Here is a 57,671-nt window from a genome sequence, read left to right as displayed (position 1 = left end):
CACGCGCGCCACAGCGGCCTTCCTTCGCCCTGCACGCTTCTCACGCACCAGCCTCGTCGCGCACCCTTACGCCGTTGTCCCCTGCGTTATCCACTGTCAACTGCTCGCGACAGCGACTTGACTCCGCCGTCCTTTTTGTTGGGCTGCCCCGCTCTGCGCCGGGTTGCGCGGCACCGCCGCTGCCGACCTTCCTGGCAAATTGGGATAAGTCGCCGCGAGGCGCTGCTATGATCGCGCTCCCAGCAACCGTCCTTCGATCCGCTCGATGCCCAGCATCACTAAGCGAGCCCAGCTGCGCGACATCTCGGAAGTCGTCACGTTCGGCCGTTCCCCGACGACGATGTTTAACGCAACCATCGAAGGCAAGCGCTACTTCAGTCTCACTGTGCCGGGACGTCCTCGGCTGCAAAGCGGCATGGAAGTGACTTCGGTGCTTCGCGATCCGGACGATTGGTACTCCATCATCGGATGGCTGGATCACAAAACCGGCGACATTATTGGCGTGCCCTCGCCAGCGGTCGCGTTACTTGCCCTTGCCGCCTGCGGAATGCCGGCGCTCATTTGCCTGTTGGCCGTTCTACGCGGTCCAGAGCAACAAGGCGTGTGGCCATTGACGGCCATGTTGACTATCGCAAGCCTGTGGCGGTTCGATCGGTGGCGTAAGGCGCGAACGCTCTATCGCCTTCTGAACCGCACGATCGACCATTGAAAGTCCCTTCGAGGGAAATCAGTGTGCGTACTCAACGTTCGGAGGTCCTTGTCCGACCGGAAGTACGCTGTGCGCAGGTTGTTCTCGAAAGCTGCCCTTCGCCGAAGGAACCCCGGTTCGGAAGTGGTGCAGTGAGTAAGTCGTTCTCTCACACGGTGGAAGTGGTGGAAGGCGAGGAAGCTATTCTTATATATTGCTTCTATTACGCGCGCGTCATGTCAGAATTTAGTATTGGCTTCCTCGGCTTCCACCACTTCCACTGGTGCGTCCCTCTTTGTCTCGAATGCGCTTTTAGTTTTCGGAACGAAGACGCACGCCGCGAAAGAAATTGCCGCGATTCAGGGTCTCGAAACGTAGTGAGTGCTCGCCGAGCAGTCTCGCCTTGAAATCGGTGGTGCCGATACGATGCCCGTCGATGCTGTTGCGCGTGAACCAATCCGCATAGGCCCGATAGAGAATACTCGACTGCGTGGAGAAAGCTGAGTCGAATTCAAGCGCCTCATCGACCCACTGCGTGAACGAGTCGCTCTCATTGAAGTAGTCGGCCGACGCTTCACGCACCGCACTTGGCATCTCGCCCAAGCCTGAGCTCCACAGTTGACGCGCGCCCTCGACCATCCAGGCGAGAATGGCGGGATATTCGACACGCAGCTTTGCGCTCAGCTCAGGGTCACGCTCGGCTTCAGGAACGCGATGCGTGAATGGGATCAATCGGAAGCGGCGCCGCTCGGCTTCGTCGACGGCCCGCAGACGCGGCTTGTGATTGCCGCAGAAGCACAGCTTGCAGACGGGCTCGAACGTGAAGAAATTCTGGTGCATGAAGCGCGCCGCGATGCGTTCGCCCGACGCGATGTCCTTGATGCGCGTGCTGTTCCATTCGCGGCCTTCGGGCAGTTCCGTGCAAGCAACGAGTCGCGCGCCATTGAGCATCGCCACGCCTGCCGGATGCTGGTCGTGATACGAGGCGAGAAAGATGTGAACGGGCGCCGCGCAGTAGTAATCGCCGAGAATGTCGCGCAGGGCGCGCAGGAAGCACGTCTTGCCGTTGCCACCCGAGCCGTACAACATGAACACGAGCTCGTACTTGGTGCTGCCCGTGAGGAAATAGCCGCACACCCGCTGCAGCCACGCGACGAGTGCAGTATCACCTTGGGTGCAGGTGAGCAAAAATTCCATCCAGCGTGGACAGCCGGCCTCAAAGTCGGGCGCGACGCTTGTGATGCGCGTGATCAAGTCCGCAGGACGTGCTTCGCGCAAGCGACCGGTGGACAGCGTGACGACGCCCGCCGGGGTGGCGAGGAGCGACCGGGCGCAGAGGGATTCATGCCCGCTTTCGAGCGCGGCGCGGGCGCGCGTGGCGACCGCGTTGCACTCGACGCAATCGATGTTTTCACCCTCGAGGGCGGTGATGGTGCTCCGAACCGTACGTACGATTGCGTCGCGCGTGCCGGCTTCTCTGGCGTCATGCTTCATCGTCTGCTCCTTCGATCATCGCGGATAGGAAGGCGATCGCCGTCGGCGCGATCCGGCGAACGTCGGCTTGCATCGTATCGGTCATGGCGTCGAACACCGCGTGCGGATCCTTCGAAACGTATTCGTCACGTTCGAAGTCGCGTAGCCGTCCCCACAGCCACAGCGAATCGTCCGGCAGTCGCGCAACAGCGGAGGCGGCTGGATCCCGAATCTCACGGATGAGCGCAGCAGTGGTTGGCTTCTTCTCGGGGCTGCGCAGCGCGGCCTCGAAATCTTCTTCTGGGATCCGGGCGAGCTTCTGCCACTTCGAGGACTGATCGCGCGTTACACCCATGTCTAAAAGCGTCGCATGGGACGACGCTTTTCCGCGCCCTGGCCCTGCCGCTCGTTGCCCCGGCCCGCTTGCCCGCATCTCCGCTTCGGCAAGTTCCTTGAGCAACACGCCCGCTCGACGCTCTGCGCGCAAGCGAATCTCACAAGCCTGACGTTCCGCATCCGTGTTCTTCGCCTGGCTGCTGTAGACCTCGAGCGCCAGCACCTTGTCGCGAATTTCCTTCACTTCGTCGATGCGATGACACTCGGCGATCGCGCGGCACATGTCGGCGTAGCGCACGGCAAGTGCGCTTTGCTCGGCAGGCGCATGAGCAGCGCTCACCGCGACAGTGCCGCCCGGCCCCAAGCGTTCGGCAACGGCAGAGCGAGTGCATCTTTCCGCCTCGCGGCTCTGGTTGGCCGATAGCTGGGCTGGCTTGGTCATCTCTCTCACGTTTTCGAGAGCGGAATACGGGCCGTCCGGCACCTTAGACGCCGATGTTTTCACGATCGCCTCCACACAGCCTTGAGTTTCGACAGATAGCCCATCGCCGGGTCAAGGAATTCCGTCACGGCCGGCCACATGAACGGTTTCATCAGCGCCTGCATGTCTTCGGGGCGGATATCGCTGGTCGCGATCTGCCGGATTGATTCCGTTACCTTGAATACGCGCTCGTTGTCCGATAGGCGCTTTGATGGCGGCAGGAAGGCGGGCGTGTCCGAGGTGGCCACGGGCATTTCCGGCACTTCGGCACGCTTGCGGGCGCGGATGCACTTGCGCGCGACGATCTGGCGTTGTTGTGCTTGTGGAATTTGCGCGAGCGTCGCCGCGGCATGGATACTCGCGTGGCCAGCGTCCAAAGCATCAATGAGCTCGGGCGTGCCACTTCGCAGGACCTGTTTGGCCTTACGGTAGCTCTCGCGAACGCCGAAGCCAGCCCTTTCCGCAGCGAGATCCGATGAACGCGTGCCTGATTTAACTTCGCCCAAATTTGGGCAAAGTTCGATGTCCGTCCGCATACCCTGTCGATTGCCAAGCTGCGCCTCGATCGCCTGTCCGATCGCCACGCGCTCCGATACGGTGAAGTCCTTTCTTAGCTCGTTCTCCGCGTATTCGCCCAGCACGATCGACTCAAGGTTCACCACGCGCGCCGGCACGCTTTCCCATTGCAGGCGCATACACGCTAGCAAGCGCCGCTCTCCGGCGATCAGTTCGAGCTCAGGTGTCACGACGATCGGATGCAGAAGCCCGATTGTTTCGATGCTTTGAGCAAGCGCCGCGATGTCGCCATGGTCCACGCGATGACGCGTCCCAACGCGAATCTGTGCAAGCGGCACATCGACGAATTCTTCGTGTGCAAGCCGTGGTGGTTCGGCCATTGCACGCCGAACTTCGATGACCGTATCGCGAGATGAATCGAAGCGCCGGGCTATTTCTGCGTTCGTCGCCTTGGGATTAGCCTCGAGCGCCTGGCGTATCGCTTCGCGGTTCTCTGCATAGGACGCGGGATAGCGCTTGCCGTTCACTCCAATGACGCGTTGCGCTCTTGCTCTCACCGCTCTTCTGGTGTCAACCATTTTGAAACGCCTTCAGTCCTAACTCAGTGAAAAGTCCACCTAACGATAGAACCGTGTAATTCAGGACGTCAAATCATTTTTTTGATAGGGATATTTCCTAGGGTGTCGAACATACTGTCGAACATCGCTTAAGAACCTAGAAAGCTCACTTCGAAAACTTACGCTTACCCGTTGATTTTTATGGACATAAATTAATCCGCAAAAATCAAGTGTCGAGCATGCTCGACAGGTCCTATTTCTGAAGAATGGATTATCCGGCGCTTGAAATCGCCGCACCGCTTGTCTATCGTTCCTTCTCACGGCGCCCACTTGCCTTGTGAGAGCGGCGTCCCTCTCATCGAATACGGCGTTTCAATGACAACGCGGTTCACACGCCGACCTCTTGGAATGAATGACGTCATCCGGCACTCCGCACGGTGATTGAATTGATCGAATCCAACATTGAATTGGCTTCATCCGACCATCGAAGCGACGGCGCGTCGGTGGGCGGGTTAGTGAGCGCGTCAATGAGCGCGCCGGCCCGTCGCCTCGATGACCTGCCCGCCATCGATTATTACGCGCAGGAGGCTTTCAGCGCCTCGGGCATCTCCAAGCTGTTACGCTCGCCTGCCCACTACCACGTCTGGCGCACAGCGCCGCGCCCGCCCACGACTGGGATGGCCTTCGGCACCGTAGTGCATGCGCTGGTGCTCGAGCCTGACCGAGAACCGCCCATGGCGATCGCACCGGCGTGCGAGCGGCGTTCGAACGCCGACAAGGCGATATGGGCTGAGTTCGAAGCGAATCTCAATGGACGGGTGCCGCTTAAGCAGGAGGAGTTCGACCGCGCGCAGCGCGTGCGCGATGCGGTTTATGCCAATGCCGGCGCGCGGCTGCTGCTCGATAACATCGCCACCGAGGTGTCGATCTTCTGGCACGACGAAGCGTTCGATATCCCGTGCAAGGCGCGGCTCGATGCGCTACGCGCCGACTTTGGCGTCGTCGATCTGAAGACCACCACCGATGCGACGCCCGATGCTTTCTCACGCTCGATGGCGCACTTCTGCTATCACGCGCAGGCTGCGCACTATCGCAATGCGGTCCTGCATGCGCAACACGCCTCGCCGCCGTTCTTTGCCTGGATCGCAGTCGAAACCAAGGCACCCTTCGGTTGCTGCTGTTACGAGATCGATAGCGACGCACTGAAAGCCGGCCGCGACCTCGTTCACGCCGCCGCGCAAGTCTATGCGCAGGCCCGGCGTGAGCAGCGCTGGCCGGCCTATCCCGACACGATCCGGCTGCTCGGCCTGCCCGGATGGGCGAGACGCGCAAACGACGCACAAGGAGTCCATCGTGACTGATCCTCGCACCGATGAGGCGAGCACGCGCATCGCCATGTTCCGCCGCGACCTTGACTCGCCCGCGCAACGCGAGCAACTGCGCGTGGCTCTGCCCCGGCATATCGATCTGGACACTTTCTGCCGCGTCGTCATGACAGCGGTTCAGTCCAACGATGATCTGGCCAAGGCCTCGCCCCGGTCGCTACTGCGCGCGACCATGGAATGCGCCTCCGATGGCTTGTTGCCGGATGGGCGCGAAGGCGCCATCGTCGCCTACCGTTACCGCGAGACCAACAGCTACATCGCAAGCTGGCAACCAATGGTGTGGGGACTGGTGAAGCTCGTACGGCAGTCCGGCGAACTGACGGACCTCGGCGCGCATGTCGTGACGCTTGCTGATCGTTTCGACTACGTAGTCGATGAATACGGCGAGCACTCTCGGCATCACCCCGATTTTCAGCACCCCGAGGCGGCGCCGCTGCTGGTCTATGCCTACGCACGCACGCGTGACGACGGCCGCTACTTTGAGCCGATGCCGTGGTTCGAAGTCGAGAAATTCAGCGCACTCAGTCAGGCGCACGCCGAAGAAGCACCGTGGAAGCGTTGGCCGCAGGAGATGGCCAAAGTGCGCGTGATCCGGCGACTGTGCAAGCGCCTACCGATGTCCACCGACGCCCGCGCCGTGCTTGCGCGCGACGATGCCCGCGAAGCGCAGCGCTTTTCGCTCAAACCCGCGGACGAAGACCCGATCACCGCAATCGCGACGATGAACGCGGCGATCCGCGAGGCGGCGGCATCGGCCGTGCCGGCGCTCGACCGGCCGGCCGCTGCAGGCGACGCACAGGAAACAGACGGCGCATCGCGCGCAGCGAAAGCACCGCGCAGCGCCCGCGCAAGATCCGATGCGTCACCGCTTGGACTCACGTACGCGCAGATCGCCGAGCGCCTGAAACAAGCGAAGGACCGAGCTTCGCTCGCCGCCGCCGCAAAGCTGATCGACGCGCTCGCGGACTCTCGGCAACGCGAGGAGCTGCATGAGATGGCCGAGCACATTGATGGCGAACTGACCGAAAAGATGCAGCGCGGCGTCGACTGACCTAGCAGCGCCGGGTCGTGTGTCTGAACGTCTCATTCATGATACGGACTACGAATTGATACTGTACGGCGGCGCATTTTCACTTACTGGTATCGGACAAGCAATGACGAAATGCTTCATTCATGACAAGGACGTGCGCAAGCTGCTCGCGCGGCATCCCTCGCTCGAGGTGAGCCGCACTCACCATCACGTGCGCGTGCGGCATCGAGGCACTGGCGACTTCGTCATCGTCTCGGCGACCAGCTCCGACTGGCGCAGTCTGCGCAAGGTGCAACAGGACCTGAGACGACTCGAGGCCGGCGTCGGTTATTTGCAGCGCCGGCGTCGTCGGCGCGACCTTTAAGGCAAGAACAAAAGAGCCACACTCGCCCCGCAAGGCCGCATTCATGAGTGGCTGTCCGCCCAACACAACGGTACAGTCGTCGTGCGTTTCGACCCACACGGGGACGCACCGGACGCAGGATGAGCGGCTAGCTAAGCGTAGGTGAATGCGGCACTCATTCATTGCGGACCACCATTAGGACTACTCGTGATGAATACGACGTCATCGAAACGCACGTTGCCCACGCACTACGTCACCGTCTCTATCGCGGCCGCTATCACGGGCCTTACCGAGAAGGCGATTCGCCGCAAGATCGAAGACGGCAAGTGGGTCGAGGGACGGGAATATCGCCGCTCACCTGACAGCGGCATTTTTATTGATTTGAGAGCTTACGAGAAATGGGTAGAACGAGTGGCGGTGTCGAAGTGAGGGACAGCTCCATCCGCCTGAGCTTTACAGCGAACGGCGTGCGGTATCGGCGCACGCTGATGGTCAACGGCGCGGCTATGTTGCCGACGCCCGCAAACGTCAAATACGCCAACTGGCTGATCGCCGAGATCTCCGAACGCATCCGCGCAGGGTCCTTCAGTCTCACGCAGTATTTTCCGGAGGAAGAGACTCCGAGCGCAGCGGCAGAGGAGGTGCCCGCGAAGCGCCCGAAGAAGGTAGAGGCGGCTCCGAAGACGACCAAAGCGTCACGCGCGCGCGGCAGCGAGCTCACCGTCGAAGGCTGGCTCACCCAATGGCTCGACATGACGCGCATTGAAACCTCGACGCGCATTGGCTACGACGCGGCCGTCAAGTTCTGGTCGCGTTCGCCCTACGACAACCGGGGCCGGCCGATGGGCAGCCTTCCGCTGCGTAGTTTGAAGTTGTCGCACATCCTCACCGCCATCGCCAGCCGCCGCGAATTGTCGGGCAAGACGATCAACAACTATGTCTCCGTGTTGCGCCTCGCGCTCAGCATTGCCGTGGCCGACGAGTTGATGCCGACCAATATCGCCGAGTCGGTTTCGCGCGCCAAGCATCAGCGTCAGCCCACCGACCCGTTCTCGCGCGACGAGTCGGAAGCGATCATCGCCGAAGCCGCCAGAATGGACGAACAGATTCACAACTACGTCGAACTGTGGTTCTGGTCGGGGCTGCGCACGTCCGAGATCAACGGGCTGGAATGGCGCTATGTCGACCTCAAGGACAACACCATCGCTATCGAGCGGGTGCTAGTGGCGGGTGAGGAGAAGAACCGCACCAAGACGGCCGAGGCGCGGCTCGTGCGCCTGAACAGCCGCTCCCGCGCCGCCCTGCTGCGCCAGCGAGCCTTCACGCAAGTCGCGGGCGGGCGCCTGTTCCAGGATCCGCGCACTGGTAAGCCGTGGCACAGCGAGGAGGCGTTCCAGCGGGTCTACTGGGCGCCGATCCTCAAGCGTCTCGGCATCCGCTATCGCCGGCCATACAACATGCGCCATTCATACGCGACGAGCATGCTGATGGCCGGCATGACGCCGGCGTTCTGCGCACGGCAACTCGGCCACACGGTGGAGATGTTCCTCCGTACCTATGCGAAGTGGATTGACGGCAGTCAGAACGACCTGGAGATGGCGCGCCTGGAGAATGCGCTCACGGACCCGCTGACTTGCTTGCCTACCGCAACGCAGTCATAGGCTTCGCCGCGCAGGCTTATTAGACGCCCGTGTGCATCGCGCGGGTGAGTCAAAAGCAATGTCGGCGGCTAATGGGTACCTGAGGGCCAGCTCACTTCACCTCGGGCGGAATCCGACGCTTGAGTCTGACGAAAAATTCTCGGAGCTGCTGCTCCCAGCTTACGGCCGGTTTGGAAGGGCTTCGCTCGTCCGGTCAAGGTCGACAGTCCTCGCTCGGCTTATCGGCGCGATCACAAGTAGGCCCAGCAACGTTGACGCATGCATACACCAAACGTAACTTCGACAAGTCGCTCGCGATGGTTGGCGCAACATCTATTTCTCCGGCAGCCGTGGCGGCGTCAATTGACCGCCCAGCAAGCCCGGAGGCCATCGTTGCAAGCAGGCAGTAGCCGCTCGCCAACTTATTGACGGCTCACGCGTACAGATCGCTTATTGAGCCGTTGAACGACCGCTCCAAAACTGGGATCGAAGAGCAACCATTCTCACCGGTGACTTCAATTTATTTTTTTAGGAGAACCCATTCGGTCTTGTTGCCTTTTGGAATCATCTCTATGATTTTGTCGTCCCGCAAGCTGTAAAACACGTTTTTCATCGCATTCTCAGATTTTATTCCCGTTAGCTCGCGCCCCTGCTTGTTGGTGATCTTTCCGTTTTTCGTAATGAAATCAATCACCAATTCCTCTGGCTTGGCAAGCGGAGTGTGCGGGATGGTTACTACGACCGTGTTTTGTACTTCATCGATTGTTGGATCTCTGGGTTTCCATTCTTCATTTTTTGAAAGGCTGTATTCAGTCCCTCGCCCATATCCTTGTTAGGCGGCGTCTTGTATCGCGATAACGTGCGGACAATTTGTTTGTTCCTTGAATATCGAACGTCAAGGATATTCTCAACTGTCACGAATCCAGGTAGGCGACCGGGACTTTGAACCTCAATCCGATTATCGAAGATACGAATGTGGACATCATCCGCGACTGAATAATCCCTGTGAATAATGGCATTGACGACGATCTCCCAGATCGCTTCAGGAGGGTAAGAAACTTTCTTCAGTCCATCAACCGTCCAAATGCTAATTTCGGACATTATCGCTGTTATTCGCGCCACGACGTTCTGTATGAGTTGGTTCGCTGGTCCTTCCAACGCATCCGAAAATGCGAGGTGATCTCTTTCGGGATCATCCTCTTTGGTTTCGTAGCGCGTAATTCTGACGCCTGCTCGGGTGGGTATCACGGCTGATGGGCTGGGCGCGAACAAGACAAGGCCACAAACCTTTGGATCCCAAGTCTTCAGGTCGATTAGGTTTTCGTTAACAGTGAAATTTAACGCGTCCGTTCTGGGAGAAAAATCGACCAGGAAAGAGCGAAGCTCTTCTGACTCAACGATCATCTCGGCCGGCACATTGGCCACAGCATTGTCTTCGAAAGATGCGAGGCCTTTTGCGAACTTCAACGCGACCAGATGATCGGCGTTCTTAAGTGGCAGCGACTGCGCCCCCTTTCTGAGGTACACGTCCTTCGAGGAAGTTTGATGAACCTGGGGGCTTTTGTCGATGCGCATTGACAGCACATAGCCGGGAAGATCCTTCGCCACAAGAAACTCCATGGACGAGGGCACCTGAGGAAAAACCTCATGCAGTGCCTGAAGGTGGCCATTGAACTCCTCAATTGAGGGAAGACCATGCCAACGCTTCTCGGGGGACTCGTCTGCCTTGTCATCCTCGATACCTATCAGTACGTCTCCCCCGTCTGCATTTGCGAGCGCAACTACGATCTTCTGAAGCGACGCGCCGGAAAGCCTAGCGGACTTCTTATCGAAGAAATGGCTTTCCGGGCGAGAAATCAACGCAATCGCTTCTTCCTTGTTCAAGGCACGAGTAAGCACCAACGGTCTCCGAGCATCTATAACACTGTCATCGTATCAGGAGTGAGACGCCTGGGAACTCGGAACGTCGCTTTGCCCGTGCGTCCTGGCAAGAAACGTCGACGGAATCATTCGGGGTCACCGCAATGGATCGTCAACGGTCCTCGAGCTGGTCCAAAGTCCTGCGGCCGCGCAAACGAGATTCGCTGTGAGGACTTAGTATGAAGCCCCTAGTGGGTACATGACCCACATCGTCCCCGGAATTGTCCCCGGAGTGTCCCTGAGGCGGAACTGGTGGGACGCAAAAGACGCTAAGCCTTTGATAAAACGAATAAAGAGATGGTGGGCCGGGTGGGACTCGAACCCACTGTCGGTCGATTATGAGTCGACAGCTTATACCAGTTAAGCTTCCGGCCCTGAGACAGCGCGACGTGCGCCAGAAAAGCGCAACGGGAACTCAAGACAAAAAAGAAAGCGCCTCAACGGCGCTTTCCGATACTCCAGAACGATGCGCAAGGCGACTCTCGAAGGTCTGCGAGTTTGCCTTACAACGCATCCCAATACAAGCCCGCCGAGCGCATCAACTCCCTTCGAGGAACGATTTGAGCTTGTCCGACCGGCTCGGATGACGCAGCTTGCGCAACGCCTTCGCTTCAATCTGCCGGATCCGCTCGCGCGTCACATCGAATTGCTTGCCCACTTCCTCCAGCGTGTGATCCGTGCTCATCTCGATGCCGAAGCGCATCCGCAACACCTTCGCCTCACGCGGCGTCAGCGAGTCGAGCACATCCTTCACGACATCACGCATGCTCGCATGCAATGCCGCATCCGCCGGCGCAACCGTGTTGTTGTCCTCGATGAAATCGCCGAGATGCGAATCGTCGTCGTCGCCGATCGGCGTCTCCATCGAAATCGGCTCCTTCGCAATCTTCATGATCTTGCGGATCTTGTCTTCCGGCATCTCCATCTTCTCGGCAAGCGTGGCCGGATCCGGCTCAAGTCCGGTCTCCTGCAGAATCTGCCGCGAAATCCGGTTCATCTTGTTGATCGTCTCGATCATGTGAACCGGAATTCGGATGGTGCGCGCCTGATCCGCAATCGATCGCGTAATGGCCTGCCGAATCCACCACGTCGCGTACGTCGAAAACTTGTACCCGCGACGATACTCGAACTTGTCCACCGCCTTCATCAGGCCGATATTGCCTTCCTGAATCAGATCCAGAAACTGCAAGCCGCGATTCGTGTACTTCTTCGCAATCGAAATCACGAGACGCAAGTTCGCCTCGGTCATCTCGCGCTTCGCCTGCCGCGCCTTCAGCTCGCCCGCCGCCATCTGGCGGTTCGTTTCCTTCAGGTCCTTCAGCGGCAGCACCACGCGCGCCTGAAGGTCCAGCAGACGCTGCTGCTGCTCGCGGATGGCCGGGATATTCCGCTCGAGCACGGCGCTATACCCATGCCCTTCGGCGACGACCTTATCGGCCCAGTCGAGATCCGTCTCGTTGCCCGGAAAACGCGCGATGAACTCGGCCCGCGGCATGCCGCACTTGTCGACGACCGTGTGCAGAATCTGCCGCTCCACCTGACGCACTTCGTCAACCTGCGCGCGCAGCGTGTCGCACAGGCGCTCGACAGTGCGCGCGGTGAAGCGTATCGACATCAGCTCAGTCTGGATCGCTTCCTGCGCCTTCAGATAGGCCTTCGACTTGTAGCCTTCCTTCTCGTACGCGCGGCGCATCTTGTCGAACCACTCGCTGATCAGCGAAAACTTCTCGAGCGACTGGCGCTTGAGCGCCTCGAGTTGCGCGGCGTTCGCGCTCGCTTGCGCGGCGCCGTCGTCCTCTTCCTCTTCTTCGTCGCTTTCCTCGTCCGTTTCCTCTTCCTCGGATTCGATCGCCTCCGCTTCCTGCTCGGAAAAGCCGTCGGTGTCTTCCGCGTTCGGATCGATCAGGCCGTCAACGAGTTCGTCCACGCGCGTTTCCTCGTTCTGCACGCGCTCGGCCATCGCGAGAATGTCGGCGATGGTCGTCGGGCAGGCGGAAATCGCCATGACCATGTGCTTAAGGCCGTCCTCGATGCGCTTGGCGATCTCGATTTCGCCCTCACGCGTCAGCAGCTCGACCGTGCCCATCTCGCGCATGTACATGCGCACGGGATCGGTCGTGCGGCCGAATTCGGAATCCACAGTGGATAGCGCGACTTCCGCCTCTTCCTCGACTTCATCGTCGGAGGAAGCGTTCGGCGCATTGTCGTTCAGGAGCAGCGTCTCGGCATCGGGCGCCTGTTCGTACACCGCCACGCCCATGTCGTTGAACGTGCTGATGATGCCTTCGATCGCCTCCGTCTCCGTGAAGTTGTCCGGAAGGTGATCGTTGATCTCGGCGTACGTGAGAAAGCCGCGCTCCTTGCCCAGCTTGATGAGCGCGCGCAGCTTGGAGCGGCGCTCCTCGAGCTCTTCAACCGTGCCGGGCGCGCTCGACGCGAACGCGTCTTTCAGCAGCGCCTTCTCCTTCGCGCGACGGTCGCGAGCCCTGACCTTCTCGACCTTCGCCGCAGGTGCGGCAGCCGGCTCGGCGTTTTGCGTTGCGTCGTCTTCGACGGGTACATCGTTCAGCTTTTTCGTCATGGAGTTCGCCATACAGGCTCTAGTCTCGACTCGCGGCTGCCGGACGGCAACCGATTGAACCGTGAATACCCAATGCGCACGCCGCTTCCTGCTGACCTGCCGCGTGCCCCTGCCCGGAGCCCTATCGCGGTTCGAACGCACTGCGCCCGATCGTGAATCGCTCTACCCGCAATAGCAGCCGCTTCCCTTGCGCCCGTCTGTTCGTCGGCGTGCTTACCCGCCGTTCTCGCGTGTCCCGGCGCGCTTTCGCGGCGCCCTCACCGCACTCGCCGCTACCACGTTCGCTTCGACAGCCGATTCAACCAGCGCCTTGCTGCAACCTACCCGACCTTCCCGACTGACTTCGTCACACGTCGCTCATTGGCCCCGCCGACCTAGCCCGAACCGGCAAAATAGTCGACTGAAAACAACGAATTTTGAACTTTTTATTATAGCATTTCACCTTTCTGCATCCGGGCTGACGGCCCTGCCCGCCTTGATCTGCGCGACTTTCGCCGACAAATCTGAAAACTCCGCGACCTCTTCCGCCGACAAGCTCGATTGCCTCGCCAGTTGATCCAGCCGCGCCCGATACGTGTCGTGCCGCAGCTTGACCACCGTCGCCTGCAGTTCCTCCGCTAACAGACGCCTCTGCTCCTCCACGCGCTGCGCCGCGCCCTCGTCCGATGGATCGCGCAGCAGCAGATCTCGCACGTTTTCATCATAGGCGAGAATTTCCTGGAAGATATCCTCGTAGGTTGGCGCATTAGCAGCATTTCTCAAGACATCCGACAGCATCTGGAACTCCGCCGCGACGCCCAGTTCGCGCGCGTGACCGATCACCTCGCTGAACAGTTCGCCGTGCTCGGTCATGGTCACGAGCGTGCGTTCGCTCTCGCCATCGAGCGATACCGCGATGCCCGGATACATCACCAGATTGCGCAGCGCCCGCTGTTCCTGGCCGGTCACGCGTCGGCGCTCGCTTTTCGGCACCGACGCGCGGGCCACGGCGGCCGCGCGCGAATCGATATCGCACAGCGCTGCAATTTCCGTGAACGGCGTGTCGAGCCGGTCCGCGAGCATATGCAGGATCTGCACCCGGAGCGCGTTGGCGGGCAGCGCCTGCAGAAGCGGCTTCGCGTCGAAGAGCGCCTTTGCGCGGCCCTCGGGCTGCTCCAGTTCCTTGTCGTTCAACACCTCGTTAAGCAGGAATTGCGACAACGGCATCGCGCGATCCACCTGCTCGCCGAAGCCGTCCGTGCCGAACTCGCGGACATAGCTGTCCGGGTCGTGCTCCTTCGGCAGAAAGAGGAACTTGATCGTGCGGTTGTCCGCGGCGTGCGGCAGCGCCGCTTCCAGCGCGCGACGCGCCGCGCGGCGGCCGGCCGAGTCGCCGTCGAAGCTGAACACGACGGTGTCCGTCTGCCGGAAAAGCTTTTGCACGTGGACCGGCGTGCAGGCGGTGCCGAGCGTCGCCACGGCGTTCGCGAAGCCCAGCTGCGCGAGCGCGACGACATCCATATACCCTTCGACGACGAGCGCGTAACCCAACTCGCGGATCGCGAGCCGCGCTTCGAATAGTCCGTAAAGCTCGCTGCCCTTGCTGAACAAGGGCGTCTCCGGCGAATTCAAGTATTTCGGTTCGCCGCCGTCGAGCACGCGTCCGCCGAAACCGATGACATTGCCCTTCACATTGCGGATGGGGAACATCACGCGTTCCCGGAAGCGGTCGTAGCGGCGCGCCTGGCCTTGCCCGTCCGTCTTCTCGCTGACGATCACGAGCCCTGCTTCGACGAGATTGTCGTTGCGATAGTCGGGAAACGCGGCTTCCAGGTTCTGCCAGCCGTCGGGCGCGTAGCCGAGGCCGAAGCGCGCGGCGACTTCGCCCGTGAGGCCGCGCTTCTTTAGATACGCGATCGCGTTCGGCGCGGCGCGCAACTGCTTCCGATAGAAGTCGCAGGCGGTCTGCATGACGTCGGTCAACGCGGTACTGACCGCCTTGCTCGGCGCGCTGTCGCCGCCGCCCGGTCCGCCACGGAACGAATTCGAAGGATCTTGGGGTACGGTCAGCCCCGCGCCTTGCGCAAGATCCTTGACCGCCTCGGGGAACGTTAGCCCCGTGTGCTCCATCAGGAAGCCGATCGCCGTGCCGTGCGCCCCGCAGCCGAAGCAGTGATAGAACTGCTTGGTCGGGCTGACCGTGAACGACGGGCTTTTCTCGTTATGGAACGGGCAAAGACCCATGAAGTTCGCGCCGCCCTTTTTCAGTTGGACGTAGCGGCCCACCACGTCGACGATATCGACGCGGTTGAGCAAATCCTGCAGAAATGCGTGCGGAATCACCGGTGGTCGGCGCGGCGTGCGTTACTTGACGAGCGCGGCTTTGACTTGCGCGGATACCGCCGTCATGTCCGCCTTGCCCGCGAGCTTCGGCTTCAGCACGCCCATCACCTTGCCCATGTCCTGCGGACCGGCCGCGCCCGTCGCGGCGATCGCGGCCTGAATTTCGGCGGCGATGGCGTCGGCGGAAAGCTGCTCGGGCATGTACGCGGACAGAATGGCCAGTTCGGCCTTTTCCTTGTCGGCGAGATCGGTGCGGCCCGCGGATTCGAACTGGCTGATCGAGTCCTTGCGCTGCTTGATCATCTTGTCGACGACAGCGGTCACGGCGGCATCGTCGAGCGTCACGCGATCGTCAACTTCACGCTGCTTGATCGCCGCGAGCAGGAGGCGAATCGTGCCGAGGCGCTCGGTTTCGCGCGCGCGCATGGCAGTCTTCATGTCGTCGTTGATCTGGTCTTTGAGGCTCATCGTTCACCCGGTGCAATTGCGAAATGGAAAACCCCGACCGACGTTCGACCGCGCCGCGAAAGCAAAAACCCGCTTGGGAGCGCCTCCTCAAGCGGGACTGTAGCGAGTCGATGGAAGCCTCGAGCGATATGCGCGCCGCCGTAACGCCAGTCAGGGCGAAGGAGCAGCGCAAAGGCGCGCAAGGAATCCTCCGATGACCGTCCGAGTATAGCAAACGGGTCCGTCTTTCGAGGCCGGAGAAACGCCGTCCCGCGCGCCCTCAGGCCACCCTGGCGATGCCGTGCGCGTACTCGGCCGCAGCCTTGCCCGCCGCGAAGCCCGAGGCCCACGCCCACTGAAAGTTGTAGCCGCCGAGCCAGCCGGTGACGTCCACCGCCTCGCCGACGAAGTACAGTCCCGCGACGCGCTCGCTCATCATCGTGGCCGACGATAGCTCGCGCGTATCGACGCCGCCGCGCGTGACTTCGGCCTTGCGATATCCCTCCGTGCCGCTCGGCGTGAGCGACCAGTCGGACAGCGACGCGCCGATCGCTTTCAGCGTGCGGTCGGGGAGATCGGCGAGGCGCGCATCGACGCTTACGCGCTGCGCATCGAGCCAGGCATGCGCGAGCCGCGCGGGCAGATGCTCGGTCAGAAAATTGCCGATCTGCTTCTTCGATCCTGCTTTCGCGTCCAGCAGAAGTTCGGTCGCGTCCAGTTCCGGCAGCAGATCGACGTGAATCGATTCGGACGTATTCCAGTAGCTCGAGATTTGCAGCACGCCCGGCCCCGACAGCCCGCGATGCGTGAGCAGCAAGTCCTCGTCGAACTCGCCGCGCGTCTTGCCCTTGCCGGCGCTGATGCGAACCGGCAGCGACAGTCCGGACAATGCGGCGAACGGCGTCCAGTCGGCGGAAGTGAAGGTGAGCGGCACGAGCGCGGGGCGCGTATCGATGAGTTTGTGCCCGAACTGCTTCGCCACGCGATAGCCGAAGTCCGTGGCGCCGATCTTCGGGATGGAGAGTCCGCCCGTCGCGATGACGAGCGCCGCCGCGCTGATCGCGCCGGCGGTCGTATCGAGCGTGAAGCGCGCGCCGTCCTGGCGGATTGCATGCACGCTCACCGGCCGCCGCCACGCGACGCCGCCCGCATCGCACTCGCTGCGCAGGACATCGATGATCGTCTCGCTCGAATCGTCGCAAAAGAGCTGGCCTTTGTGCTTCTCGTGCCACTTCACGCGGTATTGCTTGAGAAGCGCGAGAAAGTCGCGCGGGGTGTAGCGAGCGAGCGCCGAGCGGCAGAAATGCGGATTCGCCGACAGGAAGTTCGCCGGTTGCGCGTTGATGTTGGTGAAGTTGCAGCGGCCGCCGCCCGAGATGCGGATTTTTTCCGCGAGGCGTTCCGCGTGGTCGATGAGCACGACGCGCCGGCCCGCCTGAGCCGCGACGGCCGCGCACATCATGCCGGCCGCGCCCGCGCCGATGACGGCGATATCGAAGGATTCCATGCCGCGCATTGTAACTGGGGCCGCTGGTATACTTTCCCGTTACCCTCCGACGCCTTCATCATGCTCGTTCTCGGCATCGAAAGTTCCTGCGACGAAACCGGCCTCGCGCTCTATGACACGGAGCGCGGCCTGCTTTCGCACGCCCTTCATTCGCAGATCGCGATGCATCGCGAGTACGGCGGCGTCGTGCCGGAACTGGCGTCGCGGGATCACATCCGCCGGGCGCTGCCGCTTCTCGAACAGGTGATGGCGGAGGCGAAGGCGGAGCGCGCCGCCATCGACGCCATCGCGTTCACGCAAGGGCCGGGGCTCGCGGGCGCGCTGCTCGTCGGCGCGAGCATCGCCAATGCGCTGGCGATGGCGTGGGACAAGCCGACGGTCGGCATCCATCATCTCGAAGGACACTTGCTGTCGCCGCTGCTCGTCGATGCACCGCCGCCCTTTCCGTTCGTCGCGCTGCTCGTGTCGGGCGGGCATACGCAGTTAATGCGCGTCACGGATGTCGGCGTCTACGAGACGCTCGGCGAAACGCTCGACGATGCCGCCGGCGAAGCCTTCGACAAGACCGCGAAGCTGCTCGGCCTCGGCTATCCGGGCGGGCCGGAAGTCTCGCGGCTCGCCGAATTCGGCACGCCGGGCGCGGTCGCGCTGCCGCGTCCGATGCTGCACTCCGGCGATCTCGATTTCAGCTTCAGCGGCCTGAAAACCGCCGTGCTGACCCAGAGCCGCAAGCTCGGCGCGAACGTCTGTGAACAGGCGAAAGCGGATCTGGCGCGCGGTTTTGTCGATGCCGCCGTCGATGTGCTCGTCGCGAAGTCGCTCGCGGCGCTCAGGAAGACGGGACTGAAGCGCCTCGTGGTCGCGGGCGGCGTCGGCGCGAACCGGCAGTTGCGTGAGGCGCTGTCGGCGGCGGCGAAGAAGCGGCGCTTCGACGTCCACTATCCCGATTTGTCGCTTTGCACCGACAACGGCGCGATGATCGCGCTCGCCGGCGCGCTGCGGCTCACGCGCTGGCCCGACCAGGCCGTGCGCGACTACGCATTCACCGTGAAGCCGCGCTGGGACCTGACCTCGCTCGCGCGCGCCTAGTTCTTCCTCGGCGGGCTGAACGCCTGCACGACCGACTGAAACACATCGAGCGCCTCGCATCGATCGCCGTGGGCGATCAAGGCAGGCCATCGCGCGCCCGCGAAAACCGGCGCATGCGCCTCGCGGGCGAAGCGCAGCGCGCACGCCACGGCGATGTCCGCGTGACCGATCGCATCGCCGAACCAGAAAGGCGTCGGGCGCGCGGCGCGGTCGGCTTCGAGCGCATCGAGCACGCGCTCGACCTGGCGCCTGCAGCGATCCACCCACGCCTGCGATTCCTGCTCATGCAGCACCCGCTCGTAGACGAGCGCGACGGCTTTGTCGGCGAGTCCCGTCGCCAGTGCGCAAACCTTGAGGGCTTCACGCCGCGCCGCGCCGTGCGATGCGATCAACGCCCGCGTTGCGCCCGCCTCGTCGTCGAGGTAGTCGAGGATCATCGCGCTTTCGATCAGCACGTCGCCGGAATCGAGCACGAGCGTCGGCACGCGGATCAGCGGGTTGATCGGCGCGATCTTGTCGGCATCGCCGAAGACGGACCACGGGCGATGCTCGTACGCAATGCCGTAGAGATGCAACGCGATGGCGACGCGCCGCACGAACGGGGAATCGTATTGGCCGATCAGAATCATTACGCGCTCCGTGTTGTCGGAGTCGGCAGTTTAAGGTCGCGCGGGCCTCGGAAACAATGGCAGCGCGAGCGTCGCGCAAGCGCCCGCCGCGAGCCACACGGCCGTCCAGGAGCCGGCGGCCAGCACGTGAGGAATCGCGAGCGGCGTCAAGAAGAGGCCGACGTACACGGCGGTGTTCGTCATCCCGAGCGCGGTTCCGGCGCGCGCGGTGCCCGCGAGCGTCGCCAGCTCGGTGTACGCAACCCCATGCCATGCCGATATCGAAACGCCCGCGAAGACGATCATCGCCGCGAGCACGACGGGCGCGCGGGCTGCGCCGGATGCCGTCGCCGCCGCGAGCGCCCCGAACGACGCGACCGCGATCCACGTCGATACGCGCAAATATCCGCGACGATTCCCATGCCGGTCCGTGTAACGGCCGCTCCACACGCGCATGACCATTGCGCCGAGCTGGAGCGCGCCCATCGTCGCACTGATCGACGTGACGCCGAAGCGGCCGGCATCGTGCAGAAAGACAGCGGCGAAGGTCAGCACCGCGAATTGCGGCACGCACAGCACGCCGATGCCGAGCACCATGCGCCACACGAGCACGTCGCCGAGCGGCGCGGCGCGTTTCGGCTGCGACGGCTTCGCGTGCGGCGGCTCGCGCAGCCAGCGCCATGTGAACGCGCCGGCAACCGCGCACATCGCGGCCAGCGCGCCGAATACGGCGGAGAATCCGATCGACGACGCGAGCCACGGCAGCAACGCTGCGCCGATCCCGCCGCCGAGCGGCACGGCGGTCTGCCGGATGCTCATCGCGAGGCCGCGCTCGCCTTCCGCAAACCAGGCCATCACCGCGCGACCGCTCGCGCCGTTCACGCTGCCGCCGAACAGGCCCAGCGCGCACAGGCCGACCACGAGCCAAGCGAGCGACGGTGTTGCCGCGCTCGTCGAAGGCGCGACGAACACGCTCATCGCGGCGAGCGCGGCGGCGGTCGCAATCAGTCCGATCAGCAGGACGCGGCGATCGCCCCATCGATCGGTGAGCAGGCCCCACGGCAACTCCGATACCGCCGCGCCCAGCCCCAGCGCCCCCAGCGCGAGCCCCAGCTCGCCGTTGCTCAGGTGATAGCCGCTGCGCAACCAGACGGCGGTCGTCGGTATGCCGGCGACGGCGGCGGAAAAGCTCGCGTTCGCCGCCACGCCGACGCCGAGCACCTTCCAGCGATGCGCGCCGCCAGCCGCAGGCGCGGTTGAGTCGAAAGTCGTTGCCATGCCATGCCTCGTCATCGTTGACTGCGGCCAGTTTGACGGCTTAGGATCGTCCTGAAAATCAAATAGTTCTGGACGAATCATTCGATAAAACAGGATGGTTATCATGAATCAAACGACGTTCGACCTTGCCGTGCTTCGCAGCTTCGTCGCCGGCATGCAGCTGGGCAGTTTTGCGAAGGCGGCGGATCGCGTGGGCCGGTCGACGTCAGCGATCAGCGCGCAGCTTCGCAAGCTGGAGGAGCAGGCGGGCATCGAACTCTTTCGCAAGTCGGGGCGCGGGCTGGCGCTGACCGACGCGGGCGAGGTGATGCTCGGCTACGCGCGGCGCCTCGTCGAGCTGAACGACGAAGCGGCGGTGGCGGTGCGCGGCGTCGATCTCGAAGGATGGATTCGGCTCGGCCTTCAGGAGGACTTCGGCGAAGCCGTGCTGCCGGACGTGCTCGGCCGCTTCGCGCGGGCGCATCCGAAGGTGCGGATCGAAGCGCGCGTCGCGCGCAACACCGAACTGCTGGAACGGATCGATACCGGTCAGCTGGATCTCGCGCTCGTGTGGGGCATGGCGGGCGCAAAAGAATTCGAGCCGATCGCGGCGCCGCGCATGCGCTGGATCGGCTCGTCGTCGGTGCCTTTTCAACAGCACGCAAGCGAGCCGCTACCGCTCATCGCCTTCGACCGTCCGTGTGTCTTTCACAGCGCGGCGACGGCAGCGCTCGATCGCGCGGGAATCAAATGGCGCGTGGCATTCACGAGCCCGAGCCTCGCGGGGCTGTGGGCCGCGGCTGCAGCCGGGCTCGGCGTCACTGTGCGGACATGTTACGGGCTGCCGTCGACCGTGCGCGCGTTGGACGACGTCGAATCCGGCTTGCCGCCGCTGCCGTCGATTCCGCTCGCGTTGCATCGGGCGTCGGCGGGCGCATCGGCCCCGGTCGAGCGGCTCGCGTCGCTCGTCATCGATTCGGTGCGGGAAACGCATTCGGCAGCGGAACCGGCGTTTGCATGAAAAAACCGGTCGCGCGGACCGGTTCTTCGTTCAGCTGTCAGCGCAAACGCTTAGCGCTTGTCCCGCTCGATGACCGCATACGCGCTGTGATTGTGAATCGACTCGAAATTCTCCGCTTCCAGCACATACGCGACGATGCGATCGTCGGCATTCAGCCGCACCGCGATATCGCGCACGAGGTCTTCCACGAACTTGGGATTCTCATAAGCGCGCTCGGTCACGAACTTCTCGTCGGGGCGCTTCAGCAGGCCCCACAGTTCGCACGACGCCTCTTCTTCCGCAACGCGCACGAGTTCCTCTACCGCGACATCGCCGGCCAGTTCGGCCGTGATCGTCACATGCGATCGCTGATTGTGCGCGCCGTACTGCGAGATCTTCTTCGAGCACGGGCACAGGCTCGTCACCGGCACGAGCACTTTCAGCGACAGACGCGTTTCGCCGTTGCGCTTCTCCGCGACGAAAGTCACTTCGTAATCGAGCAGGCTCTGCACGCCCGATATCGGCGCGGTCTTCATCACGAAATACGGCACGCTCACCTCGATACGGCCGGAGTGCGCTTCGAGCTTCGTAAGCATCGCGGCGAGCATGGTCTGCAGCGCGGCCTGATCGAGCGGCTCGCGATTCTCCTCGAGCAGCGCGACGAAGCGCGACATGTGCGTGCCCTTCTGATCGGCGGGCAGATGCACATCGAGGTTCCAAACGCCGACGCTCGGCTGCACGCCGCTCGCCGTGCGCACCGACAGCGGATGCCGCACGCCCTTGACGCCGACGCGCGCGATATCGATTTGACGCGTATCCGGCGTGCTTTGCACATCGGGCATGATGAAGGCGGGATTCATCTGATTCATTTGTTATGTCCTTTGCGCCGCGCGCGGAAAGGCCGGGCGTTGAGCGGCGATAAACGATGAAACGCAAACGGCGCGGGGGAGAACCCGCGCCGCATGGCTGACCTTACGTCTGGCGCGCCGCTTCCCCGGGCCCGCCTGTCAGCCGAATTCGCGTCAGGCGACGCGCTTGGTCAGCTTGCCCGCGCTTTCGACGGCGCTCAGGAAACGCTCGCGGATCGAATGCGCGATACCGGCCGCGTCGAGGCCAACGCTCGCGAGCAGCCTCGCGGGATCGCCGTGATCGATGAACACATCCGGCAGGCCCAGTTGCAGCACCGGCTTGACGATGCCGCTCGCCAGCAGCGCTTCGACGCACGCCGAGCCCGCGCCGCCCATGATCGAGCCTTCCTCGATGGTCACGATGGCGTCGTGCGTCGCAGCGAGTTCGCGCAGCAGATCGGCATCGACCGGCTTCACGAAACGCATGTTGGCGACGGTCAGGTCGAGTTCGTCGGCGGCAGCGAGCGACGGCGCGACCATCGTGCCGAATGCGCAAATCGCGATGCGTTTGCCGGAGCCGAGTTTCTGCGACGATTCGCGGCGAATCTCGCCCTTGCCCACGGGAAGCGCGGTCATCTGCTTGACCGTGGCCACGCCCGTGCCCGCGCCGCGCGGATAGCGCACGGCAGTCGGATTCGATTGCTGCAGCGCGGTGTACAGCATCTGGCGGCATTCGTTCTCATCGGATGCGGCCATCACCGTCATGTTCGGAATGCAGCGCAGGAACGCGAGGTCGTAGTTTCCCGCGTGCGTTGCGCCGTCCGCGCCGACGAGACCCGCGCGGTCGATTGCGAAAACCACCGGCAGGTTCTGCAGCGCGACGTCGTGAATCAACTGGTCGTATGCGCGCTGGAGGAAGGTCGAATAAATGGCGACGACGGGCTTCATGCCGTCCGCCGCGAGACCACCCGCGAACGTGACCGCGTGCTGCTCGGCGATGCCGACGTCGAAGTACCGGTCCGGGAAGCGCTTCTCGAATTCGGCCATGCCCGAGCCTTCGCGCATGGCGGGCGTGATGCCGACCACGCGCGAGTCTTGCGCGGCGGCGTCGCACAGCCATTCGCCGAACACCTGCGTGTAGGTCTTCTTCGACGGCGCGGTAGACGGCTTGATGCCCTCGGCCGGGTTGAACTTGCCGGGACCGTGATAGAGCACCGGATCGGCTTCGGCGAGCTTGTAGCCCTGGCCCTTCTTCGTGACGACGTGCAGGAATTGCGGGCCGCGCAGCTCCTTGATGTTCTGCAGCGTCGGGACGAGCGAGTCGAGATCGTGACCGTCGATAGGTCCGATGTAGTTGAAGCCGAACTCTTCGAACAGCGTCGCCGGCACGATCATGCCCTTCGCGTGCTCCTCGAGCTTGCGCGCAAGATCCAGCACCGGCGGGGCGGCGCGCAGCACGCGCTCGACGCCCGCGCGCGCGGCGGCGTAGAAACGGCCCGACATCAGGCGGGCGAGATGGCGATTCAGCGCACCGACCGGCGGGGAGATCGACATGTCGTTGTCGTTCAGGATGACGAGCAGCGGCAGGTCGTCGGCGACGCCCGCGTTGTTCATCGCCTCGAACGCCATGCCGGCCGTCATTGCGCCGTCGCCGATCACGGCGATCGAATAGCGGTTGTCGCCCTGCAGCTTGTTCGCGACCGCCATGCCGAGCGCCGCCGAAATCGACGTACTCGAGTGCGCCGTCCCGAAGGTGTCGTAAGCGGACTCGGCGCGGCGCGGGAAGCCGGAGATGCCGCCCAACTGGCGCAGGCCGGGCATCTGGTCGCGGCGGCCGGTCAGAATCTTGTGCGGATACGTCTGATGGCCGACGTCCCACACGATACGGTCGTTCGGCGTATCGAAGACATAGTGCAGCGCGATCGTCAGCTCGACCGTGCCCAGGTTGGACGACAGATGGCCGCCCGTCTGCGACACGCTGTCGAGCACGTAGGCCCGCAGTTCGTCGGCAAGCGGCTGCAGTTGGCGTCGATCGAGGGCGCGGAGGTCGGCCGGATCGTCGATGGATTTCAGCAAGTCGTACATCGTCGTCCCATTGTAGGAAAACTGGCGTGATTCGTTCAGCGCGATTGTTGCGCCGTGGGGTTCGTCACGCATTCAACATTCAATGCACCCGGTTCACAACCAGGTCAGCAAGTTCAGCAAGCCGCTGGCCGCGTGCGCCGAACGGCCGGATGGCGGCGTGCGCGTCGCGGCCGAGTTGCGCAGCGAGTTCGCGGGATGCGTCCAGTCCGATGATGGACACGTAAGTCGGTTTGTCGTGCTGGGCGTCCTTGCCCGCCGTCTTGCCGAGCGTGGCGGAGTCCGCGGTGACGTCGAGAATGTCGTCGACGACCTGGAACGCGAGGCCGACCGCGGCGGCGTACTGATCGAGCGCCGCGAGTGCTTCGGCGCCCGGCGGCCCGCCCGCCAGCGCGCCCATGCGCACCGAGGCGCGCAACAGCGCGCCCGTCTTCTTGCGATGCATCGTCTCGAGTTCGGGCCGCGACAGCTTGCGGCCGACGCTTTCGAGGTCGATCGCCTGCCCGCCCGCCATGCCGACCGAGCCGCTCGCAACCGCCAGTTCGCGCACGAGCGCGGCCTGCTGGCTATCGGAGAGACCGTTGCCTTCGGCCGTCAGCGCGACGAACGCCTGCGACTGCAGCGCATCGCCGACGAGCAGCGCCGTCGCTTCGTCATACTGGATGTGTACCGTGGGCTTGCCGCGGCGCAGGGCGTCGTCGTCCATGGCGGGCATGTCGTCGTGCACCAGCGAATAGACGTGGATCATTTCGAGCGCGGCGCTCGCGGCCTCGACCGCCTGCGCGCTCGCGCCGGTCAGTTCGCCGGCTGCGTGAACGAGCAGCGGGCGCACGCGCTTGCCGCCGCCGAGCACGGCGTAGCGCATGGCTTCATGGAGCCGCGCCGGAGCGATGTCCGTTCCGGGAAGGTAATGCTCGAGCGCGGTTTCGACGCGGTCGAGCGTGGCGCGCATCCATTGTTCGAAGGTCATAGGTCGTCCCCGTTGTCGGTGGCTGCGCCCGCGCCCTGAGTTGCGCCCTGAGTTGCGCCCTGACTCGCGCGCTGTACGTCGGCGGGCAGCGGCTTGAGCGTCTCGCCATCGAGCACGCGAACCTGCTGCTCCACTTTTTCGAGCTGCTGTTGGCAAAAGCCCACAAGCGTCGCGCCGCGACGGTACGCCGCAAGCGAATCCTCGAGGCTCAGCGCGCCCTCTTCCATGCGCGCCACGAGCGATTCGAGCTCGGCCAGCGCGGCTTCGTAATTTTCCGGAAGCGACGCGGCGTCCGCGCCCGGCGCGTTGCCGCCGGTTTCTTCGCCTGTTGCCTGGACTGCGGTCTTCGCCATGAATCGTGGATGTGCAGTTGAAAATTGGAACCAAGTCGCACATTCTACGGCAAAAGCCAAATTTTCGACCCGCACCCGGTACGTATGGCAGACGAGGGACCGCGCGAGCCGGCTTGTCGCCATCTGCCCGAAAACCGCATGAAACGGCGCACCCGCACCGGCGCGATAAACACGCGCTTAGCGGAACTCTCGTGACAATTTATACCCAAATCAAGACCTTATGCGCCCCGGCGTGGCGGATTTCGGTATAATCGCGGGCTCCCTAAATCGAATCTTCGATGGTTGGGTTGTTCACTGCTTTCACGTCTTAACGGGAGTGGGAATGTCCAATCTGAGCAATGCATTGCAGTTGAAGGCTGTTCATAGCCAACTGCCAGTCACGGCTTACTTTGACGAAGCGCTTCTTACGCGCGAACTCGACACACTTTTCAAGCAGGGTCCACGCTACGTCGGGCACGAACTCATGGTTCCCGAAGCGGGGAACTATTTCGCGCTTCCGGGCGAGGGCGAAGGGCGCGTGCTCGTGCGCAATCAGCAGCAAATCGAACTGCTGTCGAACGTGTGCCGCCATCGCCAGGCCATCATGCTCAACGGCCGCGGCACCGCGGACAACATCGTCTGCCCGCTGCACCGCTGGACCTACGATCTCAACGGGCAGTTGCTCGGTGCGCCGCACTTCGCGGACAAGCCCTGCCTCAATCTCGGCGCGACGCCGCTGCAGAACTGGCAAGGCCTGCTCTTCGAGGCAGAGGGCCGCAACGTCGCGGCCGATCTCGCGAAGCTCGGCACCGCGCGCCACTTCGACTTCTCGGGCTTCATGTTCGATCACGTCGAAGTGCACGAGTGCAATTACAACTGGAAGACTTTCATCGAGGTCTATCTGGAGGATTACCACGTCGCGCCGTTCCATCCGGGGCTGGGCAGCTTCGTGTCGTGCGACAACCTGGAATGGGAATTCGGCGACTGGTACAGCGTGCAGACGGTGGGCGTCCACAAGAATCTGGAAAAGCCCGGCAGCCCGACCTATCGGAAGTGGCACGACGAAGTCCTGCGCTTTCGCAACGGCGCGCCGCCGGAGTTCGGCGCCATCTGGATGGTGTACTACCCCGGCCTGATGATCGAGTGGTATCCGCACGTGCTCGTCGTGTCGTGGCTCATTCCGCGCGGCACGCAAAAGACGACGAACATCGTCGAGTTCTACTACCCCGAGGAAATCGCGCTGTTCGAGCGCGAGTTCATCGAGGCGGAACGTGCGGCGTACATGGAAACCGCGCGCGAAGACGATGAAATCGCCGAGCGCATGGATGCCGGCCGTCGGGCGCTGATGTCGCGCGGCGAGAACCAGGTCGGGCCGTATCAGAGTCCGATGGAATCCGGCATGCAGCATTTCCACGAGTTCCTGCGGCATCAGCTCGGCGCCATCTGAGCGCGCACTGGCAATTCGAAGAGACGGGCTTTCGGGCCCGTTTTTTCTTTTAGACTATCGGCTCTGCCCGCATTGCAAGCTGCTCGAGGAGCCGTCATGCCGCACACTCACTACACCACGCTCATCTCCGCGACGAATCTCGCCGAACGGCTCGATACGGCGCCCGGCAGCGTCGTCGTCTTCGATTGCCGGTTCGATCTGGCCGCGCCCGAAGCCGGAGAAGCCGCCTACGCCGCAGGCCACATTCCGGGCGCGCACTATTTGCATCTCGACCGCGATCTGTCCGGCGCGAAGACCGGCACGAACGGCCGTCATCCGTTGCCGGAGCGCGCGGCGCTCGTCGCGAAGCTCGCGAGTTTCGGGCTGAACGAAGGCCAGCAGGTCATCGCTTATGACGCGCAAGGCGGCATGTACGCGGCGCGTCTGTGGTGGCTGCTGCGCTGGCTCGGGCACGATTCCGTCGCGCTCGTCGATGGCGGCCTGCAGGCATGGGAAGCCGCCGGCAAGTCGCTCGACACCGCCGTGCCGCCGACATCGCCAGGCAGCTTCAAGGCCGCCGCGCCGCTCCAGGTAACCATCGATGCGCAAGCGATCGAGCGCAGCATCGGCACGCGCGATCATCTGCTGATCGATGCGCGCGCCGCAGACCGGTATCGCGGCGAGAACGAGACGATCGACCCCGTCGGCGGGCACATTCCCGGCGCGCTGAATCACTTCTTCAAAAACAATCTGACGCCGGAAGGGCGCTTCAAGACCGCGCACGAGTTGCGTGAAGCGTTCGCGTCGCTGATCGGCGCGACGCCGGTGGATCGCGTCGTTCTGCAGTGCGGCTCCGGCGTCACCGCGTGCCACAACGCGCTGGCGATGGAAGTGGCCGGCCTGCACGGCGCGGCGCTCTACCCCGGTTCGTGGAGCGAATGGAGCGCCGATCCGGGCCGCCCCGTCGCCACGGGCGCGAACCCTTGAGCCGTATTCAGACGCCGTGCTCGCGGAACCACGCGAGCGCGCGCTTCCAGCCGTCCTCGGCGTCGGCCTTGCGGTAGCTCGGACGATAGTCGGCGAAAAACGCGTGCGGGGCATCGTCATACACGACGAACTGTGAGCCGCGCCCTTTTGGCGGCGCGCTGGCGATGGCCTGCTTCATCTGTTCGATGCTGTCCTGCGGAATGCTCTGGTCCTGCCGCCCGTACAGGCCGAGCACCGGCACCTGCAAATTCCCCGCATTGTCGACCGGATTGCTCGGCGTCGTCGCCGTCTTGCTGCCGACGAGCCGCCCGTACCACGCGACCGCCGCCTTCACGTTCGGATTGTGCTCGGCGTAGAGCCACGTGATGCGCCCGCCCCAGCAGAAGCCGGTGATGCCCAGGCGTTTCGTATCGCCGCCGTGCTCGCCCGCCCATTTGACCATCTGGTCGATGTCGGAGAGCACTTGCGAGTCCGGCAGCTTCGAGACGATCTGATCGTTGATTTGCTGAATCGACGGCATGGACGCGGCGTCGCCCTGGCGCGTGAACAATTGCGGCGCGATGGCCAGATAGCCGAGCTTGGCGAAGCGGCGGCAGACATCGGCGATATGCTCGTGCACGCCGAAGATCTCGTGAATCACGATGATGACCGGCAGATGCGTCTTGCCCTTCGGCTGCGCGCGATACGCCGGCACCAGCGTGCCGTCCGCGCCGCGCACGCCGATGGAGCCGGCCTCGAGACCGTCGCTATCGGTATGGATGGTTTGCGCGGAGACCGGCAGGACGGCGGCGGCGAAGCCGGTGCCCAGCGCGGCCTTGAGGAAGCCGCGGCGATCGAACGGAACGTGCGGGATAAGGCTGTCGACTTCGGGAGTCAGCATGCGAAGCTCCTGCGGCAAGAGCCGCCAAGGCGCCGCCGATGCGGGCGTCGGCTGCATGGGGCCGAGTACCGTCGATGGCGCTGAACCGGAAACCGCGCTTCTCGTTGAGCATCATGCAGCGCGGCGCTGGACGACTGTCACGGGCGAATGCCGCACGCCCGGGCGCGCCGGATATAAGCGCGCCGCTCATTCTAAACAGCTTTGCCGTGCCGCTGCGCCGTCAGTGCAGCTTGACGCGGGGCGCGGTGGACCGGCGCAGCCAGTGCGCGACGGTATCGAGCATCATGCGCGCGTAGCCGTGCAGCGCCGCGATATGCAGCCGGTACAGCGACATATACATGAAGCGCGCGAAGAGTCCTTCGATCAGCATGTTGCCGCCGATCAGTCCGCCCATCAGATTGCCGACCGCGCTATACCGCCCGAGCGATACGAGCGAGCCGAAATCGCGATAGGTATATTCCGGCAGCGGCTTGCCCTGCATGCGCCGCTCGAACGCCGCAAACAAAAAGCTCGCTTGCTGATGCGCCGCCTGCGCACGCGGCGGCACGTTGCGTTCCGTGCCGGGCCAAGGACACGCGGCGCAATCGCCCAGGGCGAAGACGTTGTCGTCGATTTCCGTTTGCAGCGTGCGACGCACGATCAACTGGCCGAGGCGATTGGTCGGCAAGCCATCGAGTTGTGACAGCACCGCAGGCGCCTTGATGCCCGCCGCCCACACGGTCAGGTCCGCGCGAATGATCTTGCCGCTCGCCGTGCGGATCGAATCGCGCGTGACTTGCGCGACGGTTTCGCCCGTCATCAGCCGGACGCCGAGCTTGGTGAGCAGTTCGGCCGTCGCGCTCGACACGCTCTCCTTCAGCGCCGGCAGGATGCGCGGCCCCGCTTCGATCAGCACGATGCCGATATCGTTCTTTGGATCGAGCTTGTGCAGCCCGTAAGCGGCCAGCACTTGCGCGGTGTTGCGCAGTTCCGCCGACAATTCGACGCCCGTCGCGCCCGCGCCGACGATCGCCACCTGAATGCGCGGCGCGGCTTCGACGGCAGGCATCGGCGCCATTTCCCCGATGCCCGCCGCGACCGGCTCGGGCGCGACGTGCTCGGCCCGCATGCAGGCCGCGATCAGCCGCTTGCGAAAGAGTTCGGCCTGGCCGACGGTATCGAGCGCGATTGAAAACTGCTGCGCACCGTCGACGCCGAAAAAATGCGTGGTGCTGCCGATGGCGAGCACGAGCGTGTCGTACTCGAGCTCCCGCTCGGGCAGCAGTTCGCCTGCTTCGTCGTCGCGCAGCGCGCCGATCCTGATGCGCTTCTGCGCGCGATCCAGCCCGACGAGCTCGCCCTGCTGAAACTCGAAGCCGTGCCACAGCGCCTGCGCCGCATATTCGAGTTCCTGCGTGAACGGGTCCATGCTGCCTGCCGCGACTTCGTGCAGCAGCGGTTTCCAGATATGCGTCGGATTACGGTCGACGAGCGTGATCTGCGCGCGCGGCGCCCTGGTGTCCGGCCTGGCGTTGCTCGAACCGAAGCGGTCGCCGAGACGCGTCGCGAGTTCGAGACCGCCGGCTCCGCCGCCGACGATGATGAAGCGATGCATGGAGCTCTCCCTATGGCTTTGAATTCGAGTGCGTTCCCGCGCCAGTTTTCATTGTGCGTGAGCACGCAGCGCATGGACAAGCGCCGCCGTCGCATGCCGGACATACGCGCCGCGCCGAAACATCAATGCGCCTCTTCCCAGTTGTTGCCGACGCCCACTTCCGCGACGAGCGGCACCTTCAGTTCCGCGACGCCGCACATGAGTTCGGGCAGACGCTTGCGCACGTCCGGCAGTTCTTCTTCCGGCACTTCGAGCACCAGTTCATCGTGGACCTGCATGATCATCTTCGTGCCCATGCCCGTGCTTTCGATCCAGTCCTGCACCGCGATCATCGACATCTTGATGAGGTCGGCGGCCGTGCCCTGCATCGGCGCATTGATGGCCGCGCGCTCAGCCGCCTGACGGCGCGGGCCGCTGCCGCCGTTGATTTCGGGCAGCCACAGACGGCGTCCGAATACCGTCTCGACGAAGCCGTTCATCTTCGCGGTGGTGCGTGTCGTGTCCATGTAAGCGGCGACGCCCGGATAACGCGCGAAATAGCGGTCGATATAGAGCTTGGCTGCATCGCGCGTGATACCCAGGTTCGACGAGAGACCGAACGAGCTCATGCCGTAGATCAGCCCAAAATTGATGACCTTCGCGATGCGACGCTGGTCGTTGTCGACTTCGAGCGGCGTCACGCTGAACACTTCCGACGCGGTCGCGCGATGCACGTCCTCGCCTTGCCTGAACGCGCGCATCAGCGATTCATCGCCGGAGATATGCGCCATGATGCGCAACTCGATCTGCGAGTAATCGGCGGAGACGATCTTGCAGCCCGGCGGCGCGATGAACGCCTCGCGAATGCGCCGTCCTTCGCCCGTGCGCACCGGGATGTTCTGCAGGTTAGGTTCGTTCGACGACAGCCGTCCCGTCACCGCGACGGCCTGCGCATAATTCGTATGCACGCGCCCCGTCGATGCATTGACCATGCGCGGCAGCTTGTCCGTGTAGGTGGATTTGAGCTTGGACAGCGCGCGATGCTCGAGCAGGACCTTCGGCAACGGATAATCTTCGGCGAGCTTTTGCAGCACTTCTTCGTCAGTGGAAGGCGCGCCGCTCGGCGTCTTCTTCACAACGGGCAATTCCAGCTTCTCGAAGAAGACCTGCCCGATCTGCTTCGGCGATCCGAGGTTGAATTCGTCGCCCGCGAGCTCGTACGCCTGCGTCTGCAAGTCGATGAGACGCTTCGCGATTTCATTGCTCTGCGCGTCGAGCTTCTCGCGATCGATCAGCACGCCATTGCGTTCGATCTTGCGCAGCACGCGCGATGTCGGCATCTCGATGTCGCGGTACACGCGCAACAAGCCTTCTTCCTCCGCGACCTGAGGATAAAGCGCCTGATGCAGACGCAAGGTGACATCCGCGTCTTCGGCGGCGTATTCGGCGGCCTTGTCGAGCGGCACTTCGTCGAAGCCGATCTGCGATGCGCCCTTGCCCGCGACGTCCTCGTACTTGATGGTCTTCACGCCCAGATGCCGCAGCGCGAGATTGTCCATGTCGTGCGGACGATGCGACTCCAGCACGTACGACTGCAGCAGCGTGTCGTGTTCGACGCCGCGCAAGTCGATGCCGTAGCTGGCAAGCACTTGTTCGTCGTACTTCAGATGCTGCCCGACCTTCTTCTTCGATGCGTCCTCGAGCCAGGGCTTGAGCTTCGCGAGCACTTCATCGCGCGGCAGTTGCACGGGCGCATCCGGCCCGCGATGCGCGAGCGGAATGTACGCGGCATGCCCCGCTTCGACCGACACCGAGATGCCGACGATCTGCGCGACCATCGGATCGAGCGACGTGGTCTCGGTATCGAACGACGTGATCTCAGCGCCATCGATGCGCGCGAGCCAGGCATCGAACTGTTCCCACGTCTGCACGGTCTCGTAGTGGTGAACGATCTCGGTGACTTCCGCGGGCGGCGTGTCGGTCGGACCTTCGACGGCATCCGCGATTTCGATCTCTCGCAGCCACGTCTTGAAGCCGTGACGGAGAAAGACATCGCGCAGTTCGTCGCGTGCTTCGGGGCGGCTCGGCAGCGTCTCTTCGATCGACGCGATCTGCGAAGCGAGGTCGCATTCCGTGTGCACGGTGACGAGCTTCCGGGCCATCGGCAGGAAGTCGAGCGCCTTGCGCAGATTGTCTCCTACCGCACCTTTGATCTCGCTTGCGTGTGCGACGATGCCATCGAGCGTATCGTATGCGGTGAGCCATTTGAGCGCGGTCTTCGGACCGCATTTTTCGACGCCGGGCACGTTGTCAACGGTATCGCCGATGAGCGACAAATAGTCGACGATGCGCTCCGGCGGCACGCCGAACTTGTTCACGACGCCCGCGCGATCGAGCGTTTCGTTGGTCATCGTATTGATGAGGGCGACATGATCCGTCACGAGCTGAGCCAGATCCTTGTCGCCCGTCGACACGATCACTTTCATGCCGCGTTTTTCGGCCTGAACGGCGAGCGTGCCGATGACATCATCGGCTTCGACGCCTTCGATCATCACGAGCGGCCAGCCGAGCGCACGCACCGCGACGTGAATGGGCTCGATCTGTTTCGAAAGGTCTTCCGGCATGGAAGGACGGTTGGCTTTGTAGTCGGCGTACCAGTCGTCGCGGAAGGTCTTGCCCTTTGCATCGAAGACGCACGCGCTATACTCTGCATTGATTTCGCGCCGCAGGCGCCGCAGCATGTTCACCATTCCATACAGTGCGCCGGTGGGACCGCCGTCGGGACCACGCAGGTCAGGCATCGCATGGTAAGCCCGGTACAAGTAGCTAGAACCGTCGACCAATAGCAGGGTCTTACCTTCAAGACTGAGTTCTTCAGGCATTATGAACAAGAGAAAAGTGATTCCGAGTCTGCGATCGCTCGCAGATCAAGAGCGCGCGACGGCCAAGAAGGCTCGCGCGTCGTGGCAGATGTTCACGATTATGGCAGAGTTTATCGAGGCGACCGAGTACCTCTCGGAGATCCGCCCTGCCATCAGTATCTATGGTTCGGCGCGTCTGAAACCTGAGTCGCCGTACTATCAGCGCACCATCGAAATTGCTCAAAAGTTCTCGGATGCGGGCTTCGCGGTCATCTCCGGCGGCGGCCCGGGCATCATGGAAGCGGCCAACAAGGGCGCGCACGCGGGCAAGTCGCCGTCGGTCGGTTTGAATATCGAATTGCCGCACGAGCAGTCGGGCAATCAGTGGCAGGACATTTCGCTGCGCTTTCGTCACTTCTTCACGCGCAAGGTCACGTTCGTCAAGAATTCGGATGCGGTCGTGGTGATGCCCGGCGGTTTCGGCACGCTCGATGAACTGGCCGAAGTGCTCACGCTCATTCAGACGAAGAAGTCGCGCCACGTGCCGATCGTACTGGTCGGCGCGGAATTCTGGGCAGGGCTGCTGGACTGGTTCAAGAAGACGCTCCTCACTAACGGTGTCATCAGCGAGAAGGATCTGGATCTGATGCAGGTCATCGACGAGCCGGACCAAGTGCTCGATGCGGTGCTGCGGTTTTATGAAGACCGCGAGGAAGCGGCCGAGCCGCCGGCTGAAGGCAAGTCGGATGAGGATCGGATGTTTTATTTGTGATGCGTATGGCTCGTGCGGAAGGCTCCGACATTTGAGCCTTCCGCCTCCGTGGCAATGTGCTCGCACTGATCGCGCGTGATTCAAATTCGTTCCCATTGCGTGTACGGTCTGGGCTTTCTCAACTCGGAAAAGACCGGACCGATTCTCTCGTTGGCGCATGGTCGTGCTGTGGGCGAGCGCTCTGCTGGGAGCGATGGCTCTGGCTGCGATGATCGTCACGCAGTTGAACGGCATGCTGAACGACGCCAGTGAACGCGTCGCTTTGCCCGCTAGTGCAGCCAATTCGCCCGCGCCTGATAAGGAACATCCGCCGAGTAGCCCTGCCGGTGCGACTGTTACTGCAGACCCAGAGCAGTCGCAGTACGAGGCAACCACTGCCGAGTCAAAGCTTGATCCCCAACAGCAATTTGCAGCGGAAGTAATGCAGCAAGAGCCTGAATTCAATCGAATCATCAACGACCCCGACTGGCGGACCTTCCTGCAAATGCGAAAGGGCGAACTGACGATTGCCGAGCTGTTAACTGCCGCTTATAACCGTCAGGATATGCAAGCGGTAGTCAACTTTTTCGAAGCATTCAAACTATCGAAGTACGCAGCGGCGACGCGCGGCGTTTCGTTCGCTGAAGAGCTGCGCTATGAGGACGAGGTAATGCGGCAGCTGCCAGATGCCAATGCGCGCACCTATCGCACGAGCTTCGACTGTGCGAGCTTTCGTTCGACTCCCGAATACTTGATATGCCGCGATATAGAACTGGCTAACGCAGATTTGATTCTTGCCCATCTGGTGCGGGAGGCCCAAGCCGCCGTCGTCAACAAAGCAGCGCTTGCGGAGCGGCTCCGCAAGCAGTGGAATCACCGGCAACAGAAGTGCGCGGACAAGCCGTGCCTTGCGGCGTGGTACGCGTATGAGCAAGACGTCCTCATCAAGATTGCGCAGACGGGCGACGTCAACGCTAAGTGAGCTCGCCCGCTTACGGATGACACCTCACTGAAACGCCACCTCCGCAAAGCTCCTCAACTTGCGCGAATGCAGCTTCGACAAGCCGTTCATCCGCAGCAACTCCATCGCCTTCACGCCGATCTGCAAATGCTGATCCACCTGCGCGCGATAAAACTGATCCGCCATTCCCGGCAGCTTGAGTTCGCCGTGCAGCGGCTTATCGGACACGCATAACAACGTCCCATACGGCACGCGGAAGCGGAATCCGTTCGCGGCGATCGTCGCGCTCTCCATGTCGAGCGCAATCGCGCGGCTTTGCGACAGCCGCTGCACCGGCTCACGATGCTCGCGCAACTCCCAGTTACGATTGTCGACGCTCGCGACCGTGCCCGTGCGCATCACGCGCTTCAGCTCGACACCTTCGAGCTGCGTGACCTGCGCGACCGCCTTCTCCAGCGCGACCTGCACTTCCGCGAGCGCGGGAATCGGCACCCATAGCGGCAGGTCCGCATCGAGCACGTGATCCTCGCGCACATAGCCGTGCGCGAGCACGTAGTCGCCGAGACGCTGCGTATTGCGCAGCCCCGCGCAATGCCCGAGCATGATCCACGCATGCGGACGCAACACCGCGATGTGATCCGTGATCGTCTTAGCGTTCGACGGCCCCACGCCGATGTTCACCATCGTGATGCCGCTGCCATCCGCGCGCTTCAGGTGATACGCGGGCATCTGCGGCAGGCGCGCCGGCGCGGCGCCTTCCTCCGGTTGCGCATCCAGATTCGCGTTGTACGTGACGACATCGCCCGGTTCGACGAACGACGAATACTCGCTGCGATACGCCCGCGTCTCCTCATCGTCGGCGCGGGACATCATCGTGCGACCGAGCTTCACGAACTCGTCGATATAGAACTGATAGTTCGTATAGAGCACGTAGTTCTGGAAATGCGTCGGCGAAGTCGCCGTGTAATGGCGCAGGCGATGCAGCGAAAAATCCACCCGCGCCGCCGTGAAAAGCGCGAGCGGATGCGGCTCGCCCGCCGCCGGTTCGTACGTGCCGTTGACGATGCGGTCATCGAGCAGCGCGAGATCGGGCGTATCGAAGACATTGCGCATCGCGAGCAGACGATCACGATCGAGATCGCCCTCGAGATGAATGCCCTCTGCAAACGCAAAGTGAATCGGAATGGGCTGCGCGGATACGCCCACTTCGATCCCCACGTGATGATTCTTCGCGAGAAGCCGCAACTGCTCCCGATAGTAATCGCCGAAAAGATCGGGGCGCGTGAGCGTCGTCTCGAAGATGCCCGGGCCGGCGACGAAGCCGTACGAGCGCCGCGAATCGATCTGCGAATTCAGCTCCGTCCGCACGCGCACGAACGGATAGCACGCGCGCACGCGATGCGTGAACTGCTCGTTGCGCCGGTATCGCGCGAAGGCATCGCGCAGGAAGGCCGTGTTCGCTTCGTAGATCGCGGAAAGGCGCGTGACGGCGGCTGTGGGATCGTCGAAGGATTCGGTCGGGAAGTCGCTCGCGGGCGTGCCCTGAGTGCTTTGAGTGCGGTCGTTTGTCATGATCTTGTGCGTGTCTTTGTGCGCTCGTGATAAATCACATTAACACGGAAGAATGCGAGAACCATGAAGCCCCTCATCGCGTGGGTGCCTCCGCCGCGATCTTTTGAGGTACGGTGCCGCGAGCCGCAAAAGCAGCGCAGAATAAGGCAATGCTTCGCTTTCGGTAGGGTTTGCTAGAATCCGCCCATCGCCTGGAGAACTCCCATGAAGCCCCTTCTTTCTGCCGCCGCGGCAGTCCTCGCCGCCGCAAGCGTTGGCGTTTTCGCGCAATCGGCGCCCAACGCTGTCGAACCGGCAGCACAACCGGCCACGCAACAAACGATGTCGCCGGAGGAAGCCGCGGGCCTTCCGAATCTCAAGGCCATCAACCGCCCGCCCGCCAACGTCAGTTCGAAGGTGGAAATTTCGCCGCCGCGCAAGCCGAGCTTCCATGAACTGAGTTCCAACGGGACGGAAATCACCGAGTACCGCGACAAGGGCAAGCCCGTCGAGATCAACGTGCATTCGAACTTCGGCACGCGTTACCAGATGAGCTCGCCTGCGGACACGTCGCCGCAAGTGCGCGACAACGGCAAGGCGAGCACGCGCCTGCCGTCCGTCAATCTGCGCTATTGACTCAAGCAAGATCGCTTCGAGCCCGCTCTTCAGCAGCGGGCTTCCTCTTTCGGCCCGCGCGGGCCATTCACCAGACCGACGTTTCCTGCATGGCCGTATTCACCCCCGTCACTGACGCCGAACTCGGCGACTGGCTGCAACACTACGATCTCGGCGATGTCGTCGAATTTCGCGGCATCCAGTCGGGCATCGAGAACAGTAATTTCTTTCTCACGACAACGCACGGCGAGTACGTGCTGACGATCTTCGAAAAGCTCACCGCCAGCCAGCTTCCGTTCTATCTCGACCTGATGCGGCATCTCGCGTCGCATCGCGTGCCGGTGCCCGACCCGATGCCGCGCCGCGATGGTTCGCTCTTCGGGATGCTGAAAGACAAGCCGGCGGCCATCGTCACGAAGCTCGAAGGCGCGCCGGAGCTTGCGCCGACGCCTGCGCACTGCATCGAAGTCGGACAGATGCTCGCGCGCATGCACCTCGCGGGGCGCGACTTCGCGCGGCATCAGCCGAACCTGCGCAGTCTGTCGTGGTGGCAGGAGAACGTGCCGGCCATCGTCGATTTCCTGAGCGACAGCCAGCGCGAACTCATCCAGGCCGAACTCGCGCATCAGGCCGCGTTCTTCGGCTCGTCCGATTACGCCGCGCTGCCCGAAGGCCCGTGCCATTGCGACTTGTTCCGCGACAACGTTTTGTTCGCGCACGGCCGGGAGCACGCGCGGCTCGGCGGGTTCTTCGATTTCTACTTCGCAGGCGTCGACAAATGGCTCTTCGATGTCGCCGTCACCGTAAACGACTGGTGTATCGACCTGCAGACCGGCGAACTCGATCCCGCGCGCGTCGATGCCTTGCTGCGCGCCTATCAAACGGTGCGTCCGTTCACGCCGGCCGAAGACCGCCACTGGAACGACATGCTGCGCGCCGGCGCAATGCGCTTCTGGGTCTCGCGGCTGTACGACTTCCATCGTCCGCGCGAGGCAGAGATGCTCAAGGCGCACGATCCCGGCCACTTCGAACGCATCCTGCGCGAGCGCATCGGTGCCGCTTCTTCTTCCGCTTAACGGTAACCCGGCAACTCACCCATGCGACTGATCGAAGTTCCCGCCAAGACCGGCTACGTGTGGTTCCGCCAGGGCATCTGGCTGTTCCGCCGCAACCCGTTCGCGTTCCTCACGCTGTTTTTCGCCTACTTGTTCGTGATGACGCTGATTTCGCGCGTGCCGCTCATCGGCCCGTTGCTGCCGCTGCTGTTCATTCCGGGTATCGCGGTCGGGTTCATGGCGGCCTGTCGGAACACCATCGCGGGAAAGCCGGTCTGGCCGACCATTCTCGTCGATGGTTTCCGCTCCTACGGCAACGCGGTGGCGCGCCGGCTGCTGGTGCTCGGTGCGCTGTATATCGTCGCGATGGGCGTGATCTTCGGCGTCTCCGCGCTCGTCGACGGCGGCACACTGCTCAACCTGATGATGGGCAACGGCCCTTCCGGCGATCCGGAGACCGTGGCGGCGAGCTTCAATCCGCTGGCCGTGCTCGTCGCGATGGCGTGTTACCTGCCGATCGCGATGCTCTTCTGGTTCGCGCCGGTTCTCGTCGCGTGGCACGAGGTCACGACGGCGAAGGCGCTGTTTTTCAGCCTGGTTTCGTGCTGGCGCAATCGCGGCGCGTTCGTTCTGTACGGCGTGCTGTGGATCGCGGTTGCGCTGGCGGTGTCGTTCGGACTGACCGCGTTCATGCAGGCGATCGGCGCAGGGCGGGAGATGGCGTTCGCGGTGCTGATGCCGGCATCGATCCTGGTGACGACGGCGCTCTACTGCTCGTTCTACGCGACGTACCGCGGTTGCTTCGGCGTCCAATCGCCCGATACGCCGGATTTGCCGAACGCATCGGACACGTCGGGCGCTTAACGCTTTTCGTACGCGCAAATAAAAATGCCGGCTCTATCAGCCGGCATTTTTGTGTCTACCGCGAAGTACGCGGCGATCAAGCTCAGTTCGACATCCACGACGGATGACGTGCCGCCGCGCGCTGATCCAGCTTCTTCATGCGATATTCGAGGTCGCAAATATCGGTGGCTTCGGCGAGGTACTCGTCGTCGCGCTCACGGTCACGCTGTTCAGCGGATTTGGTCAGAAAAAGGAAGATGCGGGAAAGCAGGAACATGATTGGCCTCGCTGGAATACTGGGGTAACTACCTATGAAAGCGATTATAGGGTAATCCCTGATTCGACGCCAGTCTTTCCCGCTAGAACCCTGATACTAAAGACCATTTTCCAACACTTGAAACAATCCGCCGCCGCTCACGCGACGAATGCGGCTCGCGTCTCTTCGCTCGAACGGCGCTGATGCTTGAAGAACTCCCACATCAGCGCTGCCGAATCGCGCCCTTTGGATGAATGGAACGCCACGGTATCGTCTCCGCCGGCCCACGAATGGCCGAGCCCGCGCACGATCGACGTTTTCACGACGCGCCGTCCGTTCTTGACGTAGTCGCGCACGACGCCGTCATCCAGCGTTTCCTCGCGGACATCGCCGGCGCGGCGATTGCCGGAGGCGTCGATGAAACCGTTCAGCCGCAAGAACTGCTGCGTGAGCTGATCCGCATTGGCCGACGTCACGACCGAATCCAGTTCGCCGTGGACGATGACGGCGGGCATGCCCGGATAGGTCCGCACATCGACGGCAGCATCGATCAGGGCGACCGGGTCCGTGCGGCTGCCGCGCCGCATGACGTCCATCGCGCCGATGGCGGACGTCGCTTCGCCGAAAACGACGCCCGAATGCAGCCCGACCGCAGCGAACAGATGCGGGTAACGCACCGCGAGCATCGCAGAAAGCCCCGCCCCGGCCGACATGCCGGCCAGATATACGCGCTCGGCGTCGAATTCATGTTTCGCGATCACCGCCTTGATGAGCGATACGATCGACGCCGCTTCGCCGCCGCCCGCGCCGCTTGAATCGTCGTACCAGTGCCAGCAGCGATGTGGATGCTCGTGCTTCGACTGCTCGGGATACAGCACCGCGAAGCCGTACTTGTCGGCGAGCAGGTTCATGCGCGTGCCTTGGGCAAATTCGTCGGCGGTCTGCTTGCAGCCGTGCAGCATCACGACGAGCGGCATCCGGCCGAGTGCGGCCTTCGGCGGCACGTACAGTCCGTATGACAGGTGGTTGATGAAACGCCCGGCTGTCGGCGGCGCCGAATGATACGAGCGATCCCACTTGCCTCGCGCCCACGCGGACGCGCGCGGCCGCACCCGCGACTCGCGCATTTCCGGGCGCGCCGACGGACGCGGCGACACTGCGGCTTTCGTTGCCGCAGCGGACTTGAGCTTCGATTTGACGGTTTTGGCACGCACCGGCTTGGCCGACGTACGCGGCTTCGGCACATGCGTCAGTTCCACTTGGCCAGCGACCAGGCGTCTCAAGCCGCGCAACCAGACTTTGGTAAGGCTTTTCGACATTCGGCTGGGCTCCCCACAAACTTGTTTCGAATAGACACGCGACGATATGGCGCGCGTCGTGTTGCATTGCACAATAACATTAATTCAGCGGGCCGGCTTTGCCCGGGCAATACTGCTTGAGCGAAGTTAAAGGCGTTTAGCCGATGAATCGCGCATTAGACAGCAGTTAGACGCAGAAAACCGCCGCTTCTCGCTTGAAAATTCGGCTTCTTCCGAACCGGTATACTTTCGCCTTCCGCATCCATTCAGTGTCCGCTGTGCCGCAGTGCAGCAACGCCTGTACCACGACGCCACCATGAACCTCGACTTGCCCTTCTCCGTATGGATGAGCATCACCGCGCTCGGCGGCACGGGCGTGATGCTCCCCGTCGCGCTAGCGGCCGCAGCGTGGCTCGCGCTCGGCTATCGATGGAAGTACACCGTCGAATGGATCGCGCTCTTCGGCATCGGGAGCAGTCTCGTCGCGCTGAGCAAGATCGCGTTCATCGGATGGGGAATCGGCATCCGGCTCATGGACTTCACCGGCATCAGCGGGCACGCCTACATGGCGACGTCCGTCCTGCCCGTGGCGATGTTCGTCGCGCTATTGCCCGCGCGCGGCTCCATCCGGGGAACCGGCGTCCTGTTCGGCCTGGTGCTGGGCGTGGTCGTCGGCGGATCGCGTGTCGTGGTCAACGCGCATTCGGTGTCGGAAGTGGTGAGCGGCTGCGTGCTCGGCGCGGCGGTGTCGCTCGCGTTCGTGTGCATTGCATGGCGGGCGGAGCCGGGTAAGCTCTCGCCGATGCCGGTAGCGGCGAGCCTCGCCGTCGTCGTCGTGGCGCTGCATGGCGTGCCGGTGCCGACGCAGCACTGGATCACCGAAATCGCGCTCGGCTTGTCGGGCCACCCGTACCCCTACGTGCGGGCGCTGTGGAAGTCGAAGAGTTATCACAAGCCGGATCGACGGACCGACGTTCGACCCATCGGCAGCAATCTGACGTAACACGCTCAGTCGTTCACGCCGATGATCACGCTCGACGCCTTCACCACCGCCACCGCTTTCTGGCCCGGCGCGAGTCCGAGCGTATCGGCGCTCTCGTTGGTGATGATGGCCGTGACGGTCGTCGCATCGTCGAGCGAAAGCGTCACTTCGGCGTTCACCGCGCCGCGCGTCACGCTTGCAACGGTTCCGCGCAACTGATTGCGCGCCGACAGCTTCGCCGGCGCGTCTTCCATCAGCATGACCCACGACGCCTTGATGAGCGCGAACGCATCGCCGCCTTCTGCGAGGCCGAGCGCCTCGGTGCTTTCATGCGTGACGACGGCGACGATCGTCTGCCCGCCCGGCAAGCCGAGCGCGATTTCGTCGTTGACCGCGCCTCGCGTGATCCTCGTGACCTTCCCCGCCAGCTGATTGCGTGCACTCGTTCTCAATCCCAGTCTCCCGATAAGTCGCCAATCGTCCTCGAAGCCTTCGATGGCTTCGCCCACTCGCCTGAGAAACTTGCGATGCTCGCGCTCGACGGCGAAGTACGTGTCGATGATCCGCAACGCCGATGCGGTGAGCCGCGTTCCGCCGCCGCCGCGCCCGCCGGTCGCGCTAGCCACGAGCGGCTCGCCGGCCAGGTTGTTCATCGTATCGATGGCGTCCCACGCCGCCTTGTAGCTCATGCCGACCGCCTTCGCCGCCGCAGTGATCGATCCGGTATCGCGAATGGCGGCCAAGAGCGCGATGCGCGACGCGCCGCCGAGCGTCTCGTCGCCGCTTTTCAGCCAGACGGAGCCGCCGAATTCGAGCGGATCGCGAGGCGCGGGCGGGGTCGTCTTGGTCATCGATCGTCACGTCACGGGTCGCTGGAAGTGCGGCCGATTATATCGGCGCGCTGACGACATCGATTCATACGAGATAACAAAGGCTTACGCGTTCACGAAACCGACACGCGCGCCGGCAAACATGGCCTTTTCCGCAATGCCTCAGGCTCAAGGACGCGCCATGAACCAGATTGTCTTTCCCAACACCCGGACAAGCCGCACGCCGGGGCAGCGACTCGCTTTCCTCGTGTTTCTGCTCGCCATCGGAGCGGGCGCGGTGTACTGCATCATGCATTTGCTCGAAGATCTGGCGCCCGTGCGCGAATCGTCCGCGTTCCCGTACATTCTGCTCGGCATCGCGCTGCTCATCGCGCTCGGATTCGAGTTCGTCAACGGCTTCCACGATACGGCGAACGCCGTCGCGACCGTCATTTACACGCACTCGCTGACGCCCAACCTCGCGGTCGTCTGGTCCGGCGCGTGGAACTTCATCGGCGTGCTGGTTTCGAGCGGCGCGGTCGCATTCGGCATCCTGCAACTGCTGCCGGTCGAACTGATCATCGGCGTCGGCAGCTCGCAGGGCTTCGCGATGGTCTTTGCGCTGCTCATCGCGGCGATCGTCTGGAACCTCGGCACGTGGGCGCTCGGCTTGCCGTCGTCCAGTTCTCATACGCTGATCGGCTCGGTGATCGGCGTCGGCCTGATGAATCAGATGCTGCACGGGACCAACGGCACGTCGGGCGTCGACTCGAGCCAGGCGGCCTCGGTCGGCAAGTCGCTGCTCTTTTCGCCGCTCATCGGCTTCGTGCTCGCCGGTTTCCTGCTCTACGTGTTGAAGCTCGTCGTGCGCGTGCCGGCGCTCTACAAGGAACCGAAGAACAACACGCCGCCGCCGTTCTGGATTCGCTGCCTGCTGATCCTGACGTGCACCGGCGTTTCGTTCGCGCACGGCTCCAACGACGGCCAGAAGGGGATGGGGCTCATCATGCTCATCCTGATCGGCACCGTGCCGACCGCCTACGCGCTGAACAAGGCCGTCACGTCGGGCGAGACGCAGACGTTTCTCGCGGTCAGCCATAGCGCATCCGAGGCGCTGCAGCGTTATAGCGGCAATGCCTCTCCCGGCGCCGATGCGCGTGCGCGCGTCGAGCGCTACGTGCAGACGAAGACGCTCGCCCCTGACAGCGTCGCCTCGCTGAAAGCGCTGATCGATTCCATCGACGCGCAGATCCGCCCGAGCGAGACGATCGCGGCCGTGCCGGAAGGCAATGTCCGCAACGTGCGCAACGAGATGTACATCGCGTCCGAAGCGTTGCGTGTGATGGAAAAGCAGAACGCCCCCGCCTTCGCGCCGAACGACCGCGCCGTGCTCGATAACTACAAGCATCAGCTCGATCACGCGACGAAGTTCATTCCGACGTGGGTGAAAGTCGCCGTGGCCGTTGCGCTCGGCCTGGGCACGATGGTCGGCTGGAAGCGCATCGTGGTAACGGTCGGCGAGCGCATCGGCAAGACGCACCTCACGTATGGGCAAGGCGCGTCGGCGGAACTGGTGGCGATGATCACCATCGGCGCCGCCGATGCCTACGGCCTGCCCGTCAGCACGACGCACGTGTTGTCGTCGGGCGTCGCCGGCACGATGGCCGCGAACGGCTCCGGGCTGCAATGGCGCACGGTGCGCAGCCTCGCGCTCGCCTGGGTGCTGACGCTGCCGGTATCGATCGCGCTGGCCGGCCTGCTGTTCTGGATTTTCCGCAATCTGTTCTGAATCGACGCAGTGCAATTCTTTCAAGGCGCCGGACCAACTCTTTCCTTTTGACAACCGGCGCGGTCCGCGCAAGCGTCGCCAGTGACGCGCCGGGCCTTGCTTCATCAGGCTTTCACGCCGATGGCACGGATGCTGCTCAACGCTCCTTGTCGATCGCAACACCGGACGGCCTGGCGGCATCCCGCCTCGCTTCCGACGTGCGGCTGCCTGGGAGGCCACGTCGAGCCGGATGGTCGCGCGGTCTTTTATAAGGAGAAGTCAAATGACGATCGGAACCATCCTGTTGATTGTGCTCATCCTGCTGTTGATCGGCGCCATTCCGTCGTGGCCGCACAGCCGTAGCTGGGGTTACGGACCGAGCGGGATTCTCGGCGTCGTGCTCGTCGTGGTGATCGTTCTGTTGCTGATGGGACGCCTATAAGCGCCCCGCCGCCGGTTCAAACAAAAAGGGGCGCCCCGATGGAGCGCCCCTTTTTCGTTCGTCCAGCAATACGTCACACGCGCATGACCTGTCCGTTCGGGTCGATCTTGCGTGGAATGACGGGCTCCGCCTGCTTCGGCGAGCCGCCCTTGCGCGGCGGCGCGGCGACCGGCTGATCGATGGAAGCCTTGTCGGCCACCTGCTTGACCGCCGATGCACTCTTGCGCTTCTTCTTTCCGGCCGTGCGCGATGCGCCATGCGCCTTGCTCTTGCCCTTCACTACGTGAACTTCGGGCGGATTCCAGACTTCCGTGTAATGCGGCGCCGCCACTACCGGCGACGAACCCAGCACGAAAGCCATCGTCAGGAATGCGAGTTTCAAGTCGTTTCGCTCCATCGATTTATGCCCCTGTTGCCCCTAATGGTCCTGGCGCGCGCTGCGCGAGAGGATGGCGTCGAGCGAGCGCTCGGACGTTTCGAGTTCGCGCAATGCGTCGTCCAGGCGCTGCTGCGAACGAGCCACCGACCGCACGCCGTGCTCGAACTGCGGCTCGCCTCGCGTGGCGTCGAACGCGGCGTTCACCGCGCGCGTCGCGCGCATGAAACGTTCGAGCGCGGCGGCTTCGAGCGAATCGTTGCGGGAAATCATCGGCAAACTCCTTGTTGCAGACAAGCTGTACGAATATACAGTAAGCCGGCCTGCCGGCAAACAAAGCGCGCCGCCCGTGGTGAAAATGCCGAAGGCGCACTTGACCGCATACGTTTGCCTCTAGGCAGGAAGACGTGGCGTATCGCCGCACGCCGACCCTCGTCGCGGACGATTAAGGGCGGCTTAATTCTGCACGGACACACTCGACGCGCGATCAGGCCCGCCCGCCGCCTTCGGTGCGGCGCAGTCCACCGGACGAACCGGGCCGCCAACGTGAGGAATGTGCCATGTCCCGCAACGCCGTAGCGCGTCCGCCGTTCGCCAATCTTGCCCGGGCGATGCGCAGCCACACCGCGCTCAAGCTGAGCCGCTGCCGCCTGTCCGCGCCGATCCAGCCGCCGTGGGGTCAAGCGTATCGGATGGTCGAGTGGTCGCTGAAGAGCGATCCGCATCTGCAGCGCTGCATCGTCCCGGCAGATTGCACGCCATCCGATATCGCCGATGCGCTGAATTCGCACGTACCCGGCCGTCGCTACGGTCCGCGTGAAGACGAGGACTGACGAGCGCATCTCACGCACGGGCGAAATATCGCTTGTATAAATCCATATATGGACTACCATGCGTTAAGAGTTCCTTTGGAGACTTAGCGACATGCCCCATGCCGCACGCGCCGCCTCTGCGGCGGCCGGCCAGCCGGCGCCGCGTTCCACGCCGGATATCGGCGACTTGTCCGCTGCCGGCCTGCGCGCTTTCATCAACATCGCCCGCGACTGGGCGTTGTCGGCCGATGAGCAGATCAAGCTGCTCGGCTCGCCCGGCCGCTCCACGTACTTCAAGTGGAAGAACACGCCCGAATCGGCGCGGTTGCCGCGCGACACGCTGGAGCGCCTCTCGCTGATTCTCGGCATCTACAAGGCGCTGCAAATCCTGCTGCCCGAGCCGCACGCCGCCGATACATGGGTCAGGCGTCCGAACACCGCGCCGCCGTTCGGCGGCAGGCCGGCGCTCGACCGCATGCTGGCGGGCAATATCAGCGATCTCGTCGCCGTGCGCCAGTATCTCGACGCGATGCGAGGCGGATGGGCGTGAACGACAAGCAGGCTGAATCGAACTGGCGGGCGCGCTGGCCGCACGGCGAACTCGACTGGTCGCCGGCGTATCGCGTGATCCCGACGCGTTTCCCGGCGGTGAATCTCTTCGACCGCGTCGCGTCGCCACAGGATTTCGACGCTCTCTATGCGCTCGAAGCGATGACCAACGACCGCCTGCGCACCGAGATTGGCGAACTCGATCTCGTGCCGCCCGGCGAACGCTGTTTCGGGCCGGGGTGCGGGCCGATCATGGCCGCTTTCACGCATTTGAATCCGAGCGGCAGCCGCTTTTCGGACGGCAGCTTCGGCGTGTTCTATTGCGCCCGCGAGCGGCGCACGGCCATCGCGGAGACGCGTTATCACGCCGGCCTGTTCCTCGCCGCGACCCGGGAAGCGCCGCTGCGTCAGCAGATGCGACTCTATACGGTGATCGCGCACGGCGAGGTCGTGGATCTGCGGGACGACCGTATCGCGCTGGCGGGTCTCGATCCGCGCATTCTCGCGCCGGACGACTACGCGCCCGGCAAGGCTCTGGGCCGCGCAATCCGTGCGGCGGGCGCGCCGGGGATCGCGTATCCGTCGGTGCGCGATCCCCAGGGCGAATGCCTGGCCGCCTTGCGCACGACGATGCTGCGCGACTGCCATCACGCCGCGTATCTCGAATACAACTGGAACGGCGATGCGATCGATTACGTGTTCGAGCTGAATCAGGTCGGCTAGGCGATCATCGGATCGCCACCGCCGTCGATGTCCGCGTGCGCGACAGCTTCTTCGTCGCAGGGCGGGCGGCCTTCGGCGCGGTCTTGCGCGCGACGGTCTCGATTGCCTGCGTCGCCGCGTCCTTCGCGCTGCCCTTCAGCGCACCCCCGCGCGCCTTGCGGCTCGATTCGGCGAGCAGGCCGGTGAGCCGCGTATCGCTTGCCGCAGCGCCCTTGCGGTTCTTCCGCGCCGCCTCGCGCGCCCGGCGCTTCGCTTCTTTCTCGAGAAAGATGACGAGTGCAGCCTCGTCGGTCTTCAGTCCGTGGCGACGCGACGCGGGCAGCGCCTCTGCAAGTTCGCCCGCCTCGAACGCCTCGATCACGGCCGGATGCACGTAGCACTTGCGGCAGACGGCCGGCGTGTTGCGCAGCAGTTGCGACACTTCCTTGATGGTCCCGACAATATGCTTGCGCGCCTCGGTCACTGTCTCCCACTGCAGCTTTCGCAGCGCCGCGAGCGCGAACACGCTGCCCGCCCACGTCCGATAGTCCTTCGCAGTGAAATCCGCGCCAGTGATCTCCCGCAAATAGTCGTTGATGTCGGACGAAGTCACGCCGTGGCGCGTGCCGTCCGCATCGAGATACTGGAACAGGTCCTGGCCGGGCAGGTCCATGCAGCGCCTGACGATCCGGGCGACGCGCGCATCGCTCACGGCGACGTCGTGCTCGATGCCGCTCTTGCCGCGAAACTTGAAGCGCAGCGTTCCCGCCGACACTTTCAGGTGCCGCTTCCTGAGCGTCGTCAGCCCGTATGAGCGGTTCTCGCGCGCGTATTCCTCGCTTCCGACGCGGATCAGCGTCGTGTCGAGCAGCCGCACGACCGTGGCGAGCACCTTGTCGCGCGGCATGCCGTCGAGCGCGAGATCGCGCGTGACGCGAGCGCGCAGCTTCGGGAGCACCGCGCCGAACGCGAGCATGCGCTCGTACTTGTTCGCGTCGCGGGTCTCGCGCCATTGCGGATGATAACGATACTGCTTGCGCCCGCGCGCATCGCGGCCCGTCGCCTGCAGATGGCCGCGCGAATCGGGGCAAATCCAGACATCGGTATATGCGGGCGGGATGGCGAGCGCGTTGATGCGCCGGATCTCGGCCTCATCCTCGATGCGCTTGCCCTGAGTATTGAAATAGACGAACGCACCGTCGATCCACTCGCGGGTATAGCCGCGCCGCGAGTCGTCGACGTATCGGAGGCCGGGTGGCAGATCGTCGATGATGGCTGCCGCGTTCCCGTGCTGTGCACCGCTCGTACTGCCAGCCCCGTTGCTTTCGATCGTCGCCACTGCAAGCCTCGCCTGTTTGCTTTCGATACATGGCGAGGAATTGAGCAACGGCCGTGCCTTTATGGCAGCGCCAGCTCCCGCGCGCCTTCCGACGCGGCCCATCGTTCCTTGACGGACCATCGTTCGTCGGTGCCGGCTTCGACGATCGTGAGCCGCCCTTCCGAGGCGAACGCGCCCGTATCGATGAAAATCTGCGAACCGATCTGGCGCACGGCGCGCATCGGCGTATGGCCGCAATACGTCGGCGAGAGACCGCGCTGCAACCCGGGGTCCGCATTGCCGAGCGCAAGGCCGCGGCCCCACAACATCTGGCTGCGCGTTTCGTCCGCGAACTCGGCGGCGTCCAGATCGGCGTCGCTGCCGAAGAACTCCGCATGCAACACGTTGAAGCGCCGCGCGCCCTCGCCGACGATGCGCACCAGCGGCAGCCGCGCGAGCCGCGTGGCGAGCGCGTGGAGCTGTTCGTCGGCGAGCGTTTCGGCCCATGATCCGCCGATCGCGTACCACGCCTGCCGGCGCATCGCCCCGGTCGCGACCGCGATCAGCGAATCCTCGTGATTGCCGAGCACCGGATAGAACCACGGCTTGTCGATCAGCTCGATGGCCGCGAGAGAATCCGTGCCGCGATCGATCAGGTCGCCGACTGAGAACAGACGATCGCGCGAGCCGTCGAAGCCGATCTCGCGCAACAGATAACGCAGCGCATCGACGCAGCCGTGCAGATCGCCGACGACGAAATCGCGGCCGATCTCATTGGCTGGATGCCTGCAGACGACGGGATAGGTAGGATCATTCATGCGTCGATCTTATCGCCGGCTCAACGGCCGGTGTGCGTGCTGGGTCGCTTTTCGCTGCGTTTTCGGCGGCGAGCGGCGAGAGCGTTTCGAAATGGTCTCCAATGGCGATTGTCGCGCGAAAGCGGGCGCTGCGGCCATCGCTCGCAGCATCGCACTGTAAGGCGCGTCAGTGATAATCGCTGACTTGCACGTTTCCCCGTCGAGACGATGAACCTTCTTCCGCCCGTGTTGCGCACGCGTCCGCGCGCCCTGATCGCCCTCGTGATCGGTTTCGGCGTCACCGCGCTGCTGCCGGGGCACGTGCGGCCCATCGTGCGCGCGCTCATCGGCTGGGACTCGGCGGTGTGGCTGTACCTCGCGCTGATCTGGGTGCAGATGGCCACGGCGCATCAGAGCAACGTGCAGGCGCTCGCCGAACGCGAGGACGAAAACGCCGCCGCCGTGCTGATGATCGTGACTCTCGCGGCCGTCGCGAGCCTCGTTGCGATCGTCGTTGAACTGGCTGCAGCGAAAAGCCTCGGCGCGCACGCGTATCTGAACTACGCGCTGACCGGCGCGACGATGCTCGGCGCGTGGTTCCTCATCCCGACGATGTTCACGCTGCATTACGCGCGGCATTACTATCGCTCGCCATCGGGCGATACGGCGCTCCGGTTTCCCGATCGCCATCTCAAACCCGACTATTGGGATTTCCTGTACTTCTCGTTCACGATCGCGGTCGCCTCGCAGACCTCGGACGTCGTGCTCTGCTCCGGAGACGCACGCCGCACGGCGCTCGCGCAATCGGTGCTGTCGTTCTTCTTCAATCTCGCGGTGCTCGGGCTGTCGGTCAACATCGCGGCGAGCATGGTCGGCGGTTGACGCCGGAGCGAGGCGCGCAATGCGCCTGTCATAGCCACGCCATAAGCTCTTAACGCCCCGTGTAAAAACGCGACGCCTGCCGCTGTCAGTTTTACACGCGGCACGATCATGCGCTTTTCGATGTTCCCTGATGCGCGACAGCGGACCCTCGTCGAACATAAGTCCGAAATGATCGTGCGAGCCCGCACATACGGCAACGGGTCGTGGCATGCACATTGCTGCACTGCGCAAGCCAAAAAGAACCAACCCGATCAGCACCGGAATGCGCGGCCCGGCTGCTCCTCGTCACGCCGATAGACGTTGACGAGCGCATGGCCATCGCCCCGTGTTTGTCCGCACAGGAGTCCACTTTGCCTTTGAACGTATTGCTGGTCGCCTCCGAGGCCGTCCCGCTCGCCAAGACCGGCGGCCTCGGCGACATGGTCAGCGCATACGCCGCCGCCCTGCGCGCAGCCGGCGTCGACGCCACCATCCTCCTGCCCGCATATCCGAACGCCATCGCGATGGCGGAGGACGTCAGCAAGGTCTGCACCCTTCACGATCTGCCCGGCGGCGACGCCTCGCTCTTGCGCGGGCGCATGCCCGATACCGGCGTGCCCGTCCTTTTGCTGCGCTGCGATGCACTGTATGCGCGCACGGGGCTCTATCAGGATGCGCAGGGCCGCGACTATCCCGATAACGCCGTCCGCTTCGCGACGCTCTCGGCAGCCGCCGTGCGTGTCGCAGAAGGCGTGCGCGGCGTGAAGAAGCCGGATATCGTTCACGCGCACGACTGGCACAGCGGCCTCACGCCGCTGCTGATGAAGCACGCCGGCGTGCAGGCCAAGAGCGTCTTTACGATTCACAACCTCGCGTTCCAGGGCAACTACGCGCTGTCGCTCGGCCGCTCGCTCGGCGTGCCGGAGAAGTGGCTCGTGCACGCATTCAGCGATCCGCAGAGCATCGAGTTCTATGGCGCGCTGAGTCTGATGAAGGCGGGTATCGTTCACAGCGACCGCGTGACGACCGTCAGTGAGAACTACGCGCGCGAAATTCTCACCCCGCGCTTCGGGCACCTGATGGAAGGCGTGCTGCAAAGCTGCGCGGACAAGCTGTCGGGCGTCGTGAACGGCATCGACGAAGGCGTGTGGAATCCCGCCGTCGATCCTCTGATCGAGCGCAATTACTCGTTCGACGACATGCGCGGCAAGCACGCCTGCAAGCGCACGCTGCAGCGCATGTTCGGCCTGCCGGTCGATCCTTTCGCGCCGCTGATCGCCATCGGCAGCCGCATGACCGGCCAGAAGCTCGCCGATGTCGTGCTTCAGGCGCTCCCGCGTCTGCTGGAGAAGCATCCGCGCCTGCAGCTCGCCGTGATCGGTCAGGGCGAGGCGTACATCGAGAAGGGTTTTCGCAAGCTCGCGCAGGAATGGCCCGATCGCGTGGGCGTGCATATCGGTTATAGCGAGCGTCGCGCGCATGCGCTGCACGCAGGCGCGGACATGCTGCTGCATGGAAGCCGCTTCGAGCCGTGCGGCCTCACGCAGCTTTACGCGATGCGCTACGGCACCCTGCCGGTGGCATCGCGCGTGGGCGGACTGGCCGATACCATCGTCGACGCCGCCGAAGCCGACATCGCCTCGCGCGAAACCGTGTATATGCGCGACGGCACGCACGACGCTCCCATCGCGATGCAGCCCTCCTCGCGTGCGCCCACGGGCTTTCTGTTCGACGGGGAGACGCCCGACGATGTCGTTACCGCAGCGGGCCGCGCCCTCGATGCGTACATGCGTCCGCCTGTCTGGCGCACGATGCAGCGCAACGCGATGTCGTGCGATTTCGGCTGGGGCGAAGCGGTATCGAAGATGATCGCGCTGTATTCCGACCTCACCGGACTGCGCCCGAGCCGCACGGCCGTGCGCCTGCGCCGTCTGCCCGTGCGGGCCGGCGCGCACGCGCCGCTTCCCGATCACGCGCAGCAGACGGGCAAGCCGCTGGTCGCGAAGCGCGCATAGCGTCGAACGGCAACGAACGGGGGCGGCCCACATCCGCCCCGGCTTGCCGCATAGTATCGCTGTGACGCAGCGCCGCTTCGCGAGCCCTTGGGCGCGGCACGCAACGTGCTGTCAGGCGATGCAACGCCCGCTGGAAACCCATTGGACCGTGGCGGCAGCCGTGCCCGATCCATTCGCATCGCGAGACGCGACCCGGGCCTGCATCGTCGACGGCGCCGAGCTTGTCGCTTGGGTCCGCGAAGCGCGCGATGCGCCGAAAAACGTGTGGACCGGCCCTTCAGCCAGTTTGACCCGTGAGCGTGATCGCGATTTCGTTGCCCGCATCCCCGCCACCGCAGGACGACTCTGGAAAAGACGAACGATGGAAAACCATCAAGCTCATCATGCGTACGCGCCCCGTATCTACTTCATCGATCCTCTTCTCGTCGGCCCTCTCGCCAACTGGCCTGCCCAGTTCGAGCACGCGGCCGCGCTGGGCTTCGACCACGTCCTGATCGGCTCGCCGTTCGTGCCCGGCAGCAACGGGCACCGTGAAGCGGTCGCGGATCATCATCGCCTGCATCCTGTTTTCGAATCGAACGCGAGCGCCGCGGAGGACTTGCGCGAACTCGCCGATGCCGCGAAGCAGCACGGCATCACGCTGCTCGTCGATATCGTGATCGATCGCGTGAGCGCGGAAGGCGGGCTGTATCAGGACAACAAGCACTGGTTCAGGCCGTTCGAGACCGCCGATGCGCGGCTCGATCCGCGCCGCCCGCCGAGTCAGCGCGATGTCGCGCACGCCAACTTCAACGATGGCGAAGCCGCGCAGCAACTGACCACCTGGTGGGCGCGCGAACTCGGCGCGATCGCGGATGCGGGCGTCGGCGGATTCCGCTTCGGCTCGCCGCACGCGGTGCCGGCGCACGTCTGGCGCAGGCTCGGCGCAGCGGTGCGCGAGAAGCATCCCGAGACGCGCTGGCTCGCGTGGACCGTCGGCGTATCGCGCCACGACCTGCACGGCCTCGTCGATGCCGGCTTCGATGCCGTCTTCGCGTCGACGCGCTGGTGGGACTTCAAAAGCGCCTGGCTCGTCAACGAACACGCGGCGCTGTCACGCATCGCGCCGCCGATCACATTCCCCGAGGAGCCCTTCGGCTCGCGGCTGATCGCGGACCTGAGCGATACGAGCGACACCGCGCTCATCGAACGCGCCTACTGCCGCGCGCTCTTCACCGCCGCCGCGCTCGGCACCGGCCTGCTCGTGCCGATGGGTTTCGAGTACGGCGTCGGCTTGCCGATGTCGCAGCAATACGGCGTCGCGGCGGAGTATCAGCGTGCGAAGAAGGAAGCGCGCTTCGATCTGTGCGCGCAAGTCAAGCGCGCGAACGGTCTGCAAAGCGGAACGCAGACGCTGTCCGGCGTCGGCGAGCTGCGCGCGCTGACCGGCGCCGGCACCCCTTACGCGGCGCTGATTCGGGCGGCGGGCGGCGATTTGCGGCATAGCGAATCGGCGGTGCTCGTCGTCATCAATCCGGACCTGGTTGCGCCCGTGCAGGTCGATACGCGCCACCTGCTCGAAGGCGTCCCCGGCAACTACACGCGCTTTGCGCCCATCGACGATGCCGGCGCGAAACCCGAGCGCCTCGCGTCGCTGACGCTGAAAGCGGGCGACGTGCGCCTCTTCCGCGCGGAAGCCGAGCCGTTCGTGCTGCTCGCGCAGCCGCAAGTGAAACGCGGCGCGAAGGCGGCCGACAAGAAATCGGTGGCGGAGGCGATCGCCGCGCCGCGCGTATCGATCGAAAGCGTGACGCCTTCGGTCGATCACGGGCGCTTCCCGGCGAAACGCATCGTCGGCGAGGCGGTGGAGATTCAGGCCGCGATCTTCGCGGAAGGCCACGACAAGATCGCGGCCGCCGTGCAATGGCGCGCGGCCGACGAGACCGAATGGCACGAAACGCCTATGTCGCCGGTGCTGCCGCTCGGCCTCGATCTCTGGACCACGCGCATTCCGCTCGAACGCGTGGGCCGGCACGAGTTCGTGGTGATGGCGTGGCGCGACGATTACGCGTCGCTCGTCGATCACATGCAGAAGAAGCTGAAAGCCGGGCAGACCGTCGAACTCGAAGTCGAGGAAGCGAAACATCTGTTCGCGCTGATTCTCGCCGAAGTGAAGACCGTCGAAGATTCCGACAGCGCGCCGCTCGAGAAGATCGTGAAGGAATTCACGAAGGCCGACGACGCGCGCAAGCTCGAACTCGTCCTTGCGCCGGCGACGGCGCAAGCCGTGGCGGCGGCGCGGCATCGGCCGTTCCTGTCGCGCGACCCGGTGGTGTATCGCATCGACTCCGAACGCGCGGCTGCGCGCTTCGCGAGCTGGTACGAGATCTTCCCGCGTTCGATGAGCGACGACGAGAACCGGCACGGCACGTTCATCGATGTGATCGGCAAGATGCCGCGCATCCGCGAGATGGGCTTCGACGTGCTGTATTTCCCGCCGATCCATCCGATCGGGATGGCGAACCGCAAGGGCAGGAACAACTCGCTGACGGCCCAGCCCGGCGATGTCGGCAGCCCGTATGCAATCGGCGGAAAGGAAGGCGGGCATACCGCCGTGCATCCGGAACTCGGCAATCTCGACGACTTCAGGCGCATGCTCGATGCCGCACACGAACACGGGCTCGAGATCGCGCTCGACTTCGCGGTGCAATGCTCGCCCGACCATCCGTGGCTGAAGGAGCATCCGACGTGGTTCGCCTGGCGGCCCGACGGCACGCTGCGCTATGCGGAGAACCCGCCGAAGAAGTATCAGGACATCGTGAATCCGGACTTCTATGCGAAGGACGCGAAGCCCGATCTGTGGATCGCGCTGCGCGACGTGTTTCTGCACTGGATCGCGGCGGGCGTGCGCATCTTCCGCGTCGATAACCCGCATACGAAGCCGTTCCCGTTCTGGGAATGGGTGATCGGCGATATACGTGCGCGTCATCCCGACGTGATGTTCCTCGCTGAAGCCTTCACGCGGCCGCGCGTGATGAACCGTCTTGCGAAGCTCGGCTTCTCGCAGTCGTACACGTACTTCACGTGGCGCGAAACGAAGCGCGACTTCCTGGAGTACATGCACGACCTCACGCAGACCGATGCGAAGGATTACTTCCGCCCGAACTTCTTCGTCAACACGCCGGACATCAATCCGCGTTTTCTGCAAAGCTCGGGGCGTCCCGGCTTCGTGATTCGGGCGGCGCTCGCGGCGACCTTGTCAGGATTGTGGGGCGTCTATAGCGGGTTCGAATTGTGCGAGTCCGCTGCACTGCCCAACAGCGAGGAATATCTGGATTCCGAAAAGTATCAGCTGAGAGCGTGGGACTGGAACCGGCCGGGCAACATCGTCGGCGAGATCACGGCGTTGAACCGCATCCGCCGCGCGAATCCCGCGTTGCAGACGCATCTCGGCGTGAACTTTCTGCCCGCGCACAACGAGCACATTTTGTTCTTCGAGAAGGTGAACGCATCGGGCGATAACGTCGTGCTCGTCGCGATCAATCTCGATCCGTTCAACGAGCAGGGCGCGGATATCGAATTGCCGTGGAAGACGCTGGAACGCTGGGGCGTGCACGAAGGCGATGCGATCGCGGTCGAGGATCAGGTGACGGGCGACCGTTTCGAATGGCGCGGACGGCGCCAGCACGTGCGGCTCAATCCGCATTCGCTGCCCTTCGCGATCTGGCGCATCTCGCCGACATCGGGACTGCCGAAGCCTCAGCTCGCCGGGGAACAGTGAATGCGCACGCACCGAACGACGGTGAACCGATAACAGGGCACATGGCCTACTAAGAGCACTTGGAGCAAACCGTGGATACAAGGGTGAAGCGCAATAAAAAGACATCGCTGCTGAGCGATGATCCGCTCTGGTACAAGGACGCAATCATTTATCAGGTTCACATCAAGTCGTTCTTCGATGCGAACAACGACGGCATCGGCGATTTCGCGGGCCTGCTCGCGAAGCTCGATTACATCGCGGAGCTTGGCGTCGATGCAATCTGGCTGCTGCCGTTCTATCCGTCGCCACGCCGCGACGACGGCTACGATATCGCCGACTATCGCAACGTGCATCCGGACTACGGCACCCTCGCGGATGTCAAGCGCTTCATTCAGGAAGCCCATGCGCGCGGCATTCGCGTCATCACGGAACTGGTCATCAATCACACGTCGGACCAGCATCCGTGGTTTCAGCGTGCGCGGCGCGCAAAGCCGGGATCGAATCATCGCAACTACTACGTCTGGTCCGATACCGACAAGAAGTACGAAGAGACGCGCATCATCTTCATCGATTCAGAGCCTTCGAACTGGACCCACGATCCCGTTGCGGGGCAGTACTACTGGCACCGCTTCTATTCGCACCAGCCCGACCTGAACTTCGATAATCCCGCGGTCATCAAGGAAGTGCTGAGCGTGATGCGCTTCTGGCTCGACATGGGCATCGACGGTCTGCGGCTGGATGCGGTGCCGTATCTCGTCGAACGCGAAGGCACGAACAACGAGAACCTGCCGGAAACGCACGCTATCCTGAAGCAGATTCGCGCGACCATCGACGCCGAGTATCCGAACCGCATGCTGCTTGCGGAAGCGAATCAGTGGCCCGAGGACGTGAAAGAATATTTCGGCGACGAAGACGAATGCCACATGGCGTTCCACTTCCCGCTGATGCCGCGCATCTACATGTCGATTGCAAGCGAAGACCGCTTCCCGATCACGGACATCATGCGGCAGACGCCGGACCTCGCGGCCACGAATCAGTGGGCGATCTTCCTGCGCAATCACGATGAACTCACGCTCGAAATGGTGACGGACTCCGAGCGCGATTACCTCTGGAACACCTATGCCGCCGATCGCCGCGCGCGCCTGAACCTCGGCATTCGCCGCCGTCTCGCACCGCTGATGGAACGCGATCGCCGCCGCATCGAACTGATCAACTCGCTGCTGCTGTCGATGCCCGGCACGCCCGTCATTTATTACGGCGACGAGCTCGGCATGGGCGACAACATCCACCTCGGCGATCGCGATGGCGTGCGTACGCCGATGCAATGGTCGTCGGATCGCAATGGCGGCTTCTCGCGCGCCGATCCCGAACAGCTCGTGCTGCCGCCGGTGATGGGCTCGCTCTATGGCTATGACGCGGTCAATGTCGAATCGCAAAGCCGCGATCCGCATTCGCTTCTGAACTGGACGCGCAAGATGCTCGCGGTGCGCCGCTCGAAGCATGCGTTCGGGCGCGGGACGATCCGCTTCCTGAAGCCGAGCAACCGCAAGATTCTGGCGTATCTGCGCGAACTCGAAGGCGAGCCGCCGGTGCTGTGCGTAGCGAATCTCTCGCGTGCGCCGCAAGCGGTGGAACTCGATCTGTCGGAATTCGCGGGGTCGGTGCCGCTCGAAATGACGGCCGATTCGCCGTTCCCCGCCATCGGCCAGCTCACGTATCTGCTGACCTTCCCGCCCTATGGCTTCTTGTGGTTCCAGCTCTGCCCCGGCAACATGCGGCCCGCGTGGTCGCAGGCGCCGTCAGAGCAATTGCCGGAGTTCGTGACGATGGTCATTCGTGCGGGACAGACTGGACCGACGCCGGAGAACGTGCGTCTTCTGGAATCCGAAGTATTGCCGAGCTATTTGAGCAAGCGCCGCTGGTTCGCATCGAAGGATCAGAAGCTGCATGCGGTGCGCCTCGCCGCGCTGACGACGATCGAAGGCGCAGGCTTCGCGTTCACCGAAATCGAAGCGGACGTGGGCAAGCATAC

Annotated in this window: 50 protein-coding genes and 1 tRNA gene (1 of these 51 cut by a window edge); 25 read left to right on the top strand and 26 right to left on the bottom strand. The window is 63.5% G+C overall.

The genetic code is table 11. From position 1 onward, the window contains the following. The first annotated feature begins 265 nt into the window (after positions 1 to 265). A complete protein-coding gene (locus P9255_RS04805) occupies positions 266 to 709 on the top strand; it encodes a hypothetical protein (protein ID WP_309765779.1) in 444 nt (147 codons plus the stop codon). A 291-nt stretch (positions 710 to 1,000) separates the two neighbouring features. Here the strand turns inward: P9255_RS04805 and P9255_RS04800 are convergent, their stop codons facing one another. The 3 genes from P9255_RS04800 to P9255_RS04790 are packed head-to-tail and all read right to left on the bottom strand — an operon-like array spanning position 1,001 to position 4,021. Then, the gene (locus tag P9255_RS04800) at positions 1,001 to 2,182 is read right to left on the bottom strand and encodes a phage/plasmid primase, P4 family (protein ID WP_309789204.1); all 1,182 of its coding nucleotides are present in this window, start codon (positions 2,180 to 2,182) and stop codon (positions 1,001 to 1,003) included. Further along, a complete protein-coding gene (locus P9255_RS04795; protein WP_309765777.1) occupies positions 2,172 to 2,939 on the bottom strand; it encodes a hypothetical protein in 768 nt (255 codons plus the stop codon). Before P9255_RS04795 ends, P9255_RS04800 begins: the two co-directional genes overlap by 11 nt. Positions 2,940 to 2,998: 59 nt before the next feature. Beyond that, on the bottom strand, positions 2,999 to 4,021 hold the full coding sequence (locus P9255_RS04790; RefSeq protein WP_309765776.1) for a ParB/RepB/Spo0J family partition protein: 1,023 nt from the start codon (positions 4,019 to 4,021) through the stop codon (positions 2,999 to 3,001). 476 nt (positions 4,022 to 4,497) lie between these two features. On the opposite strand from P9255_RS04790, the gene P9255_RS04785 reads away from it, so the two are divergent. The 5 genes from P9255_RS04785 to P9255_RS04765 all read left to right on the top strand — a co-directional run bounded on the left by P9255_RS04785 (position 4,498) and on the right by P9255_RS04765 (position 8,470). Continuing rightward, complete coding sequence (locus P9255_RS04785; protein ID WP_309765775.1) at positions 4,498 to 5,412, top strand: PD-(D/E)XK nuclease-like domain-containing protein; 915 nt, start codon at positions 4,498 to 4,500, stop codon at positions 5,410 to 5,412. Further along, positions 5,405 to 6,487, top strand: a complete 1,083-nt coding sequence (locus P9255_RS04780) for a recombinase RecT (RefSeq protein ID WP_309789203.1) — start codon at positions 5,405 to 5,407, stop codon at positions 6,485 to 6,487. Before P9255_RS04785 ends, P9255_RS04780 begins: the two co-directional genes overlap by 8 nt. Positions 6,488 to 6,506: 19 nt before the next feature. Next, positions 6,507 to 6,830: a hypothetical protein gene (locus P9255_RS04775; RefSeq protein ID WP_309765773.1), complete on the top strand. Its 324-nt coding sequence runs from the start codon at positions 6,507 to 6,509 to the stop codon at positions 6,828 to 6,830. A 189-nt stretch (positions 6,831 to 7,019) separates the two neighbouring features. After that, positions 7,020 to 7,238 (top strand): excisionase, encoded by a 219-nt coding sequence (locus P9255_RS04770; protein ID WP_309765772.1) that lies wholly within the window; start codon positions 7,020 to 7,022, stop codon positions 7,236 to 7,238. Continuing rightward, on the top strand, positions 7,235 to 8,470 hold the full coding sequence (locus P9255_RS04765; RefSeq protein ID WP_309765771.1) for an Arm DNA-binding domain-containing protein: 1,236 nt from the start codon (positions 7,235 to 7,237) through the stop codon (positions 8,468 to 8,470). The genes P9255_RS04770 and P9255_RS04765 overlap by 4 nt, the downstream gene beginning before the upstream one ends. A 714-nt stretch (positions 8,471 to 9,184) precedes the next feature. On the opposite strand, the gene P9255_RS04760 is transcribed toward P9255_RS04765, so the two are convergent. The 6 genes from P9255_RS04760 to P9255_RS04735 form a co-directional block, all read right to left on the bottom strand. After that, positions 9,185 to 10,348, bottom strand: coding sequence for an ATP-binding protein (locus tag P9255_RS04760; protein ID WP_309789202.1), 1,164 nt, complete (start codon positions 10,346 to 10,348; stop codon positions 9,185 to 9,187). Positions 10,349 to 10,667: 319 nt separating this feature from the next. Next, a tRNA-Ile gene (locus P9255_RS04755) sits at positions 10,668 to 10,744 on the bottom strand. A gap of 163 nt (positions 10,745 to 10,907) precedes the next feature. After that, positions 10,908 to 12,962: an RNA polymerase sigma factor RpoD gene (gene rpoD / locus P9255_RS04750; protein WP_309765769.1), complete on the bottom strand. Its 2,055-nt coding sequence runs from the start codon at positions 12,960 to 12,962 to the stop codon at positions 10,908 to 10,910. A gap of 426 nt (positions 12,963 to 13,388) precedes the next feature. Further along, the gene (dnaG, locus tag P9255_RS04745) at positions 13,389 to 15,272 is read right to left on the bottom strand and encodes a DNA primase (protein ID WP_309765767.1); all 1,884 of its coding nucleotides are present in this window, start codon (positions 15,270 to 15,272) and stop codon (positions 13,389 to 13,391) included. 21 nt (positions 15,273 to 15,293) lie between these two features. Next, positions 15,294 to 15,740, bottom strand: coding sequence for a GatB/YqeY domain-containing protein (locus P9255_RS04740; RefSeq protein ID WP_309765766.1), 447 nt, complete (start codon positions 15,738 to 15,740; stop codon positions 15,294 to 15,296). Between the two features lie 259 nt (positions 15,741 to 15,999). Next, positions 16,000 to 17,226 (bottom strand): NAD(P)/FAD-dependent oxidoreductase, encoded by a 1,227-nt coding sequence (locus P9255_RS04735; protein WP_309765765.1) that lies wholly within the window; start codon positions 17,224 to 17,226, stop codon positions 16,000 to 16,002. 60 nt (positions 17,227 to 17,286) lie between these two features. On the opposite strand from P9255_RS04735, the gene tsaD reads away from it, so the two are divergent. Next, positions 17,287 to 18,315: a tRNA (adenosine(37)-N6)-threonylcarbamoyltransferase complex transferase subunit TsaD gene (gene tsaD / locus P9255_RS04730; protein WP_309765764.1), complete on the top strand. Its 1,029-nt coding sequence runs from the start codon at positions 17,287 to 17,289 to the stop codon at positions 18,313 to 18,315. Here the strand turns inward: tsaD and P9255_RS04725 are convergent. Next, on the bottom strand, positions 18,312 to 18,944 hold the full coding sequence (locus tag P9255_RS04725) for a glutathione S-transferase family protein (RefSeq protein WP_309789201.1): 633 nt from the start codon (positions 18,942 to 18,944) through the stop codon (positions 18,312 to 18,314). The genes tsaD and P9255_RS04725 overlap by 4 nt on opposite strands. A gap of 30 nt (positions 18,945 to 18,974) precedes the next feature. Then, on the bottom strand, positions 18,975 to 20,201 hold the full coding sequence (locus P9255_RS04720) for an MFS transporter (protein WP_309765762.1): 1,227 nt from the start codon (positions 20,199 to 20,201) through the stop codon (positions 18,975 to 18,977). 103 nt (positions 20,202 to 20,304) lie between these two features. Between P9255_RS04720 and P9255_RS04715 the strand changes: the two genes are divergently transcribed. Next, positions 20,305 to 21,201 (top strand): LysR substrate-binding domain-containing protein, encoded by an 897-nt coding sequence (locus P9255_RS04715; RefSeq protein ID WP_309765761.1) that lies wholly within the window; start codon positions 20,305 to 20,307, stop codon positions 21,199 to 21,201. 50 nt (positions 21,202 to 21,251) lie between these two features. On the opposite strand, the gene folE2 is transcribed toward P9255_RS04715, so the two are convergent. From folE2 to P9255_RS04695, 4 genes are all read right to left on the bottom strand, one after another. Beyond that, positions 21,252 to 22,049 carry a GTP cyclohydrolase FolE2 gene (gene folE2, locus P9255_RS04710; RefSeq protein WP_309789200.1) on the bottom strand — a complete coding sequence of 266 codons (798 nt, stop codon included), beginning with the start codon at positions 22,047 to 22,049 and terminating at the stop codon, positions 21,252 to 21,254. Positions 22,050 to 22,202: 153 nt separating this feature from the next. After that, the gene (dxs, locus tag P9255_RS04705; protein WP_309789348.1) at positions 22,203 to 24,113 is read right to left on the bottom strand and encodes a 1-deoxy-D-xylulose-5-phosphate synthase; all 1,911 of its coding nucleotides are present in this window, start codon (positions 24,111 to 24,113) and stop codon (positions 22,203 to 22,205) included. 79 nt (positions 24,114 to 24,192) lie between these two features. Further along, positions 24,193 to 25,080: a farnesyl diphosphate synthase gene (locus tag P9255_RS04700; RefSeq protein ID WP_309765759.1), complete on the bottom strand. Its 888-nt coding sequence runs from the start codon at positions 25,078 to 25,080 to the stop codon at positions 24,193 to 24,195. Next, positions 25,077 to 25,433, bottom strand: a complete 357-nt coding sequence (locus P9255_RS04695) for an exodeoxyribonuclease VII small subunit (protein WP_309765758.1) — start codon at positions 25,431 to 25,433, stop codon at positions 25,077 to 25,079. The genes P9255_RS04700 and P9255_RS04695 overlap by 4 nt, the downstream gene beginning before the upstream one ends. A 322-nt stretch (positions 25,434 to 25,755) precedes the next feature. On the opposite strand from P9255_RS04695, the gene P9255_RS04690 reads away from it, so the two are divergent. Beyond that, positions 25,756 to 26,859, top strand: a complete 1,104-nt coding sequence (locus P9255_RS04690; protein WP_309765757.1) for an aromatic ring-hydroxylating dioxygenase subunit alpha — start codon at positions 25,756 to 25,758, stop codon at positions 26,857 to 26,859. A gap of 96 nt (positions 26,860 to 26,955) precedes the next feature. Then, entirely contained in the window at positions 26,956 to 27,825 is an 870-nt protein-coding gene (locus P9255_RS04685) for a sulfurtransferase (RefSeq protein WP_309765756.1), read from the top strand. A 7-nt stretch (positions 27,826 to 27,832) separates the two neighbouring features. Here the strand turns inward: P9255_RS04685 and P9255_RS04680 are convergent, their stop codons facing one another. From P9255_RS04680 to polA, 3 genes are all read right to left on the bottom strand, one after another. Continuing rightward, the gene (locus tag P9255_RS04680; protein WP_309789199.1) at positions 27,833 to 28,705 is read right to left on the bottom strand and encodes a dienelactone hydrolase family protein; all 873 of its coding nucleotides are present in this window, start codon (positions 28,703 to 28,705) and stop codon (positions 27,833 to 27,835) included. A gap of 220 nt (positions 28,706 to 28,925) precedes the next feature. After that, on the bottom strand, positions 28,926 to 30,299 hold the full coding sequence (locus tag P9255_RS04675) for an NAD(P)/FAD-dependent oxidoreductase (RefSeq protein ID WP_309765754.1): 1,374 nt from the start codon (positions 30,297 to 30,299) through the stop codon (positions 28,926 to 28,928). Positions 30,300 to 30,421: 122 nt separating this feature from the next. Further along, positions 30,422 to 33,160, bottom strand: a complete 2,739-nt coding sequence (gene polA / locus P9255_RS04670; protein WP_309789347.1) for a DNA polymerase I — start codon at positions 33,158 to 33,160, stop codon at positions 30,422 to 30,424. A 1-nt stretch (position 33,161) separates the two neighbouring features. Here polA and P9255_RS04665 point away from each other — a divergent pair, with 1 nt between their 5' ends. Together P9255_RS04665 and P9255_RS04660 are read left to right on the top strand one after the other, a co-directional pair. Then, positions 33,162 to 33,911 (top strand): TIGR00730 family Rossman fold protein, encoded by a 750-nt coding sequence (locus tag P9255_RS04665; protein WP_309765753.1) that lies wholly within the window; start codon positions 33,162 to 33,164, stop codon positions 33,909 to 33,911. Positions 33,912 to 34,068: 157 nt separating this feature from the next. Beyond that, positions 34,069 to 34,872 (top strand): hypothetical protein, encoded by an 804-nt coding sequence (locus P9255_RS04660; RefSeq protein ID WP_309789198.1) that lies wholly within the window; start codon positions 34,069 to 34,071, stop codon positions 34,870 to 34,872. A gap of 24 nt (positions 34,873 to 34,896) precedes the next feature. Here the strand turns inward: P9255_RS04660 and P9255_RS04655 are convergent, their stop codons facing one another. Beyond that, entirely contained in the window at positions 34,897 to 36,423 is a 1,527-nt protein-coding gene (locus P9255_RS04655; RefSeq protein ID WP_309765751.1) for an AMP nucleosidase, read from the bottom strand. A 204-nt stretch (positions 36,424 to 36,627) separates the two neighbouring features. Here P9255_RS04655 and P9255_RS04650 point away from each other — a divergent pair, with 204 nt between their 5' ends. The 3 genes from P9255_RS04650 to P9255_RS04640 all read left to right on the top strand — a co-directional run bounded on the left by P9255_RS04650 (position 36,628) and on the right by P9255_RS04640 (position 38,936). Beyond that, positions 36,628 to 37,038 carry a hypothetical protein gene (locus tag P9255_RS04650; RefSeq protein ID WP_309765750.1) on the top strand — a complete coding sequence of 137 codons (411 nt, stop codon included), beginning with the start codon at positions 36,628 to 36,630 and terminating at the stop codon, positions 37,036 to 37,038. 89 nt (positions 37,039 to 37,127) lie between these two features. After that, positions 37,128 to 38,093 carry a homoserine kinase gene (locus tag P9255_RS04645; protein ID WP_309765749.1) on the top strand — a complete coding sequence of 322 codons (966 nt, stop codon included), beginning with the start codon at positions 37,128 to 37,130 and terminating at the stop codon, positions 38,091 to 38,093. A gap of 21 nt (positions 38,094 to 38,114) precedes the next feature. Then, the gene (locus tag P9255_RS04640) at positions 38,115 to 38,936 is read left to right on the top strand and encodes a BPSS1780 family membrane protein (RefSeq protein WP_309765748.1); all 822 of its coding nucleotides are present in this window, start codon (positions 38,115 to 38,117) and stop codon (positions 38,934 to 38,936) included. Between the two features lie 82 nt (positions 38,937 to 39,018). On the opposite strand, the gene P9255_RS04635 is transcribed toward P9255_RS04640, so the two are convergent. Next, positions 39,019 to 39,192, bottom strand: a complete 174-nt coding sequence (locus P9255_RS04635) for a DUF3563 family protein (RefSeq protein ID WP_309765747.1) — start codon at positions 39,190 to 39,192, stop codon at positions 39,019 to 39,021. A gap of 137 nt (positions 39,193 to 39,329) precedes the next feature. Then, on the bottom strand, positions 39,330 to 40,490 hold the full coding sequence (locus P9255_RS04630) for a PHB depolymerase family esterase (RefSeq protein WP_309765746.1): 1,161 nt from the start codon (positions 40,488 to 40,490) through the stop codon (positions 39,330 to 39,332). Positions 40,491 to 40,785: 295 nt separating this feature from the next. On the opposite strand from P9255_RS04630, the gene P9255_RS04625 reads away from it, so the two are divergent. After that, positions 40,786 to 41,472, top strand: coding sequence for a phosphatase PAP2 family protein (locus tag P9255_RS04625; RefSeq protein ID WP_309765745.1), 687 nt, complete (start codon positions 40,786 to 40,788; stop codon positions 41,470 to 41,472). A 5-nt stretch (positions 41,473 to 41,477) separates the two neighbouring features. On the opposite strand, the gene P9255_RS04620 is transcribed toward P9255_RS04625, so the two are convergent. Then, entirely contained in the window at positions 41,478 to 42,302 is an 825-nt protein-coding gene (locus tag P9255_RS04620; protein WP_309765744.1) for a TOBE domain-containing protein, read from the bottom strand. Positions 42,303 to 42,462: 160 nt separating this feature from the next. On the opposite strand from P9255_RS04620, the gene P9255_RS04615 reads away from it, so the two are divergent. Together P9255_RS04615 and P9255_RS04610 are read left to right on the top strand one after the other, a co-directional pair. Next, positions 42,463 to 44,049 (top strand): inorganic phosphate transporter, encoded by a 1,587-nt coding sequence (locus tag P9255_RS04615; protein ID WP_309789197.1) that lies wholly within the window; start codon positions 42,463 to 42,465, stop codon positions 44,047 to 44,049. 262 nt (positions 44,050 to 44,311) lie between these two features. Beyond that, complete coding sequence (locus P9255_RS04610) at positions 44,312 to 44,470, top strand: DUF3309 family protein (RefSeq protein WP_035966072.1); 159 nt, start codon at positions 44,312 to 44,314, stop codon at positions 44,468 to 44,470. Between the two features lie 73 nt (positions 44,471 to 44,543). Here P9255_RS04610 and P9255_RS04605 read toward each other — a convergent pair whose 3' ends face one another. Both P9255_RS04605 and P9255_RS04600 read right to left on the bottom strand, forming a co-directional pair. Continuing rightward, positions 44,544 to 44,852: a hypothetical protein gene (locus P9255_RS04605; RefSeq protein WP_309765742.1), complete on the bottom strand. Its 309-nt coding sequence runs from the start codon at positions 44,850 to 44,852 to the stop codon at positions 44,544 to 44,546. A gap of 36 nt (positions 44,853 to 44,888) precedes the next feature. Next, entirely contained in the window at positions 44,889 to 45,119 is a 231-nt protein-coding gene (locus P9255_RS04600) for a hypothetical protein (protein ID WP_309765741.1), read from the bottom strand. A gap of 287 nt (positions 45,120 to 45,406) precedes the next feature. On the opposite strand from P9255_RS04600, the gene P9255_RS04595 reads away from it, so the two are divergent. From P9255_RS04595 to P9255_RS04585, 3 genes are all read left to right on the top strand, one after another. Further along, positions 45,407 to 45,679 carry a DUF2866 domain-containing protein gene (locus P9255_RS04595; RefSeq protein WP_309765740.1) on the top strand — a complete coding sequence of 91 codons (273 nt, stop codon included), beginning with the start codon at positions 45,407 to 45,409 and terminating at the stop codon, positions 45,677 to 45,679. 91 nt (positions 45,680 to 45,770) lie between these two features. Continuing rightward, positions 45,771 to 46,208 (top strand): MbcA/ParS/Xre antitoxin family protein, encoded by a 438-nt coding sequence (locus tag P9255_RS04590; RefSeq protein ID WP_309765739.1) that lies wholly within the window; start codon positions 45,771 to 45,773, stop codon positions 46,206 to 46,208. After that, positions 46,205 to 46,930, top strand: coding sequence for an RES family NAD+ phosphorylase (locus P9255_RS04585; RefSeq protein WP_309765738.1), 726 nt, complete (start codon positions 46,205 to 46,207; stop codon positions 46,928 to 46,930). Before P9255_RS04590 ends, P9255_RS04585 begins: the two co-directional genes overlap by 4 nt. 4 nt (positions 46,931 to 46,934) lie before the next feature. On the opposite strand, the gene P9255_RS04580 is transcribed toward P9255_RS04585, so the two are convergent. Together P9255_RS04580 and P9255_RS04575 are read right to left on the bottom strand one after the other, a co-directional pair. Next, positions 46,935 to 48,248, bottom strand: coding sequence for a DNA topoisomerase IB (locus P9255_RS04580; RefSeq protein ID WP_404980254.1), 1,314 nt, complete (start codon positions 48,246 to 48,248; stop codon positions 46,935 to 46,937). A 59-nt stretch (positions 48,249 to 48,307) separates the two neighbouring features. Beyond that, on the bottom strand, positions 48,308 to 49,045 hold the full coding sequence (locus tag P9255_RS04575) for a metallophosphoesterase (RefSeq protein ID WP_309765737.1): 738 nt from the start codon (positions 49,043 to 49,045) through the stop codon (positions 48,308 to 48,310). Positions 49,046 to 49,252: 207 nt separating this feature from the next. Between P9255_RS04575 and P9255_RS04570 the strand changes: the two genes are divergently transcribed. From P9255_RS04570 to treS, 4 genes are all read left to right on the top strand, one after another. Continuing rightward, positions 49,253 to 49,906: a DUF1345 domain-containing protein gene (locus tag P9255_RS04570; protein WP_309765736.1), complete on the top strand. Its 654-nt coding sequence runs from the start codon at positions 49,253 to 49,255 to the stop codon at positions 49,904 to 49,906. 350 nt (positions 49,907 to 50,256) lie between these two features. Continuing rightward, positions 50,257 to 51,900: a glycogen synthase GlgA gene (gene glgA, locus P9255_RS04565; RefSeq protein WP_309765735.1), complete on the top strand. Its 1,644-nt coding sequence runs from the start codon at positions 50,257 to 50,259 to the stop codon at positions 51,898 to 51,900. A gap of 361 nt (positions 51,901 to 52,261) precedes the next feature. Continuing rightward, a complete protein-coding gene (locus P9255_RS04560) occupies positions 52,262 to 55,660 on the top strand; it encodes a maltotransferase domain-containing protein (RefSeq protein ID WP_309789196.1) in 3,399 nt (1,132 codons plus the stop codon). A gap of 83 nt (positions 55,661 to 55,743) precedes the next feature. Beyond that, positions 55,744 to 57,671, top strand: partial view of a maltose alpha-D-glucosyltransferase gene (gene treS / locus P9255_RS04555; protein ID WP_309765733.1) — the 5' portion only. The gene runs 1,453 nt beyond the window's last position; the window shows 1,928 of its 3,381 coding nt (coding positions 1-1,928); its start codon is at positions 55,744 to 55,746; its stop codon lies beyond the right edge, outside the window.

Source organism: Caballeronia sp. LZ019 (assembly GCF_031450825.1).
Lineage (GTDB): Bacteria > Pseudomonadota > Gammaproteobacteria > Burkholderiales > Burkholderiaceae > Caballeronia.
Note: the sequence above shows the minus strand (reverse complement) of the source record. Positions and strands in the feature narration are given on the sequence as shown.

Bases quoted from the DNA above. Each gene is read 5' to 3' on its own strand.
- P9255_RS04805 (WP_309765779.1), top strand. From the start codon at position 266: ATGCCCAGCATCACTAAGCGAGCCCAGCTGCGCGACATCTCGGAAGTC.
- P9255_RS04800 (WP_309789204.1), bottom strand. From the start codon at position 2,182: ATGAAGCATGACGCCAGAGAAGCCGGCACGCGCGACGCAATCGTACGT.
- P9255_RS04795 (WP_309765777.1), bottom strand. From the start codon at position 2,939: ATGACCAAGCCAGCCCAGCTATCGGCCAACCAGAGCCGCGAGGCGGAA.
- P9255_RS04770 (WP_309765772.1), top strand. From the start codon at position 7,020: ATGAATACGACGTCATCGAAACGCACGTTGCCCACGCACTACGTCACC.
- rpoD (WP_309765769.1), bottom strand. From the start codon at position 12,962: ATGGCGAACTCCATGACGAAAAAGCTGAACGATGTACCCGTCGAAGAC.
- P9255_RS04740 (WP_309765766.1), bottom strand. From the start codon at position 15,740: ATGAGCCTCAAAGACCAGATCAACGACGACATGAAGACTGCCATGCGC.
- P9255_RS04735 (WP_309765765.1), bottom strand. From the start codon at position 17,226: ATGGAATCCTTCGATATCGCCGTCATCGGCGCGGGCGCGGCCGGCATG.
- tsaD (WP_309765764.1), top strand. From the start codon at position 17,287: ATGCTCGTTCTCGGCATCGAAAGTTCCTGCGACGAAACCGGCCTCGCG.
- P9255_RS04725 (WP_309789201.1), bottom strand. From the start codon at position 18,944: ATGATTCTGATCGGCCAATACGATTCCCCGTTCGTGCGGCGCGTCGCC.
- P9255_RS04720 (WP_309765762.1), bottom strand. From the start codon at position 20,201: ATGGCAACGACTTTCGACTCAACCGCGCCTGCGGCTGGCGGCGCGCAT.
- P9255_RS04715 (WP_309765761.1), top strand. From the start codon at position 20,305: ATGAATCAAACGACGTTCGACCTTGCCGTGCTTCGCAGCTTCGTCGCC.
- folE2 (WP_309789200.1), bottom strand. From the start codon at position 22,049: ATGAATCAGATGAATCCCGCCTTCATCATGCCCGATGTGCAAAGCACG.
- dxs (WP_309789348.1), bottom strand. From the start codon at position 24,113: ATGTACGACTTGCTGAAATCCATCGACGATCCGGCCGACCTCCGCGCC.
- P9255_RS04700 (WP_309765759.1), bottom strand. From the start codon at position 25,080: ATGACCTTCGAACAATGGATGCGCGCCACGCTCGACCGCGTCGAAACC.
- P9255_RS04695 (WP_309765758.1), bottom strand. From the start codon at position 25,433: ATGGCGAAGACCGCAGTCCAGGCAACAGGCGAAGAAACCGGCGGCAAC.
- P9255_RS04690 (WP_309765757.1), top strand. From the start codon at position 25,756: ATGTCCAATCTGAGCAATGCATTGCAGTTGAAGGCTGTTCATAGCCAA.
- P9255_RS04685 (WP_309765756.1), top strand. From the start codon at position 26,956: ATGCCGCACACTCACTACACCACGCTCATCTCCGCGACGAATCTCGCC.
- P9255_RS04680 (WP_309789199.1), bottom strand. From the start codon at position 28,705: ATGCTGACTCCCGAAGTCGACAGCCTTATCCCGCACGTTCCGTTCGAT.
- P9255_RS04675 (WP_309765754.1), bottom strand. From the start codon at position 30,299: ATGCATCGCTTCATCATCGTCGGCGGCGGAGCCGGCGGTCTCGAACTC.
- polA (WP_309789347.1), bottom strand. From the start codon at position 33,160: ATGCCTGAAGAACTCAGTCTTGAAGGTAAGACCCTGCTATTGGTCGAC.
- P9255_RS04665 (WP_309765753.1), top strand. From the start codon at position 33,162: ATGAACAAGAGAAAAGTGATTCCGAGTCTGCGATCGCTCGCAGATCAA.
- P9255_RS04660 (WP_309789198.1), top strand. From the start codon at position 34,069: ATGGTCGTGCTGTGGGCGAGCGCTCTGCTGGGAGCGATGGCTCTGGCT.
- P9255_RS04655 (WP_309765751.1), bottom strand. From the start codon at position 36,423: ATGACAAACGACCGCACTCAAAGCACTCAGGGCACGCCCGCGAGCGAC.
- P9255_RS04650 (WP_309765750.1), top strand. From the start codon at position 36,628: ATGAAGCCCCTTCTTTCTGCCGCCGCGGCAGTCCTCGCCGCCGCAAGC.
- P9255_RS04645 (WP_309765749.1), top strand. From the start codon at position 37,128: ATGGCCGTATTCACCCCCGTCACTGACGCCGAACTCGGCGACTGGCTG.
- P9255_RS04640 (WP_309765748.1), top strand. From the start codon at position 38,115: ATGCGACTGATCGAAGTTCCCGCCAAGACCGGCTACGTGTGGTTCCGC.
- P9255_RS04635 (WP_309765747.1), bottom strand. From the start codon at position 39,192: ATGTTCCTGCTTTCCCGCATCTTCCTTTTTCTGACCAAATCCGCTGAA.
- P9255_RS04630 (WP_309765746.1), bottom strand. From the start codon at position 40,490: ATGTCGAAAAGCCTTACCAAAGTCTGGTTGCGCGGCTTGAGACGCCTG.
- P9255_RS04625 (WP_309765745.1), top strand. From the start codon at position 40,786: ATGAACCTCGACTTGCCCTTCTCCGTATGGATGAGCATCACCGCGCTC.
- P9255_RS04620 (WP_309765744.1), bottom strand. From the start codon at position 42,302: ATGACCAAGACGACCCCGCCCGCGCCTCGCGATCCGCTCGAATTCGGC.
- P9255_RS04615 (WP_309789197.1), top strand. From the start codon at position 42,463: ATGAACCAGATTGTCTTTCCCAACACCCGGACAAGCCGCACGCCGGGG.
- P9255_RS04610 (WP_035966072.1), top strand. From the start codon at position 44,312: ATGACGATCGGAACCATCCTGTTGATTGTGCTCATCCTGCTGTTGATC.
- P9255_RS04600 (WP_309765741.1), bottom strand. From the start codon at position 45,119: ATGATTTCCCGCAACGATTCGCTCGAAGCCGCCGCGCTCGAACGTTTC.
- P9255_RS04595 (WP_309765740.1), top strand. From the start codon at position 45,407: ATGTCCCGCAACGCCGTAGCGCGTCCGCCGTTCGCCAATCTTGCCCGG.
- P9255_RS04590 (WP_309765739.1), top strand. From the start codon at position 45,771: ATGCCCCATGCCGCACGCGCCGCCTCTGCGGCGGCCGGCCAGCCGGCG.
- P9255_RS04575 (WP_309765737.1), bottom strand. From the start codon at position 49,045: ATGAATGATCCTACCTATCCCGTCGTCTGCAGGCATCCAGCCAATGAG.
- P9255_RS04570 (WP_309765736.1), top strand. From the start codon at position 49,253: ATGAACCTTCTTCCGCCCGTGTTGCGCACGCGTCCGCGCGCCCTGATC.
- P9255_RS04560 (WP_309789196.1), top strand. From the start codon at position 52,262: ATGGAAAACCATCAAGCTCATCATGCGTACGCGCCCCGTATCTACTTC.